Below are 57,671 nucleotides of genomic sequence, written 5' to 3' on the forward strand. Positions count from 1 at the left end.
AGGCGGCTCGGCGCAGCCCGGCGGTGCAAGCGCGCCCGCAGGCGGCACCGCGCAGCCCGGCGGCGTAAGCGCGCCCGCAGGCGGCTCGGCGCAGCCCGGCGGCGTAAGCGCGCCCGCAGGCGATCCGGCACAAGCGCGCCCGATCGAAGAAGGCCATCATGCGCTCGGGCGCATCATGAAAGCGATCGGCGTCGAGCATGAGCATCAGGCGTTCAAGCTGCTCGGGACGGATTCGCCGTCGGAAGCGAGAGATAGACAAGCCGATTCGCTGAAGAGCGTGCTGATGCAGCTGGCGCAAGTGCCGGACGCATCGGAAGAGGTCAAGCAGGCCGCCCAGCAGGCGGTGCAGCAAATTACAGGTCAGCAATTGTTGTTGAGTCCAGACCGGAACGCCCTTTTTTCCCATGTCACCCTGTTCGTTCCGCTTGTTCAAGCGGACGGCACGCAGACGGCCGCCATACACATTCAGTCCCGCAAAGGGAAGAAGGGCGGTCTGGATGCGAACAATTGCCGGCTCGTATTCGATTTGCAGATGAAAGCGCTCGGCGATACGTTAGTGGACGTTCAGGTGGTGAATCGAATCGTCAGCCTTCATGTGCATAATGACTCCTCGTTCACCGCGGCGCTTCTGGAGTCGTACCGCGAAGAAATTGCCGGAGGTCTTGCATCGATTGGTTACCAATTTATTTCCATGAAAGTAAGTCCATACCCGGCCAAGTTAAGCGATATTAACGACGCATCGGGCGAAGACCGCATGTCGGGGAAAGATTCCAAATCGAACGGAATTCCGTCGGTCTACTCGCACAAGCCCTATAAAGGGGTGGATATACGCGTATGAGTAAAAACGAACCGTCTGGAGCCGTAAAGAGAGCGGTGGCCCTCAAATATGCGCCCGAAAGCACGGCAGCGCCGAAGCTGGTGGCCAAAGGGAAGGGCCGGATCGCCGAATTGATGCTGGACAAAGCCAAAGAAAACGGCGTTCCGATTCAAGAGGATCCTTCGCTCGTCGAGGTGCTGTCCAAGTTGGACATCGATCAGGAAATACCGCCCGAGCTGTACAAGCTTGTGGCGGAGGTGCTCTCCTACATTTACCGTTCGGATTCCCGGGCGAAGGAATGGAGGAGTGAGCATTGACGGATCGGCTCGCCAATAGGAAACAAAGGGGCGCCAAGAGCGAAGCGGAGGCAGCGGCCTATTTAAACCGCGAAGGATGGACGATTGTTGCACGAAATTGGCGCTGTCGCACAGGAGAGCTGGATATCGTGGCGGAGGAGAAAGGGACGCTCGTTATTGTTGAAGTGCGCAGCCGAAATTTGAACGAGACATACGGTACGCCTTCCGAATCGGTCAACGGCAGGAAGCAGCGCCAAATCCGGGAGACGGCCGAAGTGTACTTGCACCGTTATCGGGTGTACGACCGTCAAGTCCGGTTCGACGTAGTCGCAATCCGGATGGATCGTGAGGACAACGTCATACAGCTGGAACATATCCGCAACGCTTTCTGACGGGAGAGCGATTGCGGATTTTGTATGTTGTCGAGACTTTGGAATTGCAGTGCCTTGGCCAAGGGGGGCGTCTACCGTTGTTGCTTCCTTTCGGGCGGCGTCAAGGAGCAGACGTTTGGCGATTTGTTTATTTTCAGGAAGGTCTCTACGCATAGAAGGATAGCGACAAGGGTTGTCGAATTCTATACAAAAAAATGGTTTTTGTTTCTGGAAGTGGAGAAAAACAGGAGAAATAAACTGGAGGCAACTATGATCGCTTATTTCAAAGATTTCTTGTTAAATATTTTCATTATCTTTTCTCCGCTCGTATTTTATCCCTATATTTACAAAACCAAAAGCAGAATTCTACTATACCGATTGCTGTTGTATATCCTCTTTGCGTTTGCCTTAGTAGTCACCATGTCCTTTCCAATCAATCTGAATGGATTAAATTATGATTTTCGCTCGATTCCTTTAGCGGTCGGAGCTCTGTATGGCGGAACGCAAGTCTCCCTTTTATTATACGCAACCCTCATTTTATACCGCTATCTTGCAGGATATCCGTACAATTTGTTTTACGCCATTGCGTTACTGCCCAGTTTTATTGTGATCGTTTTCTCGCTTAGAAAGTATGCCTATTTAAAGCTGTCTCATAAAATCATAGCAGCGGTCCTTTTATGTACCCTGATTAAACTGACGACATTTACCGCTTATCTCTTCATGACGCAGCAAATCGAACTTTTTATTAATAACCCTATGGAAACCTTGCAGACCTATGCCATCCAAGGTGTAATCGTGGGCTTATGCGTTTATTTAGTGGAATTTCTGAATACCTATTTTCACATGCAAGAAGAGGTTAGCAAAAGCGAGAAAATGAAAATGGTCAGCGACATGGCCGCTTCCGTTGCTCATGAGATTCGGAACCCGCTTACAACGGTGAGAGGTTTTATCCAGTTGTTTGGATCAGAAAACTTAGATAAAGATAAGAGACAACTGTATCAAAAAATATGTTTGGAAGAATTGGATCGTGCCCAGGTCATTATTACCGATTATCTCTCGCTGGCCAAACCCGATCCTGAAATTATTGAAAAGATCCATATTCATGAGGAAATCAGTTATTTATCGAATGTTCTCCTGACGTATGCCAATTACAATAATATACAAATCAATGCTATATTGCCTAAAGAACATCTCCTGCATATTGTGGGAGACCGCTATAAATTTAGACAGGCTTTAATCAATATCGGCAAGAACGCTATTGAGGCCATGTATAATGGAGGTCTTTTGGAAATTAAGGCTTATAAAATGTACGATCATGTTGTCATCATCATTAGCGATACCGGAATTGGAATGACTGCCGAGCAAATCAAAAGACTTGGAACCCCTTATTATTCGACCAAGGAAAAGGGCACAGGTCTCGGGACTATGGTTTCCTTCGGCATTATAAAAAAGATGAATGGGAAGATCGATATTAAGAGTGAGCAGGGCAAAGGTACGGAATGCAATATTATGTTCCCCAGCGCCTAGTTGAAAATGATGCGGCCGATAGCAGAGGCTATTGGCCGGGACGGCTAAGGCGGATTTGTACCGGCATCCGGTATGCGCGCCAAGTCCACTTGAATCTTAGCGATATTCGAGTATAGATTGAGGCAGCATCGTACAGGTCGGACAGAGGGCAGGATCCGCAGACGCTTCCTAACGGGAGAGCGATTGCGGCTTTTGCTTCTTGTCGAGACTGCGGTATTGCAGCGCCTCGGCGACATGATGGGCGTTCACTTCATCGCTTCCCTCCAAATCCGCAATCGTGCGCGCGACTTTAATAATCCGGTCATAAGAGCGAACGCTTAAGCCGAGCAGTGTGAACGAACGCTCCAGCAAGGCGGAGGCGTCCCGCTGCAGCCTTCCGTATTCGCGTAAACGGCGGCCGCTCAGCTCGCTGTTGAACAGTATGCCGGTTCCCTGAAAACGCCGTTTCTGCGTCAAGTGAGCCTGCTCGACGCGTTCCCGCATTTCGGACGATGACATCGGCTTCTCCAAACCGGCTAATTGCTCAAAGGGAACCCGGGGCACCTCGACATGCAGGTCGATCCGGTCCAGCAGCGGGCCGGAAATTTTCGAGCGGTATTGCGCCAATTTCAAGGGGGAGCAAAAGCAGGCATCGTTCCCGTCGCCCGTATCGGCTCCCCAATATCCGCACGGACACGGATTCATCGAAGCGGCCAGCAGAAAATGGGCAGGAAACCGATAGACGGCTTTCGCCCGTCCGATCGTTACCCATCGTTCCTCCATGGGCTGGCGCAGCACCTCCAGCACCGTTCTCGTAAATTCAGGCAGCTCGTCCAGAAATAACACCCCGCGATGCGCGAGGCTGATCTCGCCGGGCTTGGGCACGCCGCCTCCACCGACTAACCCGGCCGCCGATATCGTATGATGCGGCGTGCGGAAAGGGCGTTCCCGCACCAGCTGCCGACGATCGGCGAATTTGCCGGAGGCGCTGTAAATTTTAGTTACGTCTAACGATTCCTGCTCGTTCATGGGCGGCATGATGGTGGGCAGTCGTTTGGCAAGCATCGTTTTGCCCGTGCCGGGCGGCCCGATTAACAGGATGTTGTGCATGCCCGCGGCACTGACCATCAGCGCGCGCTTGACGTGCTGCTGTCCGCAAACGTCGGCGTAATCGTCAGCTTGTGCATCCGCTTGAAGGGACGCTGCTTGTGCAAGCGCAGGGGCTAAAGCCTGTCGTCCGCCATCCGTATCCGCTGTCAGCCTCAAATTCCATTCCGCTAAATGGCTGGCCGGCACGACTTCACAGCCTTGAATCCAGCCAGCTTCCTCGGCGTTATCCCGCGGTACGATCACCCGGCGGATCCCTCGTTTAACCGCCGATTCGATCATCGACAACACGCCGGGTACTGGGCGAATCGATCCGTCCAAAGCCAGCTCGCCAATCAGGAGCGAACGCTCCAGCGCTTCCGGCTCCAGCTGGCCGCTTGTCGCGAGAATGCCTAATGCGATAGCCAGGTCGAATGCGGCGCCTTCTTTGCGAATGTCGGCCGGCGCCAAGTTCACCGTGATTCGCTGCAGCGGAAAGGTAAACCCGCAGTTTTTGACGGCCGCCCGCACGCGCTCGATCGATTCTTTGACCGCGCTGTCCGGCAAACCGACAATATTCATTTGGGGAAGTCCGTTGCTCAAGTCGACCTCAACCTCGATCAATCTGCCTTCCACGCCGTGCAAACATGCGCTCGTTACTTTTCCGTACATGCCAAAAAACACCTCTCCCATGAATTTGCCATGGCTAAAGGTGCTTCCTTATCCGCCTCATTATGATTGTATTGTAATCGTTCCCTCCAAAGCTTGCAACAGTTTGCACGCAGAAGCTGTAACACGACGTTTGAACCGCCGGAATTTTGGCGACAATGGGGCTAGAGGTGATGAGAGATGCAGGAAAAACCGTACTTTTGTCCGAATTGCCGGTCCAATCGTATTAAGTTCAGCATCATATCGAGCTACTCGCAGCGTTTTCTGAAAGACGCGATAACCGGGACGGTCCAGCAGGTGACCGAACCCGAAGCGATCGAAGGCCAGGAGCCGACGATCCAATGTCTGGTGTGTCAATTCACCGGAAACGAGCTGCGCTTCATTAAACAAGCGGAGAGAGAGCCTCGAGAATCGACTTCCATCAATACGATTTATTGAGACCGGAACGCGCATCTTCTTTGACGGAAATGCGCGTTTTTACATGTTTAACGCCTTGGCGAAGAAGTCTCGAACCTCCAGCCAATTATTCACGCGAACGTAACCCGTTTCAAGAATGTTGTGAGGAGACGTAAACAGCAGGCCTTGTCCTTCAAACCGTTCAAAATGCTTCGCATTATCGTCGATCAAGTAATCGGCCCGAATGATGCTTTTATCCCCGCAAAACACGAAATTCATATCCGACAAGAACGGAAAGTGCTCCTTCAGCCAAGCATACTTGGCATTAAAAGACGTCGGCACTTCCATGGCAGCGGTTGTGATGAAGATTTCGTACGATTCGCTCAATTCGCGAATGACTTCCTGACTGTGAGGCATGACCTCCAGGTCGCGGAAGAAGTCGTTCGTCATGAAAATCTCATGTATATCGTCGCTTCTTTCCGGCCGCAATGCGCGCAGCTTAACGCCGTGCAAATCCGCGGCAGTCAATTGTTCCTGGAAGCCCTCGTTATACAAACGCAAATATTTGCTCATGGCATCCGCAATGACTTCATCCATATCAATAGCAATTCGTTTCAACTTCACTCCGCCTTCCGTCTTTGTCTAATTTTGTCGATTCAGAAAACTGCTCCGTTCCGAAAACTAATATTTTGTGAATCTATAAAAATAATATATCGCTATTTTAACATAAAAAATAAGGTATCCGCTTAAAAAAAGTGTTACAATGATAAAGGTTTGCCAGATCGGACATGCTATTGTTTGGCAAGCGCGCGTATTTTTAGCGGTCAACTCTTACCGGAAGGGAAGGGTCGATTCCATAGAGCAAGTCAATACCGATAGGAGGATTTTGCTAAATGAATATCCATGAGTATCAAGGCAAAGAAGTGCTGAAGCAGTACGGGGTTGCCGTACCGGAAGGTAAAGTGGCTTTCACGGTGGACGAAGCGGTGGAAGCGGCGAAGTCGCTCGGTACTCCGGTCGTCGTCGTCAAGGCGCAAATTCATGCTGGCGGCCGCGGTAAAGCTGGCGGTGTTAAGGTTGCCAAAAACCTGGATGAAGTGCGTACATACGCTGAGCAAATTCTCGGCAAAGTGCTGGTGACTCACCAAACGGGTCCGGAAGGTAAAGAAGTGAAGCGCCTTTTAATCGAACAAGGCTGCGATATTAAGAAAGAATACTACATTGGCGTCGTCGTAGACCGCGGTACGGGACGCGTCGTGATCATGGGCTCTGAAGAAGGCGGTACGGAAATCGAAGAAGTAGCCGCTCATTCCCCGGAGAAAATCTTCAAAGAAGTTGTCGATCCGGCCATCGGCTTGCAACCGTTCCAAGCGCGTAGACTCGCCTATAACATCAATATTCCTAACGAGCTCGTAAATAAAGCGGCTAAATTTATGCTGTCGTTATATACCGCTTTCGTTGAGAAAGATTGCTCTATCGCCGAAATTAACCCGCTCGTTGTTACCGGCGATGGCAACGTTATGGCTCTGGATGCCAAATTGAACTTCGATTCGAACGCTTTGTTCCGTCACAAAGACATTGTTGAGCTTCGCGATTTGGAAGAAGAAGACGAGAAGGAAATTCAAGCGTCCAAGTATGACCTCAGCTACATCGCGCTCGACGGCAACATCGGCTGCATGGTTAACGGCGCAGGTCTGGCCATGGCGACGATGGACATTATTAAATATTACGGCGGCGACCCGGCCAACTTCCTTGATGTAGGGGGCGGCGCTACCAAGGAGAAAGTAACGGAAGCGTTCAAAATCATTTTGTCCGACGAGAACGTCAAAGGGATTTTCGTCAATATTTTCGGCGGCATTATGAAATGCGACATTATCGCGGAAGGTGTCGTTGCTGCGGCTAGAGAGCTGGGATTGTCTCGTCCGCTCGTCGTCCGTTTGGAAGGCACGAACGTAGAGCTCGGCAAAAAAATCTTGAACGAATCCGGCCTGAATATCGTGGCTGCCGATTCGATGGCAGACGGCGCTCAAAAAATCGTGGCACTGGTGAAATAAGTCGAACGACGCAAACAGGCAAAGCCTTTTCTAAATAATTCAGGGGATGTGAACCATAAACATGTCTATTTTGGTAGATAAAAATACAAAGGTCATCACACAAGGGATTACCGGCGCGACCGGTTTGTTCCATACCAAGGGCGGTTTGGAATACGGTACGCAAATGGTTGGCGGCGTAACGCCGGGTAAAGGCGGAACGAACATCGATATTACGCTGGAGAACGGTACAACCGTCTCTCTGCCGGTTTTCAATACGGTTCAAGAAGCGAAAAAAGCGACCGGCGCGACCGCATCCGTTATTTATGTTGCCGCTCCGTTCGCCGCAGACGCAATCATCGAAGCCGTTGACGCCGAGCTTGACCTCGTCATCTGCATCACGGAAGGTATTCCGGTTCTGGACATGGTTAAAGTCAGCCGTTACATGGAAGGCAAGAAGACCGTCCTGATCGGACCGAACTGCCCGGGCGTCATCACGCCGGACGAGTGCAAAATCGGCATCATGCCGGGATATATTCACACCAAAGGTCATGTCGGCGTTGTTTCCCGAAGCGGAACGTTGACATACGAAGCCGTGCATCAATTAACGACTCGCGGTATCGGCCAATCGTCCGCTGTAGGTATCGGCGGCGACCCGGTTAAAGGCTCCGAGTTCATCGATATTCTTAAATTGTTCAACGAAGATCCGGACACTTACGCGGTCATCATGATCGGTGAAATCGGCGGTTCTGCCGAAGAAGAAGCGGCCGAATGGATCGCGGCGAACATGAAAAAACCGGTTGTCGGCTTCATCGGCGGACAAACGGCGCCTCCGGGCAAACGGATGGGCCATGCCGGCGCTATCATTTCCGGTGGTAAAGGGACGGCAGCTGAGAAAGTGGCCACGATGGAACGCTGCGGCATCAAGGTTGCACCGACTCCTTCCGAAATGGGCTCCACGCTTGTCAGCGTGCTTCAAGAAAAAGGTCTGCTCGAAAAGTGCACGACCCGCAAATAATTCCCGAGAACGGCAAGCAGCCTCTCATTCTCCGCATGACGGAGATGAGAGGTTTTTTTTGTTGGATTCGCCCCGAGTTTCAGTAAAGTTGTTTCTATTATAAGGAGTGATATATACTATATGAACAACCGGCACCTTTTGTTTGCGCTTCATCAACTGCCCGGCATCGGTTGGAAGACGATTCAACGGCTTGTATCCCGATTCGAAACGCTTGACGATATGCGAACGCTGGAACCACGCGAATGGACGCAGTTCGGATTCACACCCGGCCGGGCCGGACAGATGAGTTCCGCATTGCGGGAGCTGTCCGAGCGGACTTTGGAGGACTGGCTCGCGAGGTATGAACGCGAGGGAATCCGCTGGCTGACCGTCTGGGATGCGGATTACCCGGCGCTGCTGAAAGAAACGGCCGATCCGCCGTGGATTATATACGGCAAGGGCGACTTCTCTTTAAGCGGGCGATTATGTATCGCGTTGGTAGGGACGCGAACGCCGACCGTGTACGGCAAGCTAACGGCGGAAAGGCTCGGCGAGTCGCTTGCGAATGCCGGTGTTTGCGTCGTCAGCGGCATGGCGCGGGGGATTGACAGCCTATCGCACGAAGGCGCTTTAAGGGGAAAGGGTGGTACGATCGCCGTCCTTGGCTGCGGGCTGGACACGGTGTATCCGCCGGAAAATAAAGCGTTGTTTCACCGGGTCGCGGAGCAAGGGCTGCTCTTGTCCGAATATCCGCTCGGTACGCTGCCGCGCGCAGGCTTGTTCCCGCAGCGAAACCGCATTATTGCAGGGCTAAGCGTGGGCGTCGTCGTGGTGGAAGCGGCGCTTCAAAGCGGATCGCTGATAACGGCCAACCTTGCGCTCGACTACTCGCGCGACGTGTTTGCGATTCCGGGGCCGATTCATTCGGCCAAGAGTCAAGGAACGCTGAAGCTCATCAAGGATGGGGCCAAAATGGTTACAAGCCCGGACGATATTATGGAGGAATATGCGAGCCGGATAGCCTCGGAGCATTCCGCATACATTAAAGACACGAAGGAAACACTGGGAATTATGGCTGAAGACGAACGGAAAATCTATGAATTGCTGGAGTCCGGTCCGAAAACGATCGATCAGCTCTTGGGGCAAAGTCAATTTAACTTTGGACATTTGCACGCAGTTCTGATAAATTTACTAATGATGCGACGAATCGTAGAACTACCGGGATCAGCCTACACGATACCTTGATTTGTATACATATATATATGTTGAAGGGGGAAGGACACCTATGGCCGATTCGTTAGTCATTGTGGAGTCACCCGCAAAAGCCAAAACGATTGGTAAATACTTGGGCAGTAAATATATCGTAAAAGCTTCCATGGGGCACATTCGAGATTTGCCAAAAAGCCAGATCGGCGTTGAGATCAATAAAAACTTTGAACCGAAATACATTACGATTCGGGGCAAGGGCTCTGTTCTGAAAGAATTGAAAGACGCGAGCAAACGCGTAAAAAAAGTATATCTGGCGGCTGACCCGGATCGCGAAGGGGAAGCGATCGCCTGGCATTTGGCGCACTATCTGGAAATTTCCGATCAGGACCCCTGCCGCGTCGTGTTTAACGAGATTACGAAGCAAGCCGTGAAGGACGCGTTCAAGACGCCGCGCAAAATCAATCAGGATTTGGTTAATGCGCAGCAAGCCAGACGTATTTTGGACCGGTTGGTCGGTTATAAGATCAGTCCGCTGCTCTGGAAAAAGGTGAAAAAAGGACTTTCCGCAGGCCGGGTACAATCTGTAGCTGTCAAGCTCATTTACGACCGGGAGAACGAAATTAATGCGTTCGTGCCGGAAGAATACTGGACGATTACGGCAAAGCTGTCTACGGGCAAAGCCGATTTCGAAGCGAAGTTCTACAGCGTCGGCGGCAACAAGAAGGATTTAAAGAATGAAGCCGAGGTTAAAGAAGTTCTTCAAGGGTTAAGCAAGTCGGAGTTTGTCGTCAGCGAGGTGAAAGAGAAGGAGCGGCACCGCAATCCTTCGCCGCCGTTCATCACAAGTTCGCTGCAGCAGGAGGCCGCTCGTAAGCTCGGCTTCCGCGCCTCGAAGACGATGTCCGTTGCGCAGCAGCTATACGAAGGTATTGATCTCGGCCCGGAGGGCACGGTCGGGTTGATCACTTACATGAGAACCGACTCGACCCGTATTTCGCCGGTGGCGCAAGAAGAAGCGAAGGACTTCATTGTGAATAAGTTCGGGGCGGAGTATTACCCGGAGACGCCGCGTGTTTACGTCAAGAAAAACAGCAACGCGCAGGATGCCCATGAAGCGATCCGGCCAAGCTCGGTGCTTCGCGACCCGGATTCCATCAAATCGCATTTGAGCCGGGATCAATTCCGTTTGTATAAGCTCGTTTGGGAACGCTTTGTCGCAAGCCAGATGGCCTCGGCCGTGCTGGATACGATGACCGTCGATTTAACGGCGGGCGAAGCTGTTTTTCGGGCGGTCGGGTCCAAGATAAAGTTCCACGGTTTTATGAAAGTTTATGTTGAAGGCAATGACGACGCGGCCGATTCCGGCGATGACGACGATCGTTTGCTGCCTCCGCTGAAGCAGGGCGATCAGGTAACAAAGAAACAGATTGATCCCAAGCAGCATTTCACACAGCCGCCGCCGCGATTTACGGAAGCGCGCCTCGTGAAAGCGCTCGAGGAGATGGGCATCGGACGACCGAGCACGTATGCGCCGACGCTCGAAACGATCCAGAAGCGCGGGTATGTCGCAATTGAAGATAAGAAGTTCGTTCCCACAGAGCTCGGCGAGCTTGTGATCCAGCAGATGATCGAGTTTTTCCCGGAAATCCTGGACGTGGAATTTACCGCGCATATGGAAGAGGGACTCGATCATATCGAGGAAGGCAAGGAAGACTGGGTTCAGGTATTGAGCGAATTTTACGAATCTTTCGAAAAAAGGCTGGAAGTTGCGGAAGAAGAAATGGAGAAGGTGGAAATCCAGGATGAGGTTTCCGACGAAATTTGCGAGAAGTGCGGCCGCAATTTTGTATACAAGATGGGTCGATTCGGCAAGTTTCTTGCCTGCTCAGGCTTTCCGGACTGCCGCAATACGAAGCCGATAGTCAAAGATATCGGCGTGCCGTGTCCGACTTGTCATCAAGGAAAAATCATCGAACGCCGCAGCAAAAAGGGACGCATATTTTATGGTTGCGACCGCTATCCCGAGTGCGAATTCGTCTCGTGGGATAAGCCGATCGGCCAGCCTTGTCCGAAGTGCAGCGGGATGCTGATCGAGAAGCGCAACAAGTCGGGTGTCTTTATTCAATGCGTCTCGTGCGACTTCAAGGAAGAAGCGAAGGACAACGAGAACGAGAGTGAAATGGAGTAACCGCATTATCGCTGACAGCGGTTAGCCTAGGCGTTGATGCGGAACATGCAGGAGGAACGAACGTTGACTGAAGGAAATAAAGTGACCGTCATCGGGGCGGGGCTTGCGGGCAGCGAGGCCGCCTGGCAAATCGCGTCGCAGGGCGTCCCGGTGGTTCTATATGAGATGCGGCCGGTGCGCAAGACACCGGCGCATATATCCGATCAATTCGCGGAGCTTGTCTGCAGCAACTCGCTGCGAGCGAACGGCTTGACGAACGCTGTCGGTTTGCTGAAGGAAGAAATGCGTATCATGAACTCGCTGATATTACGTGCGGCGGACAAACATGCGGTGCCTGCCGGCGGTGCACTTGCCGTCGATCGCGAAGGGTTCTCGGGCGAGGTCACCTCGATGCTGCGCAATCACCCGCTGATCGAGGTTCGCAACGAGGAGCTGGAGACGCTGCCGGACGGGATTACCGTAGTGGCTACAGGGCCGCTAACGTCGCCAGGCTTGTCCAAGCATCTGCAGGAGCTATTCGGCGAAGAATATTTGTACTTCTACGATGCGGCCGCTCCGATTGTCGAGAAAGATTCGATCGACATGAGCAAAGTGTACTTGGCCTCGCGTTACGATAAAGGCGAAGCCGCCTACTTAAACTGTCCGATGAACGAAGAAGAGTTTAACCGTTTCTACGATGCGCTTGTTACGGCGGAGACGGCGCCGATGAAGGAATTTGAGAAGGAAATTTATTTCGAAGGCTGCATGCCGATCGAAGTCATGGCGAAGCGCGGCCGGCAAACCGTTCTATTCGGACCGATGAAGCCTGTCGGACTCGTCAATCCCCATACGGGCGAACTGCCGCACGCGGTCGTTCAGCTCCGTCAGGACAACGCGGCGGGCACCTTATACAACCTGGTCGGATTTCAGACCCATTTGAAATGGGGCGAGCAAAAGCGCGTCTTCTCGCTAATTCCCGGTCTGGAGAATGCGGAGTTTGTCCGATACGGCGTGATGCACCGCAATACGTTTATCAACTCGCCCCGCTTGTTAAAGCCGACCTATCAATTCCGCAATCGCGACAACCTGTTTTTTGCCGGACAGATGACCGGGGTGGAAGGATATGTGGAATCGGCTGCTTCCGGTTTGATCGCAGGCATGAACGCAGCGCGCTTCGCCAAGGGGGAAGAATGCGTCGTATTGCCGGCAGATACGGCATTAGGCAGTATGGCGCAGTATATTACGACGGCGGACTTTAAACATTTTCAACCGATGAACGCAAATTTCGGATTATTTCCGCCGCTGGAAGAACGAATCAAGAACAAGAAGCTGAAGTACGAGAAAATCGCTGAACGAGCAATTGCGAAAATTCAGAATTTTTCACAAAACACACACAATTCGGCTTGTCAATGAAACTTGTACTATGTTACGATATACCCGTCTATCATGCATGTACCTTGGTCATGGGTCGGAAACTCACGGAAACTAAGCTTGTAATTAAGCTTAGTTTTCGTCTTGAATAGAGGAGGAAATTCGCCTTATGGAGACATTTCACGCGACGACGATATTCGCGATCCGGCATCAGGGGAAAGGCGCCATCGCCGGGGACGGTCAAGTGACGTTCGGCAACAGTATGGTGATGAAGTCGCAAGCGAAGAAAGTACGCCGATTGTACCGCGGCAACGTCATCGCCGGCTTTGCAGGCTCGGTGGCGGATGCGATCACCCTTTTTGAGAAATTTGAGGCCAAGCTTGAGGAGCATCACGGCAACTTGCAGCGGGCCGCGGTGGAGCTGGCCAAAGATTGGCGTCAAGACCGGGTGCTCCGGCGTCTTGAGGCGATGATGATCGTCATGGATCGTACGGGCCTGCTGTTGATTTCCGGCAATGGCGAAATTATCGAACCGGACGACGGCATACTGGCGATCGGCTCCGGAGGCAGCTTCGCGCTTGCGGCGGGTAGAGCGCTTCACCGGTACGCGCCCGACATGAGTGCCAAGGAAATCGCGAAGGCGGCTTTGACGATGGCTGCCGACATCTGCGTATTCACAAACCATAACATTATCGTCGAAGAGATCGAATAATCCGGGAGGTGGCGGACGTGCCTGCAAACAGCTTGACTCCGAAAGAAATCGTAGCCGAATTGGATAAATATATTATCGGCCAGCGGCAGGCTAAGAAATCAGTCGCCGTTGCCTTGCGCAACCGTTATCGCCGCAGCCGATTGGAAGAATCGCTCCGGGATGAGATTGTGCCGAAAAACATTCTTATGATCGGACCTACCGGCGTTGGGAAGACGGAAATCGCCCGACGGCTGGCTAAGCTTGTCGGGGCGCCTTTTATTAAAGTCGAAGCGACCAAATTTACGGAAGTCGGGTATGTCGGACGCGATGTCGAATCGATGGTTCGCGATTTGGTCGAAACGTCGATCCGGATGGTGAAAGCGGAGAAAACGGACCGATTGAAGGACAAAGCGGAGCAAATGGTCGTCGAACGTATCGCTGCGATCCTTGTGCCGAGCCCCTCGAAATCGAAAGGACAACGCAACCCGTTCGAAATGTTGTTCGGCAATCAAGGAAATCCGGCGGCCGAAACGGAGCCGGAGAATGACGCCGCGATTATCGCCCGGCGCAAAGAAGTGAAGGAGCAGCTTGAGCGAGGCGAGCTTGAGCAGAAGGTGATTGAGATCGAGGTGGAGGACAACAGTCCGACAATGCTCGACATGCTGGGCGGCCAAGGTAACGAGCAGGCGGGCATGAATATGCAGGAGCTGTTCGGGAGCTTATTGCCGAAGCGTACGAAAAAGCGCAAGCTACCGATCAAGGAGGCGCGCAAGACGCTGCTTCATGAGGAAGCGCAGAAGCTGCTTGATATGGACGAAGTCATTCAGGAGGCGGTGCTTCGCGCGGAGCAAAGCGGCATTATTTTTATCGATGAAATCGATAAAATTTGCAGTTCCGGCCGCGGCGGTGGGCCCGACGTATCACGCGAGGGCGTGCAAAGGGATATCTTGCCGATTGTGGAAGGCTCGACCATTATGACGAAGTACGGACCGGTCAAAACCGATTTTATTTTATTCATGGCTGCTGGGGCGTTTCATATTGCCAAGCCTTCCGATTTAATTCCCGAGCTGCAGGGGCGCTTTCCGATTCGCGTCGAATTAAGCAGCCTGACCCAGCAAGACTTCGTACTGATTTTGAAAGAACCCAAAAACGCACTGACGAAGCAGTACACCGCATTGCTCGAGACCGAGGGCATCCGTGTCGAATTTTCAGATGAGGCGATTCTTGAAATTGCGCGGATTGCCGCAGAAGTGAATCAGAACACCGACAATATCGGTGCGCGCCGTCTGCACACGATACTTGAGAAACTGCTGGAGGACTTGTCTTTTGAAGCGCCTGAGCTTACCTTGGAGCAAATCGTAATCTCTCCCGAATATGTGCGCGAGAAGTTGTCCGATATCGTTCAGAATCGGGATTTGAGCCAATATATACTGTAATCGTTTGACTTGGAGGCACGAACATGACACTTTTGATGAAAACCAGAAGGCTGAATAAATTGTTGCAAAAAGAAGCGGGCAATCCGGTCAGCTTTATGGATATGGCGGCCGTTCTCGGCGATATTTTGTCCGCTGATATTTTTGTCGTCAGCCGGAGGGGAAAGGTGCTGGGCAGTTCGCTTACCACGTCGGGGCAGGAGGCTTGGACGAGGCTTTCCGTTCTGCAAGAAAATCGCTTTCCGAACGAATATAATCAACTTCTCATGCAGGTGACGGAAACGTCGTCGAATTTAGAAGCGGGTTCCGCTTATGACGTGTTCGGCGATCATGCGGATGAGCCGAGATTTCATATCACGCTTGTCCCGATTATTGGAGGCGGGGAACGCCTCGGGACGCTCGTGCTGACGAAGCGCGGCCGCGAATTTATCGACGACGACTTAATATTGGCTGAATACGGTTCAACGGTCGTGGCGATGGAGATTTTGCGGGAAAAGGCGGAGCAGATCGAAGTGGAAGCAAGAAGCAAGGCGGTCGTTCAGGTAGCGGTAGCCTCGCTGTCCTTCAGCGAACTGGAAGCGGTCGAGCATATTTTCGAGCAGCTTGAAGGCATGGAAGGGCTGCTCGTGGCCAGCAAAATCGCCGATCGTGTCGGCATTACGCGTTCGGTTATCGTCAATGCGCTGCGCAAGTTGGAGAGCGCCGGCGTCATCGAAACGCGCTCCCTCGGGATGAAAGGGACGTATATTCGAGTCCTGAATGATCAACTTCTTGCCGGTATACAGAGCGTGAAATTATAAAATTTTTTTGAAATGTGTCGAAATTAACAAAATAACATCGTTTTTTGAAGTCCTATATGAAAATATAGGGCTTTTTTCTTATTGAAATCATTTCCATCTTTCTTCAATATAGATATAGTTCTCGGTTACTACAATATATGCCATGGTTGTTATTATTTTTTTAAAAGATATTGTCGAAGAAAGGAGGATATTACCCCTCCCTTGTTGAATTACTACTCTCAGATTATTTCGTGCGAAAGTAGGAGTTTTTCTTATGATGATCCTGAATAAGCCCGGTTTTCAAATGATGGAACGCTCGTTGGATGCGGCCACCTTACGGCAAAGAGTTATTGCCGATAACATAGCCAACGTCGATACGCCATTTTTTAAGAGATCGGAAGTTCGATTTGAAGAATTGCTGCAGCAGGAAATAAACGGAGGTTCAATCCAAGGATTTCGGACGGATCCGCGGCATATTGAAATTGGGCGTCCTAGTCAGCCCCAGCCGCAGTTGATACGGGACAATCAAACATTAATCAACAATAACCTGAATAATGTCGACATCGATTATGAAATGGCCTTAATGGCCAAGAACCAATTACGCTACAATACGATGGTGCAGCAAGTGAGTGCGGATATCAAAAAGGTTAGAACAGCTATAGGGGGACGGTAATCGATGAGATTAACGAACGGATATGACATAAGTGCTTCCGCCCTGACGGCTCAGCGGTTTCGAATGGATGTCATTTCTTCCAACATTGCCAACGCCGACTCGACGCGCGCGCGCATGGTGAACGGCAAATGGGTACCTTATCAACGAAAGCTCGTAACGATGGAGCCGAAGCAGCAAAGTTTTGCCTACACGCTTCAAAACGCAATGTCCGGTAAGGATGCCGGGGCAGGCGAAGGGGTAAGAATTGCGCAAGTGATTGAAGATACTTCACCGCTTAAGCAAGTATACAATCCGACGCATCCCGATGCGGACGAGAACGGATTTGTCATGCTGCCGAACGTAGACATTCTGAAAGAAATGGTTGACATGATGTCGGCAACGCGATCCTATGAAGCGAATGTTACCGCTTTGAACGCCTCCAAGGCGTTGGTGACCAAAGCGCTCGAAATCGGTAGATAAAAACGACAAGCCATTTGGGTAAAGGGGTTACGAACATGATTGATAAGCTGAGCTTGCAACCGTTAATGACGGTCAAAGCCGCTGAGCCGAAAACCTTGACCGCAGCTGAAGTGTCCGACCAATTCAGTCGATTTTTAAACGGCGCGATTGCGGATTTGAACGCCCAGCAAGCTGGCGTAGATAAATTGAACAACCAATTCGTTAAAGGTGAAATTTCCGACGTTCACCAACTGATGATTGCCTCCGAAAAAGCATCGCTCGGATTGGAACTAACGGTTCAAGTAAGAAACAAAGTTATTGAGGCCTATCAGGAAATTATGCGTATGCAGGTCTAATCTTACTTGATTTATCTTCGTGATGTTCAGGTTGAATGGGGTGAAATGGTGAACGAGAATGTACTCCAATATTGGAACCGCATTAGACAATATTGGAATCAATTTAGCAAAACACAAAAGTTTACACTGATCGCCACTGTGATTTTGATCATACTGACGGTAGGGATCATCAGTTATAATTTTTCCAAGACGGAGTACGCACTGGCTTATACGAATTTGCAACCTAGCGATGCGGCAGCGATCAAAGGATATTTGGACGGGGCTAAAATCCCGTATCAGCTAAGCGATGACGGGAAGAGCATCGGCGTCCCCCGAAGCGAAGTGGCCAACGTCAAATTGGCGGTCGAATCGCAAGGTTTGAACAAAACCGGCAACGTCGGTTACGGCGCATTTAACCAGAGCAGCACATTCGGGACAACGGATCGCGAGTTCGACGTGAAATACGTCAATGCCGTTCAAGGCGAACTGCAGCAGTTGATCAATTCCAACAATGCCATCCAGAGTTCCAAGGTTCTGATCAGCTTGCCTAAAGAAAGCGTGTTTCTTCCGAAGGGCGCCGAGCCGGAGAAAGCTACCGCATCCGTCGTTCTTGAGATCAAACCCGGATACACGCTGGATCAAGCGAAAGTAGATACGATGTACAACCTCGTTTCCCACAGTGTGAAGGGATTGCCGGTCGAAAATATTACCATTTCCGATCAGAACGGGGACTTGCTGGAATACTCCAAAGGCAAAGGAAAGACGAACGGTTCGTCCAGCCTGGCGAAAGACCAATTCGAAATCAATAACCAATTCCGCAATGATGTGCAGCGGAACGTGCAACAGATGCTCAGTGCCATCCTTGGCAGAGACAAGGTTATCGTCAGCGTGTTCTCTACAATGAACTTTGATCAAACGAGCTCTAAGCGCAATCTGGTGACGGCTCCCAATGAAGTCGATCAAAGAGGACTTGAAATTTCCGTTCAGGAAATTCAAAAAAATTATAACAGCGACAACAGCGCCGCAAACGCCGGTGTACCGGGAACCGGTGCAACCGATGTACCCGGATATCCAGGCAGTAACAACAGCGGCACGTCCAATTCCGAAGAATTGCAGCGAACCGTAAACTATGAAGTGAACCGCATCACGGAAGAAATCGTAGCTACACCATACACTGTAAAGGATTTAACCATTAACGTCGGGGTTGAACCACCCGATCCGGCAGATCCGAATTCATTAACTCCGCAAACGACGGAAGCGGTGCGCCAGATTCTTGTCAACATTGTTCGCGCGGCGCTGGCAGACAGCAAAGTGACGCTGACCGACGAAGATTTAGCTAAAAAAGTAACGGTGTTTCCCCATACGTTCGCTAAAACGAACGAATCGCAAGCTACCGCTTCCAACGCAATGCTCCTTTACGGAGGCCTGGGCGGATTGGCATTGGCGTTACTCGCGGGAGGGGCTTTCTGGTTCATGCGGCGCAGACGCAAAGCGCAAGAGGAAGCCGAAGCAGCTGCACTGCTCGAAGATGCGGTACCGAAAGTGGAATTCCCGACTATTGATATCGACAATGTTAATAATGAAAACCAAATACGCAAGCAGCTGGAACAGTTGGCTAAACGGAAACCGGACGAGTTCGTTAATCTGCTTCGTACTTGGTTAGTAGACGAATAGAGGTGTACAGTGCTTGGCTAAAGTACAGCAACCCATTTTATCGGGACGGCAAAAAGCTGCTATTCTTCTGATCAGCTTAGGACCCGAGGTATCGGCCCAAATTTTTAAACATTTGCGGGATGAAGAGATCGAGCAGCTTACGTTGGAAATAGCCAATGTCCGAAAAGTCGATAATGCCGAAAAAGACGCGATTATGGCTGAGTTTCATCAAATTTGCCTAGCGCAAGAATTTATCTCGCAAGGCGGTATCTCGTACGCCAAAGAAATTTTGGAGAAGGCGCTCGGTTCCCAGAAGGCGCTCGACATCATAAACCGACTGACTGCGACGCTGCAAGTCAGGCCGTTTGATTTTGCGCGCAAAGCGGATCCGGCCCAAATTTTAAACTTTATCCAGAACGAAAACTCGCAAACCATCGCGCTTGTGCTCTCTTACTTGCAGCCGGAGCAAGCGTCGATCATTCTTTCTTCGCTGCCGCAAGATAAACAAGCGGATGTCGCCAAGCGGATTGCGCTGATGGACAGCACGTCGCCGGAGGTCATCAGCCAAGTCGAACGCGTGCTGGAGCAAAAACTGTCCGCTACCGTGACACAGGATTATACGAATGCAGGCGGGATTTCTTCGGTTGTTCAAATCTTGAACGGTGTCGACCGCGGGACGGAAAGAACCATTCTGGACTCCCTGGAGATTCAAGACCCGGAGCTTGCCGAAGAAATCAAGAAACGCATGTTTGTCTTCGAAGATATCGTCAACATCGACAATCGTTCGATTCAACGCATTATTCGCGATATCGAGAACGCCGACCTTCAGCTTGCGCTTAAAGTTGCCAGCGAAGAAGTGCGTGAAGCCATCTTCAAGAACATGTCCAAACGGATGGCCGAAACGTTCCGCGAAGAAATGGAATTCATGGGTCCTGTCCGCTTGCGCGACGTAGAAGAAGCGCAAACGCGCATTGTATCGACGATCCGCCGTTTGGAAGAAGCCGGTGAGATCATCATCGCACGTGGCGGAGGAGATGATATTATTGTCTAATGTCATCAAGTTTTTTCAATATGTTCCTGTCGAGGACACGAAAATTGTCGAACAACCGAAGCCGCCGTTGCCGGATCTTGAAGAAACGGCTGAGGAAGGCCGCACGGCCGAACAGCAGCAGGAACTCGACGAGCTGAACCGTGAGAAAGCGCAAATCATTCAAGACGCGCAAAGTTTTGCCGAAGAGCAAGTTCGCGCGGCGATGGACGAGGTGGCTGTCTTAAAAGAACAGGCGCAGGCCGAGATCGAGGCCTGGTGGCAAGAACGCCGGATGCTGGACGAAAGCGTGCTGCAGGAAAACAAAGAACAAGGCTATCTGCAAGGCTATGAGGCAGGCTTGGCGCAAGCGGAAGCCGAGCTCCGCGAGCGTTACGACCAGATGCTGCAGGAGGCGGCTCAAACCTTGGAGCAAGCGTATATATTGAAGCAAGAGATCATTCAGGAATCCGAACCGTTTCTTATTGAAATGAGCTGTTCGATCGCCGAGAAAATTATCGGACGCCAGCTGTCGCTGGAACCGCAATGGGTGACGGAGATGATTCGCAAGGTGCTTGCGCGTCGCAGGGAAAAGGGAATGATTGCGCTTTGTGTTTCCCCTTCCCAGTTCTCCTATATTCAAGACGCGCGGGACGAGCTGTTGCTGCATATCGATTCCCAGGCCGAGCTGCAAATCATTCCGGATGGTTCGGTGCAAGATCATGGCTGTGTCATTCGCTCATCCTTCGGCAGTATCGACGCAAGAATCGATACGCAGTTGAACGAAATTAAGCAAGCGCTGCAAGATCTCGCCATCCGCAACGAAGGAGGCTAACCTGATGCAAAGCCCGTCCGCTCAAAAATATATTGATCATCTCAGGCAGATGGATCCGATTCGCGTTAACGGCAAGGTGACGCAAGTTATCGGACTGACGGTGGAATCCGAGGGGCCGGATGCGAGCGTCGGCGACGTCTGTTACATTTATCCGTTTAAATCGAATCAGCCCTTGAAGGCGGAAGTGGTTGGTTTCAAAAATAACAAAGTGATCTTGATGCCGCTCGGCGAGCTGAATTCCATCGGTCCCGGCTGCGACGTAGTCGGAACGGGCAAGCCGCTGACCGTGCAGGTCGGTCACGAATTGCTCGGTAAAGTGCTGGACGGTCTCGGACAACCGCTCGATGGAACGTTCTTGCCGGCAAGAATGACCCATTATTCGACCAACAACGTCCCCAGCAATCCTCTGAAGCGTCCGCGGGTTCAGGAGCCGATTAGTGTCGGCGTGCGTTGTATCGACGGTTTGTTAACGATCGGCAAAGGTCAGCGCGTCGGTATTTTTGCAGGATCCGGCGTCGGGAAAAGTACGCTGATGGGAATGATCGCAAGAAATACGTCAGCGGACGTCAATGTCATTGCCCTTATTGGTGAGCGTGGACGCGAGGTGCTTGATTTTATCGAACGCGATCTCGGACCGGAGGGACTGGCCCGCTCTGTCGTTATCGTCGCTACTTCCGATCAGCCTGCGCTAATTCGGATCAAAGGCGCTTTGATCGCCACTAGCATTGCCGAGTATTTCCGCGATCGCGGACTTAACGTCATGATGATGATGGATTCCGTTACACGTTTTGCGATGGCACAGCGGGAAGTTGGTCTTGCCGTTGGCGAACCGCCTGCAACGCGAGGTTACACCCCTTCTGTTTTTGCTACGCTGCCCAAGCTGCTGGAGCGATCCGGAACCGGGCCGAAAGGATCGATCACAGCGTTCTACACGGTGCTGGTCGACGGCGACGATATGAACGAACCGATTGCGGATGCGGTAAGGGGTATTTTGGACGGTCATATCGTTCTCAATCGAGGTATCGCGAACCGCGGTCACTATCCGGCCATTGACGTGCTTGCGAGCGTCAGTCGGGTCATGAAAGAAATCGTGCCTCAGGAACAGCAGCTTGCAGCCGAAAACTTGAAGCGTTTGTTAGCTGTATATAAAGATTCGGAAGACTTGATCAATATTGGGGCGTACCAGAGAGGGTCGAACCCGGAAATCGACCTCTCCATGGATTCGATCCAATCGATCTGGGACTATACGAAGCAGCGGGTGCACGACAAGTTGACCTATGCGGAAGCAACGGAGCAATTAATTCAACAATTTTATAGGGGTTGAGACCACTGATGCGCTTTCGGTACGCTTTTCAAAAAATCGTGGATCTGAAAGAGAACGAGAAAACTCAAGCGGAATGGGTTTTGTCTGAGGCGATCGGTCAAATGCGTAAAGAGGAGTCGAAGCTTTCCGAGCTTCAACAGTCCAAAACGGATATCCAGGAACAATTGCATGAAGCATCCGGTCGACGGACAACGGTTTCCAATCTCATGCTGCTGCAAAGTTATGTCGATCACATTGAAGGCCGAATTCAGGCGAAACACCGCGACGTTCAGCAGGCGAGAGGGGTCGTGCAGTTGAGACAGGATGATTTGAACGGAAAGATGCTCGAAGAAAAAGTATGGAACAAAGCGAAAGAGAAGGCGTACCAACGGTTCACCGCCGATCTGCTGAAGCGTGAACAGGACCAGTTGGATGAAATGGCGACGAACCGGTATAAACGGCTTTCTTAGCCTAAGCAGGGGAGGTGACGGTAGATGGCAGACGCAGACACAGAGCAAACCGCATCTTACGGCGCCATGGAGCGTTTTCTGATATGGTTCCTCATTCCGTTCGTTTTTACGGCCGTTTTGCTCGGGGTGTTGCTGACGATTTTCGATTACGACGTGATGAATAATGTGTTGAAAACGGCCAATAAAATACCCGTCGTCAACCAAGTGATTCCTGATCCTCAGTCGGATACGGATAGCGGGAAACCGCAGACTGAGGCGGCGAAGGCCCAAGAGGAGGGGGCCGACCCGACGAAGGATGATCAGGTTGCGCAAATGACGTCATCCGTCCAGCAGAAGGATCAGGATCTGCAAAAAGCGGAGGCGGCGATTCAACAACGGGATCAACAAATCAAAGAGCTTCAGTTGAAGAACAGCTCGCTTGAAGAACAAATGAAAACGAAGACACAGTCGGATGAAGAATATAAGGCACAAATTCAGCAGCTGGCAAGCCTGTATGCGAAGATGTCCCCCAGTAAATCGGCACCGATCCTGGAGAACTTGACGTTGAACGAACAAGTGCTGGTGCTGAGTATGATGAAGAACGACGAACGCGTGAAAATTTTGGAAAAGATGGATCCGAAGAAGGCGGCGGAAGCTTCCATTTTGATCAAGGATCAGAAGCTCGTTCGCGATACGGAACTTGCGGCTCTTCAAGAAAGGCTGCAAGCTATGCAAGCGCCGGCGGCCAAGACCGACAAGCTTAGCAAGGACGATCTGGGATCGACCTTCGCCAACATGACGCCGAAAAGCGCTGCGACGGTACTGCTGGAGCTTCAAAAGACGACGCCGGATAAAGTCATTTCCATCTTGAATTCCATGGACAATGCCGGCAGGTCGAAAATTCTTTCTGCCATTTCGGATCAATCGAAAGAAACGGCGGCTTTAATTTCGGCCCGACTCGCTCAATAGAAGCTTGAAAGGAGGTGAAAAGAAAAGATGGAAATTCAAGCTCAATCTGTTGCCCTGGGCGGCACTGCATCTGCAGGCGGAAGCGCCAATTCAGCGGGTTCTGCGCAAGGCTCCGCTTCAGGCGGGAGTGCGTTCTTGACGACGTTAACCGGAATGCTTGTCGGAGAAGCGAATCAAGCCGGCAGCGAGGCCAAGGGCGGGATGAACGGATTAAGCGCCTTGATTCAATGGCTCAACCCGTTAGCGGCGGCCGCTTCCGTAATGAACGAACAGTCGACCGAACTCCAGGCCGGGCAAATTGACGGTCTCCTTCAATTGCTGGAGCAGACGGAGCGGCAGGAAGACGTCGACGCGCTTCTAAGCAATCCGGATCTTCAAGCTTGGCTTGCCGAACTTCAAGCGCTTCTTGCGTCGCTGCTATCGACAGATGCAAGTGCCGGTAAGGATGGCGAAGCGGCTGAGCATCCGAAGCAGGCCGGAGAAAAAGCTCATCCAGGTGAAGAACAAATGTTAAATCCGCAATTGTTCATACCGCTATTGACGCAAGTCGCTACAGACGCTTCGGAGTCTGCGGCGAACGCTCAGTCGAACTTATTGTCTTCAGCCGAAGTCGTACAGATACTAAAGCAGCTTAAAGAAATAATGGCCGGCGGGCCCCTGCATCCGAGCTTGCAACAAGCGATGAAAGAGTTGCCGTCTGCGTTATTGTCGGCGGCCGCAACATTCGGCGAGTTACATAAAGCGAAAAGCGATACGCAACAAGCGGTGCAAACCGCTGTTTCAGCGAAAGCGAGTACGGATTCGGCGAATCCTTCAACCGCTCCGCTAGTTCAGGTGGTTTCCAATCCGATGCACAAACTCGAAGCGCTCGCTTTGGCACAGCATGCCTTAAAGCTGACGAGCGAACTAAGCGGCAGCGAAGAGGAAGCGCCTTTATTCGAACCGCTTCGTTCGGAGGATGGTCAATCGGGAACTTCCCAGCCGATGACGATGCACGATTTCATGAAACAAGTACAGAACGGGCAGATGGTTTCGAAATCAGCGTCGCTGCATATGCCTGCTTCGTCCTTCACTGAGGATATGACGCAATTTATCGTCAGCTCCTTCGTACTTGGGACGACGGCCGACGGCTTGACAGAAGCGAAAATTTCTCTTTATCCGCAGCACTTGGGTCATGTAGAAGTCAAGCTGACGATGCAAAACGGACATCTGATCGCCCAATTCGTAGCGGACAGCGCAGCGGGCAAAGAAATGTTGGAGGCACAGCTCTCCCAATTGAAGAACACCTTGCAGACGCAAGGCATTCAAGTGGATAAGCTGGAGGTCAGTCAAAGCCAAAGCTATCAATCCGGGATGTTCCAGGAAGGACGCCAACAGCAATCGCAGCAACCGTCCAAGCAGAAAAATTCGGGCAGCAATAAAGCTGCTTCTTTAGATGAACTTGGAGAGACGGAAAGGATGTCCGGCGTAGGAGACAATCGGACAGGCGTTAACGGTTCGATTGACGTCATCGCCTAAGTTGCGCTGTACGGCGGTTGGAGATAAGCGGGAAGCAGGAGGTGAACAACATGGCCGATTCCAACATCAGCACGAAAAATATTTGGCCTTATTATTCGAAAGCGAACGTCGACCGCGCAGAAAAGAAGACGGGAGGCAGCGAGCTCGGCAAAGACCAATTTCTGAAAATATTAATTACACAATTAAAAAATCAGGATCCGACTCAGCCTTTGCAGGATAAAGAGTTTATCGCGCAGATGGCGCAGTTTACTTCGGTCGAGCAGCTGACGAATATGAGCAGCGAAATGAAATTGTTGCGCCAGTCTCTAGGCTTCGCATCGGGACTGATCGGCAAAGAAATTACTTGGTCTTACGCAGATAACGAGGGCACGACTTACTCCAAAACCGGGGTTGTCGAGTCGATTACCGTTAAAGATCATCAGCAATTTGCAAAAGTGAACGGCGAAGAGGTCGCGCTCGAAAATATTTCGCAGATCGGCAACCCGGCTCCTTCAAAGGAACCTGCAGGGGGAGAGGCACCATGACGGAACGGATGACGGTAGGTCAGCTATTTCCGAATGGCGTTACGCCTGCGCTCTCGAAGCCGCCTCAAACGAGAACTGGACGGGAAGCGCCATCGACTTCGTTTGATTCGATCTTGCACCACCAATTCGTACGCTTCAGTCATCATGCGGAAGAACGGTTGCGCCAAAGAGGCATTCAGTTCCAGCCCGAACAACTGGCGAAGATCCAGTCCGCCATCGACAAAGCGGCAACGAAAGGCGCCAAAGATTCGTTGATGCTCATTAACGATACGGCTTTAATCGTGAACATTAAGAACCGGACCGTGGTTACCGCAATGGACGGAGCATCAATGAAAGACAACTTGTTTACGCAAATTGACAGCGCCATGATCATTTCTTAAGAACAGGCCGGCCCGGAGTTCGGAGGCCTTGGTTGTGGACCGACTGAAACAACCAGTAACACCATTAAGCAAGGCTGACGAGTTCAGCCTTTAGGAGGCAATCGATCGATGTTAAGATCTCTTTATTCCGGTGTTTCGGGTATGAGAGGATTTCAAACGAAGTTGGACGTTATCGGGAATAACATCGCTAATGTGAACACGGTCGGGTTCAAGACCGGACGCGTGATGTTTAAAGATATTTTGAGCCAAACGGTCGCCGGGGTCTCGGCTCCGACGGAGGAAAGAGGCGGCGTGAATTCGAAGCAGATCGGTCTTGGCGTTACGGTTGCCGCGGTTGATACGATTCATACGCCGGGCAGCGCGATGACGACGAACAAACCGACCGACCTGCGGATCGACGGCGACGGATTTTTCGCGGTTTCCTCGATGGTAGACGGAGGCGACGGCCCATATTTGACTCGTGCCGGTAACTTTGAGCTGGATGCATTGAATCGCCTCGTGAATGCGGACGGGATGTTCGTCTTGAATACCGAAGGCACAGCGGTCACGTTGGAGGATGGCGTTACGGCTTTCTCCATCTCCCAGAACGGGGAGATTATCTCGGTTGCTGCCGATGGAACGGCGACTCCGACCGGACAGCTTATCGCTGTTGCTAAAGTGACGAACCCTGCCGGTCTTGAGAAAATCGGGGGTAACATGTACCGGATGACGCCGAACTCCAACACGGAAGAACTCGATCTGGGCGCCGCTACTGCCGCGAATCCGGAGACGGGAACGGGAGCTATCATCTCCGGTCAGCTTGAAATGTCCAATGTGGACTTAACGAGCGAATTTACGGAAATGATTATCGCACAGCGGGGGTTCCAATCGAACTCCAGAATCATCACAACTTCAGATGAAGTGCTTCAGGAAGTAGTCAACTTGAAACGATAGTAACGTTCAGTATCAGTAAACGGGGGAGCCGGTCTCCCCCGATCCTATCCCAAGCGGAGGTAGCCGATGGTAACGCTCACCCGGCTTAACGGCAAACCGATCATGGTTAATGCCTTACTGATTGAGACGATTGAAGAGACTCCGGATACTATGATTACTTTGGTGACCGGAAAAAAAATAATGGTGCTCGAACCGGTGCCGGAAGTTGTCGCCATGGTACAGCGCTTTTTGCAGACCGTAGGTCTCATCGGCGGAACGATAAAGAGCCTGAATTCGGAGGGGTCGTAAGTTGTTTAAAAGTAAAATTTTTATCATGGTCGTAGCTATACTTATTGCGATAACATTAATTTTAACTGCAGCGTTCGTTCTCTGGAATTACATGGATAAATCCAGTTCCGATCCCCAAGACCAAGCGCAGCAATTGGTACGGGAAGTAAAATCCGGTAAAAAATTAACACCGGTACAAGTGAAAGAAAATACGGTCGAAATGAAAGACGTTCTGACAAACCTGGCCACGGCGAGCGGGGCAAGCGCGAAGTTCGTGAAAGTAAGCTTTGCCTTTGAACTTGAAAACAAGAAGGCTAAAGAAGAGTTTGATTTCCAGCAAAGCCGGATGAAAGCAATCGTAATTGAAACGTTGGCCGATATGACGCCGGAACAAGTTTCGGGCAAAAAAGGCTTTGACAATCTCACTTCAGCCCTTATGAATAGAATGAATGAACTGCTTCACGAAGGTAAATTGAATCAAATCCTTATTACCGATATCGTTCTCCAATAGATTGAGGGATATTCGCGAATAAGCAAGCGGGAGGTGACGCAGATGGTAGATGTGCTTTCGCAGAATGAGATAGACGCCCTGCTAGCGGCGCTCTCATCCGGTGAAATGGATGCGGAAGAACTTAAAAAGGAAGAAACTCAGAAAAAAGTTCGAGCCTATGATTTCAAACGCGCAGTGCGGTTTTCCAAGGACCACATTCGCAGCTTAACTCGAATTCACGAAAACTTTGCCCGTTATTTAACGACTTATTTTTCCGCACAGCTCCGGACCTTTGTACAAATAAATGTTGTCCAGGTCGAGCAGCTGCCTTATGATGAATTCATACGGTCCATTCCAAAAATGACCATCCTGAACATTTTCGAAGCGGAGCCTCTGGAAGGAAGAATGGTGCTCGAGGTGCATCCGAACGTGGCTTTTGCCATGCTCGATCGTTTGCTGGGAGGATCGGGTACCTCGCCAACCAAAATTAACGCTTTAACCGAGATCGAAACGATCGTCATGGAGCGGATTTTCAGCAGAGCGTTTGAAAGTTTGCAGGAAGCGTGGAAGACGGTCATTGATTTGTCCCCAAGGCTGGAAGCTTTGGAGACAAATCCGCAATTTATGCAGATCGTCTCGCCTAACGAAACGATTGCCTTAATTTCGTTAAGCACCAAGATCGGGGATACGACGGGGATGATCAACTTATGTATTCCACACGTCGTCATTGAGCCGATTATGCCGAGATTGTCGGTTCATCACTGGTTTGTGTCCCAGAAGAAGACGAGTGCCCCGGAAGAGCAGACGGCTTTGCAGAATCGGCTTCATAAGGCAAAGCTGCCGATTATCGCAGAGCTGGGCGCTTCCCAAATATCCGTACGCGAGTTTCTCAGCCTAAATGCAGGCGACGTCATTACGTTGAACAAATCGGTAAATGAGCCGCTGCATATACGGATAGGGGAAAGGTTGAAGTTTTATGGCAGTCCGGGTACGACCCGCGGTAAGCTGGCTATACAAATCAGTGAGATTGTCAGTGAAGGAGTAGAAGAGAATGACGAATAATAAGGATTATTTGTCTCAAGAAGAGATCGACGCCTTGCTGAGACAGTCTTCCGAAAGCGAGTCAAGCGGTGGTTTTTCGAGCGGCTCGAGTCCAAGAGTAGAAGACTACTTATCGTCGCTGGAACAAGATGCTTTAGGCGAGATCGGCAATATCACATTCGGCAGCGCCGCGACAGCCTTATCGACCTTGCTCGGTAAGAAAGTCGATATCACCACGCCAAAAGTTTCTGTGATTGCCCGAGCCGACTTGGTCGAAGAGTTTCCTAAGCCGCATGTCGCTGTCCACGTTAACTATGTCGACGGATTTGACGGCATCAACCTGTTGGTCATCAAGACGCGCGATGCGCAAGTGATTGCCGATTTGATGATGGGCGGAGACGGTACGGGGCAAAATATGGAATTGTCTGAAATTCATATCAGTGCCGTACAAGAAGCGATGAACCAAATGATGGGGTCATCCGCTACTTCAATGTCGACGATATTTAACCGATTCGTCAACATTTCGCCGCCGGGGATCGATATCTTGGATTTGGCAGAGGGCGGCGAACCTTCATCGATTCCGCAAGTAGACGTCTTTATCAAGGTTTCATTCCGCTTGACGATTGGCGACTTGATCGACTCCACGATCATGCAACTGCTGCCCGTCGCGTTCGCGCGGGAGATGGTCTCCACCCTGATGGGCGGCGGAGACATGCAGGAAACGGCCGCTCCGCCGCCGTCGGCTCCGCCTGCTCCGCCTGCTCCGGGCTCGATGGCGCAGGACACGCTTACGCCGCCTCCTGCGGCGCCTTCGAATGATGCATACCAGCAGCCGCAGGTTCAGCAACCGATGTACCAGCAAGCGCCGATGTATCAAGAACCGCCGATGCAGCAGCCGATGTACCAGCAAGCGCCGATGTATCAACAGCCCCCGATGATGCAGCCGCCGGGCTATGCGCCGCAGCCTGCCGCTTACGGGATGCCGACAGGGCGTAACGTCAATGTTCAGCCTGCGCAGTTCTCGAATTTCACGCCGCCGCAGCTGTCGCCTGCCGAAGATACGAACTTGAACTTGCTCTTGGACATCCCATTGAAAGTAACGGTGGAACTCGGTCGCACGCATAAGGTGATCAAGGACATTTTGGAGCTTTCGCAAGGGTCGATTATCGAACTTGATAAACTCGCAGGAGAGCCGGTTGATATTCTCGTCAATAACAAGCTTATTGCAAAAGGCGAAGTCGTCGTTATCGATGAAAATTTCGGTGTTCGTGTCACGGATATCGTAAATCAGTGGGACCGGATTCAAAAACTGCAACAATACTAAACCATAGCGCTCTAGGAGGACTGTATACCCATGGCAAACCGAATTCTGATTGTAGACGATGCAGCATTTATGAGAATGATGATCCGCGATATTTTGTCCAAAAACGGTTACGAGGTTTGCGGTGAAGCGAACGATGGCGCACAAGCGATCGAGAAATACAAAGAGCTGCGTCCCGATCTAATCACGATGGACATTACGATGCCTGAGATGGACGGTATCCAAGCGTTGAAAGAAATTAAAAAAATCGATGCCAACGCCAAGGTCATCATGTGTTCCGCGATGGGGCAGCAGGCGATGGTTATCGATGCGATTCAAGCCGGTGCCAAGGACTTTATCGTGAAGCCGTTTCAAGCGGATCGCGTTATCGAAGCCATTAAGAAAACGTTGGGGTAACCCGAAACTTCACGAATTGAAGGGAATGTGAGCACTTGAAGAGACTCGCAACCAAGACGTTGCTAGCCGTTCTCGTTCTATGGATGCAAACAGCGGCGTGGTTAGCTGCTGTTTGTTTCGGGGAAACGGGGACCGATGCGCCCGGTTCGAGTCCTTTTGACTCACCGGACAACATCTATTCAGCCGGAGACACGCTCGGGATGATTGTCAAAGTCATTTTTTTTCTTATTCTCATTATCGTCATCTTCTTTGTGATTATGAAGATCATTGCTCAAAAAAATAAGTACTTCACAGGAAGATCCATTCGGTCGCTTGGCGGTTTGCCTCTCGGACAAAACAAATCGATCCAAGTCGTTGAGATCGGGAAGTCGCTCTATATCGTGGGGGTTGGCGAGAACATCCAACTGCTCGAGAAGATTGAAGACGAAGCGGAGGTCGCGCTCATTCGCGACATGATGACTGCGGGTCCGGCTATGACGGCGCCGGCGTTCGAATCGTTTGGCGGCTGGCTGAAAAAGCTGAGACAGAAGCCAGAGGTGGAGGAAGAGCTTGACATTGAAGCAACCTCGTTCCAGCACGTGTTCCAGACCAAGATGACGGACCGTAAGAAGATGATGGAGGAGCTGCTCCAGCAAGACAATAATTCAGATCGGTTGAATGATAAACCATGAAAAAGCTCATCAAATTATTACCGCTGCTTCTGCTTGCCGGAATGCTCTGCTCGGTTTCCGGCCAAGCGTTCGCGGCGGATCCGATTCCGGGTATTAATATCGATATCGGGACAGCGAACAGTCCGGACAATGCGTCGGGTACCGTTACGATCATACTCCTGATTACGATTCTTAGTCTTGCGCCTGCCATCCTCGTCATGATGACAAGTTTCACCCGGATTATCATTGTGCTCGGTTTCGTCCGAACGTCCCTGGGTACGATGCAAATGCCGCCGAATCAAGTACTGATCGGATTGGCGATGTTTCTAACCTTCTTTATTATGGCGCCGACGTTAGGTGAAATAAACGAGACGGCTTTCCAGCCTTATATGAAGGGGGAAATTACGCAAACCGCCGCATTGGATAAAGCGTCGATTACGATGAAGCAATTTATGTTTCAGCATACGCGCCAGAAAGATTTGAAGCTGTTTCTCGACTATACCAAAGCCGCGCCTCCGAGCGGCGTGGAAGATACGCCGCTGACCGCGCTCGTTCCGGCCTATGCGATTAGTGAGCTGAAGACGGCGTTTCAAATGGGCTTTATGGTATTCATTCCGTTTCTAGTCATCGATATGGTTGTCGCGAGCACCTTGATGGCGATGGGGATGATGATGCTTCCCCCGGTCATGATATCGCTGCCTTTTAAAATACTGCTGTTCATCCTGGTTGACGGTTGGTATTTGGTCGTGCGCTCACTGCTGCTCAGTTTCAATTCGTAATCGAGACCCGAAAAGGAGGGACTTGCTTTGAGCTCGGAGTTTATTATCGGGTTGGCCGGCGAAGCGGTTTATACAACGTTAAAGGCCAGCGCTCCGATGATGGTGGTCGCTCTTGTCATCGGCTTGATTATCAGCGTTTTTCAGGCAACGACTCAAATTCAAGAGGCTACGCTGGCTTTTGTGCCGAAAATCGTGATGGTGCTCGTCTCGATTCTGATTTTCGGACCCTGGATTCTAAATACGCTCGTCGATTTTACTTATAATCTTATGAACAATCTTTACAAATTCGTCGGGTAGGTACATGTAGATGGCTTGGTTCGTACAGTATCTCCCTGGATTTCTGCTGTTTTTTTGTCGAATTACTTCGTTTTTTGTGGTCGCGCCTATTTTTTCGGGTCGAAATGTGCCTGCGCAGTTTAAAATCGGGATCTCGGTTTTCGTAGCGTTTATCGCTTTTGTCGGGGCCGGCACCCAATCGCCGGTTGCTATGGATTCGATGTACGTGCTGCTGATTATACGGGAAATATTGGTCGGCTTATGCTTGGGCTTTGTCGCCTATATGTTTTTCACAATCGTGCAAATTGCAGGATCGTTCATTGACATTCAAATCGGGTTCGGTATTGCGAACGTCATCGATCCGATGACGGGAACGCAAAGCCCGGTGATCGGCAACCTGAAATTTATGGTCGCCTCGATGCTGTTTCTGTCGCTAAACGGTCATCATTATTTGCTCGAAGCCATCATGCGAAGCTATGAATGGATCCCGTTAAACAACGAGACGTTCACTAAGTTTTATGGCGGACAAATTTCAGACTTTATGGTGAAGTCATTCTCAAGCGTATTTGCGTTAAGTTTCCAAATGGCCGCACCGCTTATCGTTGCGATGTTTTTGACGGACGTCGGTCTCGGGCTTCTGGCGAGGGTCGCGCCGCAATTCAATATTTTTGTGATCGGGCTTCCGGTCAAGCTGTTGCTCGGCCTTATTATGTTGGTTTTATTATTTCCTGGTTACGAGTCTCTGTTCAGCAATATTTTCGCCAAAATGATGGAATCGATCAAGAGCTACTTCGGATTGTTTCAAACCTAAGGGGGGATGGACGTGGCGGCACTTCGTTTACAACTCGACCTGCAGCTGTTTGCCGGGGAAAAGACGGAAGACGCGACGCCCAAGAAGAAACAAGATGCAAGAAAACAAGGACAAGTGGCCAAAAGTATGGAACTGCCCGCTGCCTTTATCTTGTTTTTTTCCTTCCTGGCGTTTTACTTGTTCGGCGGGTTCATGAAAGGACATCTGGTCGGCGTTTTCCGATCGATCTATACGGACTTCCTGCTGGTCGACCTCACATCGCCCAATATGATGGTGTTATACGAGCAGCTGGCGCTGCAGATGCTGCTGATATTAAGCCCGATTTTCGTAATCGCGGTCGTCATAGCCGTGCTCGGCAACTATTTGCAATTCGGCTTCCTCCTCACGGGCGATCCGCTGATGATGAAATTCAGCAAAATGAACCCTCTTGAAGGCGCGAAACGAATGTTTTCGATGAGGTCGGTCGTTGAGTTTCTGAAGTCCATGTTGAAAATGAGCATTATCGGTTATGTCGTGTATTCGGTCTTATGGGGCGAGAAAGCGCACATTATGCAGCTAGCGCATCTCCCTCTTCAGGAGATTCTGACTTTTACTTCTTCGCTCGTGTTGAACCTTGGCGTGAAAATCGGAGGCATTTTGATCATACTGGCCATTTTCGATTTTTTGTATCAGAAATATGAGCATGAGAAGAATTTGAGAATGTCCAAACAGGACATTAAAGACGAGTATAAGAAGTCGGAAGGGGATCCGCTGATCAAAGGGAAAATTCGGGAGAAACAGCGCCGTATGGCGATGCAGCGTATGATGCAGGACGTGCCCAAGGCCGACGTTATCATTACGAACCCTACCCACTTTGCCGTGGCTCTCCAGTACGACGGTTCGAAGATGCAGGCTCCGACCGTCATTGCCAAAGGGACCGACTTCGTCGCTCTCAAGATCAGACAAGTCGCCAAAGACCATGGCGTCGCTACGATCGAAAATAAACCGCTCGCCCGGGCTTTGTACGCTCAGGTGGAAATCGGAGAAGCGATTCCCGCCGACATGTTCCAAGCCGTGGCCGAAGTATTAGCCTATGTATACAAACTTAAAGGCAAGGCATTGTGATCTTGGCCTGAAGATAGCGAACGAAAACTAAGTAGAGGGGGCACCGGCTTTGAAAATTAGAGACCTTGTCGTATTGATCGGCATCATCGGCATCATTCTCATGATGGTCGTTCCGCTCCCGATTTGGTTGTTGGACTTTTTGTTGATCCTGAATATTACGCTGGCGCTTATGATTATTCTGGTCGGGATGAATACGACCGATGCGCTGCAATTTTCAATCTTTCCTTCGCTCCTTCTCATTACAACCCTGTTCAGGCTCGCCCTAAACGTCTCCACCACCAGGAACATCCTGGCACACGCCGATGCCGGTAATGTGGTCGAAACCTTTGGTTCATTCGTCGCGGCAGGCAACCTGGTTGTCGGCTTCGTCGTCTTTATCATTCTCGTACTCGTACAGTTTATCGTCATTACCAAAGGTTCCGAGCGCGTTGCCGAAGTTGCGGCACGGTTTACATTGGATGCGATGCCCGGCAAACAAATGAGTATCGACGCCGATTTGAACGCCGGCATGATCAACGAACATCAAGCGAAGGAACGCCGTGAGAAAATTTCACGCGAAGCAGACTTTTACGGTGCGATGGACGGGGCGAGCAAGTTCGTCAAAGGGGATGCGATCGCGGGCATCATCATGCTGATCATCAATATCATTGGCGGTTTGATCATCGGGGTCGCCATGAAAGGAATGTCTTTCGCCGAAGCAGGCGAAAAATATTCGATTATGACGATTGGCGACGGCTTGGTGAGCCAAATTCCGGCGCTGCTTATTTCGACGGCTGCAGGTATTATCGTTACCCGGGCTGCGTCCGACGGCAATCTGGCGCATGACCTGACAACGCAAATTTTCTCCTACCCGAAGCTGCTCTATATCGCGGCAGGTACGGTGACGGCGCTTGGCCTCTTTACCCCGATCCATTTCTGGACGACGTTTCCGATTGCGGGTCTGCTTGCCTTTGCCGCTTATCGGATGCAGCAAATCGTGAACCGCAAGCAAGCGGAGGAGGTGCAGCTCGAGGAAGAGCAGCAAATTGAAGAAGTGCGAAGTCCGGAGAGCGTTATTGGGCTGCTCAATGTGGACCCGATTGAATTCGAATTCGGGTATGGCCTTATCCCGCTTGCGGACACGCAGCAGGGCGGCGATCTGTTAGACAGGATCATTCTCATTCGCCGTCAGTGCGCACTGGAGCTCGGGGTCGTCGTTCCTGTTATTCGGATTCGCGATAATATTCAGCTGAGGCCGAATGAATACATCATCAAAATCAAGGGCAATATCGTCGCTCGCGGCGATTTACTGCTCGGTCATTACTTGGCGATGAGCCCGGGCATCGATGACGATTCGATTGCCGGGATCGATACGCTTGAGCCGGCTTTCGGTCTTCCGGCACTCTGGATCGACGAACAAACCAAAGAACGCGCAGAGCTTTCCGGGTACACGGTGGTCGATCCGCCGTCGGTGGTCGCGACGCATTTAACGGAAATCATCAAGAAGCATGCTCACGAACTTCTCGGACGGCAAGAAACGAAAGCACTTATCGAGAATGTCAAGGAAAGCTTCCCGGCACTGGTGGACGAGCTCATCCCGAATGTTCTTTCCTTAGGAGACGTTCAAAAAGTACTGGTGAAGCTGCTGCGTGAAAAAATTTCGATCCGGGATCTCGTTACGATATTAGAGACTTTAGCGGATTACGGCACCTATACGAAGGACCCCGATATTTTGACCGAATACGTGCGGCAAGCGTTATCCCGGCAAATCACCCAGCAATTCACGTCGATCGGCGACTCGTTAAAGGTGATCACCGTAGGCCCGAATCTGGAGAAAAAGATAGCCGAATCGGTGCAGCAATCCGATCAAGGCAGCTACCTGGCACTCGATCCGACTTCTACGCAAGTGATCTATCAACGGCTTAGCGATCAGGTGACCAAACTGATCCAATCCGGGCAGCAGCCGATCGTACTGACATCGCCGACGATCCGCATGTACCTGCGCCAGCTGCTTGAGCGCACGATGCAGGATATTCCGGTATTGTCTTACAGCGAGTTGGAGCCTAACGTGGAAATCCAGAGCATGGGGGTAGTTAATCTATGAGAGTGAAACGGTACGTAGTGGATTCAATGCCGGATGCGCTGCAAAAGATTAGAATCGACTTAGGCCATGACGCAGTGATCATCAACACCAAAGAAATTCGTACCGGCGGATTTCTGGGGATGTTCTCTAAGAAAAAAATTGAGGTCATTGCAGCGATGGATACCGCTTCCCCCGGCGGTTCCGCCGCAGGAGCCAGGACGCCCGCGGGCGAGGCTGCCGTTGTTGCTGCAAAGTCGACAGCTCCCTTTGCGGCTCCGCCTTTCGCTCAGTCTGCCAAAAAGACCGTAGCCGCTGCTTACGGGGCGCAGACGCTGCGGGAAGAGAAACAGCCGGTTCTTGCTTTTCCCGAAGTGCCGGACGTGCTTCCGCCGGAATCGGCGGCATCATTCGTACCGGTTCAAACGGCGGCGCCCGCGCCGCTCATGCCGGTTCAGCGCATTCAAGCGGCAGCTCCGGTGAAAGCGAAGGAAGACATGCTCCTGGAAGAATTAAAGCAGATGAAAGAAATGATGCGCAGACTCTCACAGCAGCATGGAAGTGCCGAACAACTGAATCCCGCGGTTCAGCGGTTCGAGCAGCGTCTGCTTGAACAAGAGGTGGAACCTCATCTTGTTCAGGAACTGATTGCCCAGGTGCTGGAAGATGCAGTAATCTCGGCGGCTGAATTGTCAGAGACGTTCGTGAAGCAGTCGCTGCAGCGCCAACTGCTCGCGATGCTGAGAATGGAAGGCAGCAAGTCCATAGCGGCCGATACGCGCATTGCGCATTTTGTCGGCCCTACCGGAGTCGGCAAAACGACGACGATTGCCAAGTTGGCGGCCGAGCAGGTGCTCAAGCACCACCGCAAAGTCGGTTTCATCACTTCGGACACGTACCGCATTGCGGCCGTCGAGCAATTGAAAACGTACGCGACGATCTTGAACGTACCGCTTGAAGTTGTATTCTCGCCCTCGGATTTAACTAAAGCTTTCGACAACTTGAAGGATTGCGATCTTATTTTCATGGATACGGCCGGACGCAATTTCCGCAACGAAATGTACGTTTCCGAATTAAATGCGCTGCTGAAATCAAGCGGAAAAAGCGAAACGTTCCTTGTGCTCAGCTTGACAACCAAATATAAAGACATGAAAGCCATTACGAGCAACTTCAGCAAATTCAAGCTGCACAAGGTGTTGTTTACGAAGATGGACGAAACTGACTCCTACGGCGCAATCCTGAATTTGGTTCGCGAATTCGGGCTCCAGATCTCCTATATCGCGAACGGACAAAGTGTCCCCGACGATATTAGAGTGCTGCAAGAACAATTCATCATCGATCTGATTCTGGAGGACGATAATCATGAGTGATCAGGCCCAAGGGCTGCGGAATCTGATTAAACATCAGGGCGCCGATCAGGAAAAGGCGACCCGGATCATCACCGTAACCAGCGGGAAGGGAGGGGTAGGCAAATCGAATTTCACCTTGAATTTTGCCCTATCGCTCCAGAAAAAAGGGTTCAAGGTGCTCATTTTCGACGCGGATATCGGACTCGCCAATATTGATGTGCTGATGGGCATCTCTGCAAAATATAATTTGTACCACTTGTTGAAACGGGAAAAAACGGTCTGGGATATCATCCACAAAGGACCGAATGATATACAGTTCATCGCCGGGGGCTCGGGCTTTAACGAATTAATTCGTCTAACGGATGAGCAGCTTGACTATTTCGCGGAACAAGTGAATCAGTTGAACGGACATGTCGATTTCATCATTTTTGATACCGGGGCGGGCTTGTCCAAAGAAACGTTGAAGTTTATTCTCGCCGCACAAGAAACGATTGTGGTGACAACGCCGGAGCCTACTTCCATTACCGATGCTTATGCGATTATCAAAATGGTTCACTCGATGAGTTACGACGTGAAATTCCGGTTGGTCGTCAACCGTGTGACGGATTGGAAGGAAGGGCGGCAAACTGCGGATAAAATCAGAATGGTAGCCAAGCAGTTTATGGATTTGGACATTCCGACGATCGGATACGTGTTGGATGACAATTCGGTTTCCAAAGCGGTGAAAAAGCAAATCCCCTTTACGATCGCTTTTCCGGAAGGCGCGGCTTCGAGGTCGCTGGGCGAATTAACCGACGATTTTGTGTTGAACCAGCTGCCGGCCGACAATCAAGCGGGTTCGGTTAAAGGTTTCCTGAGCCGAATGATTCGTTTGCTGAAGCAATAGCGAGCAGGGATGTTGATTTGGCCCGGTGAACAGGAACAACTTCTGACCTTCTAGCTCAGTGACAACGTAGAGGAGTGAAGCTATGCAGCAGCCGTTTGATGTGTTAGTGGTCGATGATTCCATATTTATGAGAAAAATCATCTCGGATTTTATCTCGCAGGATCCGATGCTGCGGGTAGTCGGGACGGCCAGGAACGGGAAAGAAGCCGTCGAGCAGGTGAAGAAACTACAGCCTCATGCGGTTACGATGGACATCGAAATGCCGGAGATGAACGGACTTGAGGCGCTTCGCGTCATTATGAAGGAAAGCCCGGTTGCGGTCATTATGCTCAGCAGCTTGACGCAAGAAGGGGCGTCCGAGACGATAAAGGCACTGGAATGGGGGGCTGTCGACTTCGTCGGCAAGCCGTCGGGCTCAATTTCGCTCGATCTTCATAAGGTAAAAACCCAGCTGCTGGAGAAGCTTCATATCGCAGTGAGAATGAATGTGAACAAGATTGGGCTGCAGCGCCCGATCCTTCCACGTCAACCGGAGCTGAAGCCGATACCGCAGGCCCGCACGACAGCGGCTGCAGCGCCATCGAATCCGTCTCCAAAGGCTGAGAGGCGATCGGTTGACCGATCGCAAGCGGGCATCGGGCACTTGGTCGCGATCGGAACTTCCACCGGAGGTCCGCGTGCGCTTCATCAGGTATTGTCGGAGCTGCCGGCGGAGCTTGCGGCTCCGGTCGTGATCGTGCAGCATATGCCGCCGAATTTTACCAGATCGCTTGCTCAACGGCTCAATTCGATATCCGGTCTGAAGGTGGTCGAAGCGGAGGAAGGCATGCCTCTTGAGAACGGCACGGCTTACATCGCTCCCGGCGGAAGTCACATGGCGGTCGCCCGCAATGGGCCGGGCGCTTATCGCATCCATCTGAGCAAAGAAGAGCCGCGCAGCGGCCATCGACCGTCCGTGGATGTTCTTTTTGAATCGCTGCTTCCGCTCAAGGAGTTGAAGCGTCATATCGTGATCATGACCGGCATGGGATCGGACGGCGCCAAAGGGATGCTGGCTCTGAAAGAATCGGGAGCTGTAACCACGATTGCCGAATCGGAAGAAACCTGTATCGTCTACGGTATGCCCCGAGCAGCGGTCGAGCTTAAAGGTGTCATGCATGTGCTGAAGCAGCAAGAAATTGCAGGCAAATTAATATCCGCAATCGGTTTATCGGCCTTATCTTAGTCCTTATACATATAAACGATCCTGATGGAGGTGTACGGTTATGGAAATGAATCAATATCTCTCGATGTTTATTGACGAGTCCAGAGATCACTTGCAAGCGATTAACGAACATATGCTCAGCCTGGAAAGCAATCCGGAAGACATCAGCATTGTCCAGAACATTTTTCGTTCCGCACATACGTTAAAAGGAATGTCTGCTACCATGGGCTTCGAGGATATCGCCTCGCTGACGCATGAGATGGAGAACGTGCTGGATCTTGTGCGCAATCATAAGTTGAAAATGGATTCATTCATCTTTGATTGCCTGTTCAAAAGCACCGATTCGCTCGAGACGATGGTCGAAGACATTATTCAAGGCGGCACCGGTAAAGCCGACGTTTCGGACATTGTAGCGGCTTTGAAATCCATAGTCTCCGGCGATTACCTGAAAGGCGCTGCGGGGGGATCGGCCAAGCCTGCTGATGGGCAGGACGAAACCAAAGCGGAGCTCGACGAATTCCAGCTCTCGATTGTCCAGCAATCGATCGAAGCGGGGATTCCGGTATTCTGGATCGAGGTCACCGTTCGTCAAGATTGCGTGCTGAAAGCCGCCCGCGCTTACATGGTGTTTAATGTGCTCGAGCAGAACGGGGAAGTCATTAAAGCGAGCCCTTCGGTCGAAGATATCGAGCAGGAGAAGTTCGGCGAATCGTTCGCGGTGTACTACATATCCCAGATCGATCATGACCAGCTGCATAAACAAATTTCCAGCGTATCTGAAATCGATAAGGTCGAATTGGTCGTGCTGAATCAAGAGAAGCTGGCTGAGCGCATGCTGCCGGCCGCGAGAGCGGCACAAAAGGAAGTTGCTGCCGCTGCAGCCGTAGTAACGCCGGAACCTCCTAAAGCCGAAGTGAAAAAACCGCCGGCTGCGCAGGCGGGAGCTCCGGTCGCCAACCGGACGATTCGCGTCGATATCGAACGTTTGGACTTCTTGATGAATTTATTCAGCGAGCTGTTGATCGATCGCGTCCGGCTGGAGCAGCTGGCCAGTGAAATTCGCAAAAACGAATTAACGGAAACGGTCGAGCATATGGCCCGCGTCAGCAGCGACCTGCAGAACATCGTGCTCAAACTGAGGATGGTTCCGGTCGATACCGTGTTCAACCGGTTCCCGCGGATGATTCGCGATGTCGCCAAAACGCTGGACAAGAAAGTAGATTTGATTATTACGGGAGCGGAAACCGAACTCGACCGTACGGTTGTGGACGAGATAGGCGACCCGCTTGTACACTTGCTGCGCAACGCCGTCGACCATGGTCTGGAACCGACGTCGGAGCGTATCGCCTTGGGCAAACCCGAGACGGGTACCATCCATCTTCGCGCATACCATAGCGGAAATCATGTGTTTATTGAAATCGAAGATAACGGCCGCGGCATTAACCGGGACAAGGTGCTTGGCAAAGCAATCCAGAACGGCGTCGTCACCCAAGAGCAAGCGGCGCGCATGACGGACAAGGAAGTGTATATGCTTCTTTTCGCTTCCGGCTTCAGCACGGCAGACAAAATCTCCGACATTTCCGGCCGTGGCGTAGGTTTGGATGTCGTGAAGACGAAGATCGAAAGTCTGGGCGGCGAAGTGCACGTCGATTCGGAATTCGGTAAAGGATCGAAATGGTCCGTACAGCTGCCGCTGACGCTGTCTATTATTTCCGCGATGTTGATTCGTCTTCACGGTGAGAAATACGCGATTCCGCTTTCTTCGATCGTCGAAACGGCCGCCATTCGCCCGGAGCAAGTTCGAATCGTACACGGCAATCAAATGGTCGACTACCGGAATAGCGTCATTCCGCTGATCCCGTTAGCCAAGCTGTTCGACGTCCCGCAGGGCGAAGACGAATCGGAAGCGGATATCCAGATCGTCGTTATTCGCAAAGGGGAGAAGATGGCCGCACTCGTCGTCAACGAGTTCATCGGCCAACAGGAAATTGTGTTGAAAACGCTGGGGAAATACTTAACCAACCTGTTCGCCGTTTCCGGTGCGACGATTCTCGGCGACGGGCAAGTCGCCTTGATTATCGATACGAACGCTTTAATCAAATAACGATAACCGCGATTGATCTACTGCACGATAATTTGAGGAGGACGAGGGTATGGGACAAGAAATGAAAGTAATCGTTTTCGCGTTGGCGCATGAAGAATACGGCGTTGAAGTTGAAAAAGTAAAAACCATCGAGCGGATGCAGCCGATGACGCGCGTTCCCAAAACGCCTGACTTCGTAAAAGGAGTCATCAACCTGCGTGGGGTCGTGACCCCGGTCATCGATTTGCGCGGCCGTTTTGGTTTCGCGGAGAGCGAATACACCGAGAACACGCGGATTATTATCGTCGGGGTGGACGATATCGAAGTTGGATTAATCGTCGATTCCGCTAACGATGTCATCGATGTGGACACCGACCATATCGCTGATCCGCCTGAAATCGTGGGCGGCATTAAAGCTAAATATTTGCACGGTATTGCAAAAATCGACGATAACCGGCTGCTCGTGCTTCTGAATTTGAAAGAAGTGCTCAATAAGAGCGAGATTGTCCAATTGGAGAACATAGAGGAGTAGATCCTGTGGAATCATTTAACGCATTTGCCGATTTTCAAATGGACGTCCTCAAAGAAGTAGGCAATATCGGCGCCGGACATGCCGCCACCGCATTATCGAAGCTGCTTGATAAGCCGGTCGACATGCTCGTGCCGAAGGTGCGGATGGTTCCATTTGAAGAGATTGCGGATAGCGTGGGCGGAGCGGAGCAGGTTGTCATTGCGATCTTCTTGCGAGTAGAAGGCGAGACGCCGGGCAACTTGTTCTTCATTCTTAAGCAGGAATCGGCCAAAAAACTGCTGCGCAATTTGTTAGGAATCGAAGTTGTCAGCGATGAGGGATATACGGAGATGGAAATCTCCGCGCTAAGCGAGATCGGCAACATCTTGGCGGGTTCCTATTTATCGTCGTTGGCTGACTTTACGAGGCTGAACATGCAGCCTACGGTTCCTTCTCTTGCCATCGATATGGCGGGAGCGATTTTGAGCTACGGCCTTCTCCAATTCGGTCAAATGGGAGATCAAGCGCTCTTGATCGATACGAAGTTTCTGAATGGGAAGGATGAAGTGGAAGGGCATTTCTTTCTCATTCCCGATCCCGAATCGTTTGAGAAAATTTTTATCGCTCTGGGAGTGCAAACTCCATGATCCAAGACAATTTGATCAAAGTCGGAATGGCTGATCTCAACGTTGCCCGCCAGACCGGCGTGCTGAAGACGACCGGCCTTGGTTCGTGCGTCGGCATCACGCTATATGACGCGAAAGCCAAGGTGGCCGGTATGGCTCACGTCATGCTTCCTAACTCGGATATAGCCAAAGAGGGCCAGCTTAATATTGCAAAGTATGCGGACACGGCGATTCCGGAGTTGATACGGTTAATGGAAGCGCTGGGTGCACAAATTCGCAGAATGGAAGCGAAAATGGCCGGAGGCGCACAAATGTTCGCTTTCGGCAGCCAGTCCGATACGATGCGCATCGGACCGCGTAATGTGGAGTCGTGCAAGGAGCAGCTGTCCCGTTTCAAGATTCCGCTTCTGGCTGAAGATACGGGCTCCAATTACGGCAGGACGATTGAATTCGACTGCGAGAAGGGAACTCTTCTCATCCGCAGCGTACAACACGGAGTGAAGGAACTGTAACCATGATTGGATCGATACGGTGGAACTTTATCATCGGCGCTATTGCCTTTATATTCACCTTTATGTTTTCTGTCGGGAACAATATTTGGTTGACGACGCTCCTTCGGAGCGTCTACAGCTTTGCTGTCCTTTTTATACTTGTCTTTGGTTGTCGTTGGCTGCTCGGCACCTTTGCCGGCTTTAATCAATGGAACTCGAACAAAACGGAGCTAGGCGAAGGGGATTCGGACGGCACGAAGGGAACTGTTTTCGATGCCGTCACCCCCCCGGATCAAGATGAGGAGCTTCATCAAATGCTGAAAAAGAAAGTAGACGCTCCTATGCCGGAAGAGGAAACGTTCTCTCCGTTAAACCCGCCCAAATTGTCTACCAAGTTCAGCGAAACGCCGGAGGAATTGGCTCAAGCGGTTCGCCGTATGACTGAAGAATAAGGGGGTGAAAGAGCGTCATGATCGGGCAAAAATCTCATTTAGCGAACATCGAGATGTGGAAGAGGTGGAGAGAAGAACACGATACTGTAGCCAAGCAAACGCTGATCGAAACCTATTTGCCGCTTGTGGACTACGTATCCGGCCGACTTTCCATTGGACTTCCCAAAAACGTATCCAGGGACGACCTCATCAGTTACGGGGTGATGGGGTTAATCGACGCTATCGAGAAATTTGACTACGAACGCGGACTGCAGTTCGAAACGTACGCCTCATGGCGCATTCGCGGAGCGATGATCGACGGACTCCGGCAAGGGGACTGGGTTCCTCGTTCCGTACGCGAGAAGGCGAAGAAAATCGAGGAAGCTTACCAGAAGCTGGAGCAGCAATACCTGCGTTCCGTCACGGATGCGGAGATGAGCGCTTATTTGCAGGTAAGCGAAGGCGATTTTCAACAGATGGTTCAAGATATTGCGGTCACCACGGTATGTTCGATCGACGATCCTATCCGCGAAGAAGAAGCGGAGACCCGTCTTTCGTTATTGATTGACGAAAAGGCAAAAAATCCGGAATCGAAAGTAAAAGAAGTGTACTTGAAAGATACGCTCGCGCAAGCGATTGAACGGCTTACTGAAAAAGAACGCACCGTCGTCTCGTTGTTTTATTACGAAGAACTTTCACTTAGCGAGATTGCTGAAGTTATGAGTTTATCCCCTTCCAGAATTTCACAGCTGCATTCCAAGGCGATTTTGCGCTTAAGGGGTTCGTTAAGCCGGCATAAGTCGCATCTATTTCAAGACTAAGCTACGAAAGCGGGGTTATGAATATGGGCGACCTGGCGATGCCGTTAAGTTATTATTTGGACCTTACCTTATCCGATGATAAACTGACCGCCTACCTGCAGTTTATGAACTGCGACGATAAATTTGCCGTAACTAAAGAACAGCTGGACGAACTGATCAAATCGCATCATATCGTGCACGGTATCGACGAGGACAAGCTCCTTGCGATCGTGAGAGATCCGAAATCGTTTTTCTTTACGAAAACCGCGATTGCAACCGGTCAACCCCCGGCACATGGACAGGACGGTCAAATACGTTTATTGTTCGATTTGGACGGTCAATCCAAGCGTCCGCTGGAAATGGAAGACGGCAAAGTTGACTATAAAGAAGTGACGGCCATCAACAATGTCCGTAAAGGACAGTTGATCGCAGAACGCATACCGGCAGGTAAAGGAACGGATGGACGTGCGGTCACCGGGGAAACCATATTCGCCAAGGACGGGAAGGAAGCTCGCTTCAAGCCCGGGAAAAATGTCGTCTCCGATCCGGATCAGCTTGCCCTTTACGCCGCTATCGATGGGATGGTGACGAAGACGGACCGCGAAAAAATCAACGTCTTCCCGATATTTGAAGTGAACGGCGACGTAGACTATAATATCGGCAATATTGATTTTGTCGGGTCGGTCGTTATTCGCGGCAGCGTGCTTCCGGGATTCCGGATCAAGGCCGCGGGCGATATACGGATTACCGGTAATGTCGACGGCGCGGATCTCGAAGCGGGGGGCTCGATCGAGATCACCGTCGGTATCCTGGGGCACAATAAAGCGATCATTCGCGCAGGCAAACGGGTCAAATGCTCGTTCATTCAGGATGCGACGGTCGAAGCCGGGGAAGAAGTGCTCGTGGGACAAAGCATCATGCATTGTCAAATTCGCGCCGGTAAACTGGTCGCCTGCAAGGGAACCAAAGGATTGATCGTCGGAGGAATGATTCAAGCGGGCGAATGCGTCATTGGGCGAACGATCGGAAACTCGATGTCGACGGCAACCGTCATCGAGGTAGGCGTGCTGCCGGAGCTGCGCAACGAGCTGCAGCAGCTGCGTACGAATCTAAAGACGTTGATCGAGAATTTCGACAAGACGGAGAAAGCGCTCGTGCTGCTCGACCAATTGGCTGCGGCCGGACAACTCGGACCGGATAAAGTGGCGATGCGGATCAAGCTGAACCATACGAAGAAGCAGGTTATGGAAGAGATCTCTTCATTGAAGGAACGTGCACTGGAGATTGAGAAGTCGCTTGAAGATTCGGAGCGGGCGAAGGTCGAGGTCATCTCGAGCGTGTACAGCGGTACGAAAATCGTCCTCGGTCGTTACACGAAATTCATCAAGGACACTTCCCAGCGCGTAAAGTTTCAATTGGTGGACGGCGATATTGCGATGCTTCCGATTCAATAACGCAAGGCAACAGCCTGTTACGGGAGGGGAAGTTCAATGAGTTTGAAGGCGGTCGAATTGCAGTTTGCATTGCACAAGAACGAAGAGGTCGGAGTCAAACAGCAGCAGCTGACCCAGAAACCGTTATCCGACCAAGCTTCACTTTCGGAAGCGGCGGCCAAGCAAGTGGTTGAGGAACGCCATAAGAGCACGAAAACCGAGGAATCTGCCCGCGCATCCGTCAAGGATAACGGCGAACGTTATTCGAAGCGGGGGACATCCGGAACCCCGAAGCGAACGGCCGAAGCCAAAGAACCGGAGAAAGCGCCGATCTCCCGCCATGATCATCCGTTTAAAGGGCATCATATCGATTTATCGCTTTGACATTAAGCTGTGAAAAAGGTGAACGCGTTGAACCAACCTTGGGTATATATCGTCTTGTTCGGCTTGGTGATCATCGTCTACGCCAAGCTTTTGCCGAAAAAAGCCGAGCATAGCGCGGAAATTCCGACCACGATGAAAGATGTGGAAAGCGCGATGGATCACTTTGCCGTCGAGCTGGAAGAGCAGAATAAAACGATCATTCAGCTCTTTACGGAAACCAAAAAAGATTACGAGGTTCATGCCGCCAAGCTTGCTTCCCGTGTCGAAACGCTTGAGAAGCATAATCAGCAGCTCCAATCCGAGCTTCACCGGGTCGGTTTTGTCGCCGAACAAATTCAGAAGCACCAGGCTCCGTCTGCGCCCGTGATTCAGGCAGAGCCTGCCCCGGCGTCTGCGCCCGGCTCCTTGTCAACGAGTGCGGATCCTGCCCGTTCCGAATCGCCGCTTCAAGCTGTCCCTGTTGCGGATCAGGAGCCGGCGGCAACGCGCGAGCAGCCGAACGAACCTGTTGCATTAATGAATATCAAGCAGCGGTACGCCGAATTGTTCGAGTTGTACGAGCTCGGCAAGTCGATGGACTTCATCGCCAAGAAGCTCGGGATGAATAAAGGCGAGATCAGCTTGATCCTGCTGCTTGCGAAACAGGAGGAGCGCCCCTGATGTCCAACAAAAAATCGCTCTTGTACGGACTGGGCTCGGGGATGATCGCCGGTTCCGTGCTGCTCCAGCTGATGAGTTTCTCTCCCGCCGCAAACCAGGGGCTATCCAAAGAAGACTTACAGCAGCCGGCAGCGGAAACGATGACCCGGGAACAAATCAAAGAAAAGGCCTCCGTATATTTCAATGTGTATGAGAAGGATGTTAAAGTATATTTGCAGCCGCAGGTTGACGCCTTAGTCCAGCAGCGCGTGAACGAAGAGCTGGAGAAAGAGAGGGCCAAACCGGTAGAACCTGTCCGAGAAGTTTATATCAACGTAACCAGCGGCCTTGTGCTTTGGCAAGTTTCGGACTTGCTGTATCAGAGCGGGGTCATTGCCGATAAGAAGACGTTTGAGGAAGAAATGAGAAAACGTCGGCTTGCCGGCAGCATAAATACTGGCGTACACGTATTTAAAGGTCCGCAAACGCTCGAACAGGTCATTACCGGCTTGACCGAGAAGTAACCGAACAGACTCCGGGGTTCCGGGGTCTGATTTTGTTTGATTATGGCGAAAAGGGGCGCTAGTTGCAACCTCATGTTACTTATGGTATAGTAATTCTCGGTGTAAAAATCCACACGCCGATGAATTCCGGTGAGCGTGCTTCCGCGTTGCAGCGGGCTGCGACAAAGTTTGCAGCGGCTGACAATAATCTGGGAGTTTCACCGAGAAGATGATATCGCGCGGAGGTACCAAAACAACTAATTTTGAGGAGGTGCGTGAGGATGGCAGTAATCTCCATGAAACAGCTGCTTGAAGCTGGGGTACACTTCGGTCATCAAACCCGTCGTTGGAACCCGAAAATGGATCGTTACATCTTCACCGAAAGAAACGGCATTTATATTATCGACCTGCAAAAAACGGTCAAAAAAGTTGAGGAAGCGTACAACTTCGTCAAATCCGTAGCCGAAGAGAACGGTACAATCTTGTTCGTCGGCACGAAAAAACAAGCGCAAGATTCCGTGAAAGAAGAAGCGGAACGCAGCGGCATGTTCTACATCAACCAACGTTGGTTGGGCGGAACGCTCACGAACTTCTCCACCATCCAACAACGGATTAACCGTCTGCATGAGTTGGAGAAATGGGAAAACGACGGTACGTTCGAAGTTCTTCCCAAGAAAGAAGTTATTATTCTTCGCAAAGAAAAAGATCGTCTGGAGAAATTCCTGGGCGGTATCAAACATATGAAGGGTCTGCCGAGCGCATTGTTCGTCATCGATCCTCGTAAAGAGCGCATTGCTGTTGCCGAAGCTCGTAAGCTCGGTATCCCGATCGTCGGTATCGTTGACACGAACTGCGATCCGGACGAAATCGACTACGTCATTCCAGGTAACGACGATGCGATCCGCGCCGTGAAATTGCTGACAGCCAAAATGGCCGACGCTGTGATCGAAGCGCATCAAGGCGAGCAAACGACAGCTTAAGCAGGCGAATACAAAAAAGGGTGGTTTAAAGGTGCAAAATCCTTTCACCGCCCTTTTTTTAAGGTACATATCCCTAAACCTAAGGAGGCCCTACCATGGCAGTAAGTGCAGCAGCAGTTAAAGAATTGCGTGAGAAAACAGGAGCGGGCATGCTCGATTGCAAGAAAGCGCTGGAAGAAGCAAACGGTGATTTGACGAAAGCTTCCGAAATTTTGCGTGAAAAAGGATTGGCCGCGGCAGCCAAAAAATCCGATCGTATTGCGACGGAAGGTATGATTGAGTCCTACATCCACGCTGGCGGTAAAATTGGCGTATTGGTTGAAGTCAACAGCGAAACCGACTTCGTTGCCAAGAACGATACGTTCAAAACTTTCGTTCGCGACGTAGCTCTTCATATTGCTGCTTCGAACCCGAAATACCTTCGCCGTGACGAAGTTCCTCAAGATGCGCTCGATAAAGAACGTGAAATCTTGACGAACCAAGCCTTGAACGAAGGCAAACCGGAGAAAATCGTGGAGAAAATCGTAGAAGGCCGTCTTGCTAAATTCTACGAAGAATACTGCTTGCTGGAGCAGCCGTTCATTAAAGATCCGGACAAAACGGTTGAAGAAGTGTTGAAAGAGAAAATCGCTACGATCGGCGAAAACTTGTCGATCCGCCGCTTTGTTCGTTACGAGCTCGGCGAAGGCTTGGAGAAGAAACAAGAAAACTTCGCAGAAGAAGTCATGAGCCAAGTGAAACTGTAAGACCTATACGGAATTCCAAAGGCGGGAACACGATGTGTTCCCTCTTTTGTAAATAGAGAAGGAAATGCGTAAGTGATGAAACGGAGGTATGCAGCTTGGAACGTCCGATATTTAAAAGAGTCGTACTGAAATTAAGCGGAGAAGCTTTAGCCGGACAGCAAGGATACGGAATCGAAGCCGACATCATCGCTTCCATTGCACAACAGGTGAAAGAAGTGGTCGATCTTCAAGTCGAAGTCGCCATCGTCGTTGGCGGCGGCAACATTTGGAGAGGTATCGCAGGCAGCGCCAAGGGCATCGATCGGGCCACAGCCGACTACATGGGTATGCTTGCAACCGTCATGAATTCGCTGGCGCTTCAAGACGCGCTCGAAACGATCGGCGTACCTACCCGCGTGCAATCTTCGATTACGATGCAGCAGGTAGCGGAGCCGTATATCCGCCGAAGAGCGATGCGCCATCTGGAAAAGGGCCGAGTCGTCATTTTCGCTGCAGGTACGGGCAATCCGTTCTTCTCCACAGACACGACGGCGGCGCTAAGAGCGGCGGAAATCGAAGCGGAAGTCATCCTGATGGCCAAGAACAAAGTCGACGGCGTATACTCCGCCGATCCGTTCAAGGATGCGACCGCGCAAAAGTTCGAAACGCTGACTTATCTCGAGGTGTTGAACAAAAACCTCGGCGTCATGGACTCCACCGCATCTTCCTTGTGTATGGACAACAATATCCCGCTGATCGTATTCTCCATTACGGAGAGCGGCAACATCAAGCGCGTCGTGCTTGGGGAGAAGATCGGCACGATTGTAAAAGGGAGTGTATAAAACATGCCTCAATCCATTAAGAAAAACGCTGAAGACCGGATGGAAAAAGCTATCGGTTCTTTGAAGAAAGAGCTTCTGACCTTGCGGGCAGGCCGCGCGACGCCAGCGCTTCTGGACCGCGTGCAGGTGGAATATTACGGGGCGATGACGCCGGTGAACCAATTGGCGAACATCAATACACCGGATTCCCGCACCTTGATGATTCAACCTTGGGATAAAAGCTCGGTATCCGCGATCGAAAAAGCGATCATGAAATCCGACCTTGGCTTGACGCCTTCCAACGACGGCAGCAGCATTCGCATCATCATTCCGGCGCTAACGGAAGAACGCCGCGCGGAATTGGTGAAAATGACGCGCAAGTTCGGGGAAGAAGCGAAAGTTGCGATCCGCAACGTCCGCCGCGATGCGAACGACGAGATCAAGAAGCTTGAGAAGTCGGCCGGCCTCTCGGAAGATGAGTCCCGCCGCCATCAAGAAGATATTCAAAAGTTTACGGATAAATTTATCGGTGAAGTCGATAAAGTGCTGCAGGCGAAAGAGAAAGAAATTATGGAAGTGTAACGGGTAAAGACCCCCTTAATTGAGGGGTTTTTAGTCTTTTAGTCTTTCCTGACGGGGGATTGGCAATGAAACCATTCAGAAAGTGGTTCGGAGGAAAGTCGGAGGGGGAAGAGGCTGCAAGCGCGCTCGATTCCGATAATATACCGAATCATGTCGCCGTCATCATGGACGGCAACGGCCGATGGGCGCAGAAACGCGGGCTGCCGCGGGTTGCGGGTCACCATTCGGGGATGAAAAACGTGAAAAAAATAACGATGGCGGCGAATCATATCGGGGTGAAAGTGCTGACGATGTATGCTTTTTCCACAGAAAATTGGAAGAGGCCGAAGGAAGAAGTTGAGTACTTGATGAAATTGCCGCTGGAGTTTTTTCCTAAAGAAATCGAAGAACTGATTGCGAACAACGTCCGAATACGTATGACCGGCTGGCCTGAAGGGTTGCCTGACTATACGTTGAAAACCGTTCAGGACGCGATCGACAAAACGAAACACAATACGGGCCTTATCTTGAATTTTGCTTTAAATTACGGGAGTCGCAAAGAGATGCTTTCCGGTATTCAGAGGCTTGCTCAAGACGCAAAAGACGGGAAAGTGAACCCGGCAGAAATCAATGAGCATCTGTTCTCGCGATATTTGCTGACCGATCCGTTGCCGGACCCCGATTTGCTTATCCGGACGAGCGGGGAGCTGCGGATCAGCAACTTCATGCTGTGGCAGCTGGCGTATTCGGAGCTGTGGTTTACGGATTTGTGCTGGCCGGAGTTCACCGAGCCGCACTTTTATGAAGCGATACAAGAATATCAGCGGCGAGCCCGGAGATACGGCGGATTGTAGCGGCAATTGGAGGAATCGACTTGAAGCAGCGGATCGTTACTGGATTAGTGGCGGGGCTCGGATTTTTCATCATGTTGTACTTGGGCGGCTACTGGTTTGCCGGACTCATTGTTGCGCTCGCGCTGATCGGGTATGACGAATTTTTGAGAATGAACGGCTTGAATCGAAACCGGGTGATCCAGGTCATCGGTTACATCGGAGTCGTCGTGTTGACGCTGCCGTGGCAGTTTGGCTTCATGTCGTCGGCGCAGGGCATATGGTTGTTCCTGTTTCTGTTCTTGGCCGCCACCGTGTTCACGAAGAACAAAACGACGATCGATCACGTAGCGACGGCTTTCCTCGGCATGGCATACGTCGGACTCGGCTTTCATTATATGATCGAAACCCGCACCATTCCGGATCACGGGCTGTTTTTGACGCTGCTCGTATTTTTGTGCATCTGGACAACGGATTCGGGCGCTTACTTCACCGGTTCGATGATCGGGAAGACGCCGCTCTGGCCTACGATCAGTCCGAAGAAGTCGGTCGAGGGCGCCATAGGCGGAACGGTATTATCCGTCATCGTGGCGATCGGTTTCGCCTGGTGCCGGCCGGATCTGCTCGGGTACGCGCAGGCTGTATGGATCGGCCTCGTTATCGCAGTCGTCGGGCAGGTTGGCGATTTGGTGCAGTCGGCTTACAAGCGGGTGAAGGGAATTAAAGATTCCGGCATGATTTTGCCGGGTCACGGCGGGGTGCTCGATCGGACGGACAGCTGGCTGATCGTCTTCCCGTTTCTGCATGTGGTTTCCTTAATTCCGCATGTTTAATTATGAGTGCTGGGGGTAGGCCGCAGTGAAAAAGATCAGCATTCTCGGATCGACGGGCTCCATCGGCACGCAGACGCTGGATGTCATCTCGCATGATCCGGAAGCTTACGAAGTCGAAGGCTTGGCCGGCGGTTATAATATCGGCTTGCTCGGGGAGCAGGTCAGGCGCTTTCGCCCGAAGAAGGTAGCGGTGGCGACGCGTGATTTGGCCGAGAGGCTGAGAATCGATGTGCCGGCGGGAACCGAAGTGTTCTATGGCGAAGAAGGGCTGCTCGAAGTCGCTGCGGGGACGGACGCCGAGCTGCTCGTGACGGCGCTTGTCGGCAGTCAGGGCTTAAAGCCGACGCTGGCGGCCATCGAAGCGGGCAAGCACATTGGCCTGGCCAACAAAGAAACGTTAGTAAGCGCAGGGCACTTGGTAACGGCGCTGGCGGAACGGAAGCAGGTTTCGCTGTTGCCGATCGACAGCGAGCATTCCGCAATTTTCCAGTGCTTGAACGGCGAGAATAAAGATCATATACATAACATTACGCTGACCGCGTCAGGCGGATCGTTTCGCGATCGTACACGCGAAGAACTGGCCTCGGTTTCCGTGGAGGATGCGCTTAAACATCCGAATTGGTCGATGGGCGCGAAGATTACGATCGACTCCGCAACCATGGTGAACAAAGGGCTCGAGGTGATCGAAGCGCATTGGTTGTTCGGGTTATCCTACGACCAAATCGAGGTGGTGATCCATCCGGAAAGTATCGTTCATTCGTTCGTCGAGTTCGTCGACTGTAGCATTATTGCACAGATGGGCTTGCCTGATATGCGGGTGCCGATCCAATACGCTTTAACGTATCCGAATCGGATGGTAACGCCTTCGAAGCGTCTGAGGCTGGCCGACATCGGCAAGCTGCATTTTCGGGAAATGGACTTTGCCCGATACCCTTGCTTGGCGATGGCATTTGAGAGCGGCCGAAAGGGCGGCACGATGCCGACGGTATATAATGCGGCGAATGAGGTCGCGGTCGAACGTTTCTTGAAGGGGGACATCTCCTTCCTCGCCATCGAGCGCATTATCGCCGAGGTGATGGCGAAGCATGAGGCGATAGACGGGCCTGACCTGGATACGATTGTCGCGAGCGACGCTTGGGCGCGGTCGGCGGCGGCGCAAATCCGCCGAAGCTGAAGTCCTTGCCCGGGACGGTTGGCAAGCATGTTTGTTCGCGTCCGGTAATATGTTCATATCAAGGGCTCGGCTTGTGTTCCGTTTGTCATTAATGTTAATCTAAGGACATGGAATAGCGCCCTTCCCATGCTAGCAGATGTGAACATTGATGTATTTAAGGAGGCCGTGAACTAGGTGGACGTACTTCAAATCATCGTGCTGAATGTGCTCTTGTTTTTCGTACTCGTGACGGTGCACGAGTGGGGGCATTTTTATTTCGCCAAGCGGGCGGGGATCTTGACGCGCGAGTTCGCGATCGGCTTCGGTCCGAAGGTGCTTTCGTTCGTTCGCGGTGAAACCCGGTATACGCTGAGGCTTCTGCCCATCGGCGGGTTCGTGCGGATGGCCGGCGAAGATCCCGAAATCGTACAGATCAATCCGGGACAACGGATAGCCGTTGCCTTGGAGAATGAAACGGTTACGCATATTTATTTGAACGATTTCGACAGCCGCCGCGGCGCTTTGGAAGGTGTCGTGGAAGATATCGATTTGGAGCGTCAGCTGTTTATCCGCATGGATGTCGACGGCGCGGTACAGCGCTTTGCCGTTCACCCTCGCGCGCTTATCGTCAGCAAGGAGAAGGAGACGCAGATCGCGCCATGGGAACGCCAGTTTGGCAGCAAGACGGTGGGACAGCGGGCGATGGCCATATTCGCGGGTCCGTTAATGAACTTCATTCTCGCGTTCATCTTGTTCGTCACGGTTGTTTTCGTGGCCGGTATGCCTTTGCCTGATCGGGTGCGCATCTCCGACACCAAGCCCGGTTCGGCCGCGGAGCGCGCCGGCTTGATGGGCGGGGACGTTATCGTTGAAGTGAACGGCGAGAAGATCGGCGGCGACAGCAAAAAGCTGACGACGCTGATTCAAAATTCGCCGAACAAGACGATGACCTGGGTGGTTGAGCGCAACAAGCAGCTCGTTACCAAAGAAGTGAAGCCGGAACTGGATGAGAAAGACCGCGTGATTCGTGTCGGCGTCTCGCTCGGCCCGGATACCCGGCCGGCTACGATCGGGGAAGGAATCAGCAACGGGTGGCGCAGCATGGTTTCCGCTACGACGCTCATCTTGGACGGCTTCGGCAAGCTGGCGACCCTGCAGGTGAAGATGGACGATCTCGGCGGTCCGATCCGGATTGTCGAGTTCACAAGCGAGCAGGCAAGCGCCGGACCGGCCCAGTACATCAACTGGATGGCTGTGATGAGCTTGTACCTGGGCTTGTTCAATTTACTGCCGATTCCGGCGCTGGACGGCAGCCGCCTTGTTTTCCTCGGGTTAGAAGCGGTGCGCGGCAAACCGGTCGATCCGAGCCGGGAGAGCATGGTGCATTTCGTCGGCTTTGCCATGCTGATGCTGCTGATGATCGCCGTCACATACAACGATATATTAAGGCTGATTAAAGGATAAATGAATCGCCGTCTGTAGGGGGAGCATTCGAACCATGTCGAAGGATAAACAGGATAAACAATTCGTCAAAGAAATTACGCCGCAAAGTGAAGATTTCTCGCGCTGGTACATCGATACGATCAAGAAAGCGGACCTGATGAGCTACTCACCGGTTCGCGGTTGTATCGTGTTCAAGCCCGACGGCTATGAAATCTGGGAAAACATTCAGCGCGAACTGGACCGTCGTTTCAAAGAAACGGGTCACCGCAACGCCTATTTCCCGCTATTCATTCCCGAAAGCTTCTTTCAGAAGGAGAAGGAACACGTCGAGGGCTTCAATCCGGAGCTTCCATGGGTAACCGAAGCCGGCGGCGAGAAGCTGGAAGAACGTTTGGCGATCCGCCCGACTTCAGAAACGATGATCGGTCATATGTACTCGGAGTGGATCAACTCGTACCGCGATTTGCCGCTGCTTATCAACCAGTGGGCCAACGTGGTACGTTGGGAGAAGAAAACACAGCCGTTCCTGCGCACCAGCGAATTTCTTTGGCAGGAAGGCCATACGGCGCACGAGGACGAAGCCGATGCCCGGAGAGAAACGATGCAAATGCTGGAAATTTACCGCGATTTCGTGGAAAATTTCTTGGCGATGCCGGTTATCATGGGCCAAAAAACGCCTTCGGAGAAGTTTGCCGGCGCCGTCGATACATTCTCTATAGAAGCGATGATGAAAGACGGGAAGGCCGTGCAGGCGGGGACGTCGCATTACCTCGGCACGAATTTCGCCGTCGCCTTCGATATTAAATACTTGGATCGGGACAATCAGCATACGTTCTGCCATACAACTTCGTGGGGCGTCAGCACCCGTTTGATCGGGGCGCTGATTATGGTGCACGGCGACGACCGGGGACTCGCGCTGCCGCCGAAAGTCGCGCCGACGCAAGTTGTCATGATCCCGATCGGGCCTCCGAAGACGCGCGACCAAGTGATCGCTTGCGTAGACGGTCTGTACGATCAATTGAAGCAAGCCGGCGTGCGTGTGAAGGTGGACGACCGTCAGGATCAAAGCCCGGGCTGGAAGTTCAACGAATACGAGATGCGCGGCGTCCCGGTTCGCGTCGAGCTTGGCCCGCGCGATATGGAGAACGGACAAGTCGTGCTCGTCTCCCGCATCACCGGGGAGAAGCGCGTCGTCGCGCAAAGCCAATTTGTAGAAGAAGTGCAAAAACTGTTGACGGAAACGCAGCAGGAAATGTATGATCGAGCCAAGAAGTTCCGCGATGAGAACATGACCGCAGCCGATACGTTGGACGAGCTGAAGGCGTTCCTGCAGCAGAAGCGCGGTTTTACGCTGTCCGGCTGGTGCGGTTCCGACGCTTGCGAGGCGACCGTGAAGGAAGAGACGGGCGCTACAAGCCGGAACATTCCATTTGAACCGGCTGTACGGAAGACCAAATGTCTCGTGTGCGGGGAAGATGCGAAGCATACAGTCGTATTCGGTCGAGCTTATTAAGAAGCGGTTAACCAGGAAAGCATGAATTAAGATAGGGGTACATAAGGGCAAAACGGGATGGAGTTCAATTCCTTTTGCCCTTTGATTGTTTATGGGGGAGGAGCATCATGAGCAGTAGCAGTACGGCTTTAAAACGGGATCGGTTTGAGATGCTGATGCAGCAGGCGAACGTTCCGGCGGATGTCGTGCAGACGTTTTTCGCGGACGGGTACATCGACAAGGTGGAAACGAGCCGTAAAAACCGCGAATGGACGTTCTATATCGTCAAGACGCAGGTCGTGCCCGGAGACATTTATCGTTCGTTTTGTAAAATGATCCGTGACAAATTCGCGCATATCGCGACGATCCGTTTCGTTCTGCAATACACTTCTGACGTGAACCCGGAAAGCGTGGCCCACGAATACTGGAGCATGTTTCTCGAGTGGGTGCAACGGGAAGCGGCGTCCATCAACGGCTGGATGACCAAAGCCAAGATCGAGGTTCACGGCAAGGTGCTGACGTTGCATTTGCTGGATAGCTTCGGTTTGGAACTCGCGAAGAAGAAAAATATTAACGACTGGATCCGCCAATATTTTAACGGTTTTTTTGGCGTCGATTATCAAGTGAAATACGCTTTGAGCGACTCTCGCGAAGAAGAGCTTGAGAAATTTACGAAGCAGCGGGAGATCGAAGAGAAAGAAGTTACAAGCGTCATTATGACCGCCGTGGAAGCGGAAGAGGCGGCGCAAGCGGCTGTGCCTGATGGCGAAGTCAAGCTGATGGTCGGCTACGATATTAAAGAACCGGCCGTACCGATTCAAGATGTGAAGGACGAGGAGAAGAAAGTAACGGTGCAAGGTACCGTGTTCGGTCTGGATATGAAGGAATTGCGGAACGGAAGCACGTTGTTTACGTTCAATATTACCGATTTCTCAGACTCGATCATGGTGAAATCGTTCGCGAAAACGAAGGAAGACGTGAAGATTTACAGCCTGATCAAAAACGGTACTTGGCTGAAGCTTCGCGGCCGTGTCGAGTATGACCGATTTATGCAAATTCCGGAGCTTGTGATGATCCCGTCCGACGTTAATGAAATCGTAGCTCCCCCTGACCGGAAGGACGACGCGGCAGAGAAGCGGGTCGAATTTCATCTACATACGGCGATGAGCACGATGGACGGCATTACGCCCGTGGATCAATATATCAAAATGGCCGCCAAATGGGGCCATAAAGCGATTGCCGTGACCGATCACGGCGGTGTGCAAAGCTTCCCGGAGGCTTACAAAGCCTCGAAGAAGAATGGTATTAAAGTTATCTACGGCGTTGAAGCCAATATCATTGACGACTCCGTGAAAGTGGCGATGAACGCCACCGATATCGCGTTAGCCGATGCCGAGTATGTCATTTTCGACGTTGAGACAACGGGGCTTTCCGTTACGAACAA

61 protein-coding genes and 1 pseudogene (1 of these 62 running past the window's edge) are annotated in these 57,671 nt (G+C 51.6%); 60 read left to right on the forward strand and 2 right to left on the reverse strand.

Features of this window, described 5'->3' with window-relative positions; all coding sequences use genetic code 11:
- From JMF85_RS15055 to JMF85_RS15070, 4 genes and pseudogenes are all read left to right on the forward strand, one after another.
- Window positions 1–838 (forward strand): annotated as a pseudogene (locus JMF85_RS15055) (hypothetical protein); the annotation flags it as partial.
- Complete coding sequence (locus tag JMF85_RS15060; RefSeq protein WP_054796982.1) at window positions 835–1,134, forward strand: EscU/YscU/HrcU family type III secretion system export apparatus switch protein; 300 nt, start codon at window positions 835–837, stop codon at window positions 1,132–1,134. The pseudogene JMF85_RS15055 and the gene JMF85_RS15060, both read left to right, overlap by 4 nt.
- A complete protein-coding gene (locus JMF85_RS15065) occupies window positions 1,131–1,505 on the forward strand; it encodes a YraN family protein (RefSeq protein WP_054796983.1) in 375 nt (124 codons plus the stop codon). Before JMF85_RS15060 ends, JMF85_RS15065 begins: the two co-directional genes overlap by 4 nt.
- A 54-nt stretch (window positions 1,506–1,559) precedes the next feature.
- Window positions 1,560–3,011: an ATP-binding protein gene (locus tag JMF85_RS15070; protein ID WP_164751701.1), complete on the forward strand. Its 1,452-nt coding sequence runs from the start codon at window positions 1,560–1,562 to the stop codon at window positions 3,009–3,011.
- Window positions 3,012–3,179: 168 nt separating this feature from the next.
- On the opposite strand, the gene JMF85_RS15075 is transcribed toward JMF85_RS15070, so the two are convergent.
- Window positions 3,180–4,748: a YifB family Mg chelatase-like AAA ATPase gene (locus tag JMF85_RS15075; RefSeq protein ID WP_127604574.1), complete on the reverse strand. Its 1,569-nt coding sequence runs from the start codon at window positions 4,746–4,748 to the stop codon at window positions 3,180–3,182.
- Between the two features lie 177 nt (window positions 4,749–4,925).
- Here JMF85_RS15075 and JMF85_RS15080 point away from each other — a divergent pair, with 177 nt between their 5' ends.
- A complete protein-coding gene (locus JMF85_RS15080) occupies window positions 4,926–5,183 on the forward strand; it encodes a hypothetical protein (protein WP_054796985.1) in 258 nt (85 codons plus the stop codon).
- Window positions 5,184–5,222: 39 nt separating this feature from the next.
- Here the strand turns inward: JMF85_RS15080 and JMF85_RS15085 are convergent, their stop codons facing one another.
- Window positions 5,223–5,759: a 5' nucleotidase, NT5C type gene (locus JMF85_RS15085; protein ID WP_054796986.1), complete on the reverse strand. Its 537-nt coding sequence runs from the start codon at window positions 5,757–5,759 to the stop codon at window positions 5,223–5,225.
- A gap of 275 nt (window positions 5,760–6,034) precedes the next feature.
- Between JMF85_RS15085 and sucC the strand changes: the two genes are divergently transcribed.
- The 55 genes from sucC to JMF85_RS15360 form a co-directional block, all read left to right on the forward strand.
- Window positions 6,035–7,195 (forward strand): ADP-forming succinate--CoA ligase subunit beta, encoded by a 1,161-nt coding sequence (gene sucC / locus JMF85_RS15090; protein ID WP_127604572.1) that lies wholly within the window; start codon window positions 6,035–6,037, stop codon window positions 7,193–7,195.
- 61 nt (window positions 7,196–7,256) lie between these two features.
- Window positions 7,257–8,189 (forward strand): succinate--CoA ligase subunit alpha, encoded by a 933-nt coding sequence (gene sucD / locus JMF85_RS15095; protein WP_127604571.1) that lies wholly within the window; start codon window positions 7,257–7,259, stop codon window positions 8,187–8,189.
- Between the two features lie 120 nt (window positions 8,190–8,309).
- Window positions 8,310–9,413, forward strand: coding sequence for a DNA-processing protein DprA (gene dprA / locus JMF85_RS15100; RefSeq protein WP_054796987.1), 1,104 nt, complete (start codon window positions 8,310–8,312; stop codon window positions 9,411–9,413).
- Window positions 9,414–9,453: 40 nt separating this feature from the next.
- Window positions 9,454–11,565, forward strand: coding sequence for a type I DNA topoisomerase (gene topA / locus JMF85_RS15105; protein ID WP_155614353.1), 2,112 nt, complete (start codon window positions 9,454–9,456; stop codon window positions 11,563–11,565).
- 63 nt (window positions 11,566–11,628) lie between these two features.
- A complete protein-coding gene (gene trmFO, locus JMF85_RS15110; protein WP_127604565.1) occupies window positions 11,629–12,957 on the forward strand; it encodes an FADH(2)-oxidizing methylenetetrahydrofolate--tRNA-(uracil(54)-C(5))-methyltransferase TrmFO in 1,329 nt (442 codons plus the stop codon).
- A gap of 127 nt (window positions 12,958–13,084) precedes the next feature.
- Window positions 13,085–13,627, forward strand: coding sequence for an ATP-dependent protease subunit HslV (hslV, locus tag JMF85_RS15115; protein ID WP_054796988.1), 543 nt, complete (start codon window positions 13,085–13,087; stop codon window positions 13,625–13,627).
- Between the two features lie 17 nt (window positions 13,628–13,644).
- Entirely contained in the window at window positions 13,645–15,042 is a 1,398-nt protein-coding gene (gene hslU / locus JMF85_RS15120; RefSeq protein WP_141333895.1) for an ATP-dependent protease ATPase subunit HslU, read from the forward strand.
- A 23-nt stretch (window positions 15,043–15,065) separates the two neighbouring features.
- Window positions 15,066–15,839 carry a GTP-sensing pleiotropic transcriptional regulator CodY gene (gene codY, locus JMF85_RS15125; RefSeq protein WP_054799589.1) on the forward strand — a complete coding sequence of 258 codons (774 nt, stop codon included), beginning with the start codon at window positions 15,066–15,068 and terminating at the stop codon, window positions 15,837–15,839.
- Window positions 15,840–16,092: 253 nt separating this feature from the next.
- Entirely contained in the window at window positions 16,093–16,491 is a 399-nt protein-coding gene (flgB, locus tag JMF85_RS15130; protein WP_054799590.1) for a flagellar basal body rod protein FlgB, read from the forward strand.
- Between the two features lie 3 nt (window positions 16,492–16,494).
- Complete coding sequence (gene flgC, locus JMF85_RS15135; protein WP_054796990.1) at window positions 16,495–16,950, forward strand: flagellar basal body rod protein FlgC; 456 nt, start codon at window positions 16,495–16,497, stop codon at window positions 16,948–16,950.
- A gap of 35 nt (window positions 16,951–16,985) precedes the next feature.
- On the forward strand, window positions 16,986–17,285 hold the full coding sequence (gene fliE / locus JMF85_RS15140) for a flagellar hook-basal body complex protein FliE (protein ID WP_054799591.1): 300 nt from the start codon (window positions 16,986–16,988) through the stop codon (window positions 17,283–17,285).
- Window positions 17,286–17,291: 6 nt separating this feature from the next.
- Complete coding sequence (gene fliF, locus JMF85_RS15145) at window positions 17,292–18,938, forward strand: flagellar basal-body MS-ring/collar protein FliF (RefSeq protein WP_230876012.1); 1,647 nt, start codon at window positions 17,292–17,294, stop codon at window positions 18,936–18,938.
- A gap of 13 nt (window positions 18,939–18,951) precedes the next feature.
- The gene (gene fliG, locus JMF85_RS15150; RefSeq protein WP_127604559.1) at window positions 18,952–19,968 is read left to right on the forward strand and encodes a flagellar motor switch protein FliG; all 1,017 of its coding nucleotides are present in this window, start codon (window positions 18,952–18,954) and stop codon (window positions 19,966–19,968) included.
- Window positions 19,961–20,779, forward strand: coding sequence for a FliH/SctL family protein (locus tag JMF85_RS15155; protein ID WP_127604557.1), 819 nt, complete (start codon window positions 19,961–19,963; stop codon window positions 20,777–20,779). Before fliG ends, JMF85_RS15155 begins: the two co-directional genes overlap by 8 nt.
- A 4-nt stretch (window positions 20,780–20,783) precedes the next feature.
- The gene (gene fliI, locus JMF85_RS15160) at window positions 20,784–22,103 is read left to right on the forward strand and encodes a flagellar protein export ATPase FliI (RefSeq protein ID WP_127604555.1); all 1,320 of its coding nucleotides are present in this window, start codon (window positions 20,784–20,786) and stop codon (window positions 22,101–22,103) included.
- A gap of 8 nt (window positions 22,104–22,111) precedes the next feature.
- Complete coding sequence (fliJ, locus tag JMF85_RS15165; protein WP_127604553.1) at window positions 22,112–22,552, forward strand: flagellar export protein FliJ; 441 nt, start codon at window positions 22,112–22,114, stop codon at window positions 22,550–22,552.
- 24 nt (window positions 22,553–22,576) lie between these two features.
- Entirely contained in the window at window positions 22,577–23,500 is a 924-nt protein-coding gene (locus JMF85_RS15170) for a MotE family protein (RefSeq protein ID WP_054796991.1), read from the forward strand.
- A gap of 27 nt (window positions 23,501–23,527) precedes the next feature.
- Complete coding sequence (locus JMF85_RS15175) at window positions 23,528–25,018, forward strand: flagellar hook-length control protein FliK (protein ID WP_201318458.1); 1,491 nt, start codon at window positions 23,528–23,530, stop codon at window positions 25,016–25,018.
- A gap of 50 nt (window positions 25,019–25,068) precedes the next feature.
- Window positions 25,069–25,542 (forward strand): flagellar hook assembly protein FlgD, encoded by a 474-nt coding sequence (gene flgD / locus JMF85_RS15180; protein WP_201318459.1) that lies wholly within the window; start codon window positions 25,069–25,071, stop codon window positions 25,540–25,542.
- Entirely contained in the window at window positions 25,539–25,922 is a 384-nt protein-coding gene (locus tag JMF85_RS15185) for a TIGR02530 family flagellar biosynthesis protein (RefSeq protein ID WP_054796993.1), read from the forward strand. Before flgD ends, JMF85_RS15185 begins: the two co-directional genes overlap by 4 nt.
- A 108-nt stretch (window positions 25,923–26,030) precedes the next feature.
- Window positions 26,031–26,855 carry a flagellar basal body rod protein FlgG gene (flgG, locus tag JMF85_RS15190; protein ID WP_127604547.1) on the forward strand — a complete coding sequence of 275 codons (825 nt, stop codon included), beginning with the start codon at window positions 26,031–26,033 and terminating at the stop codon, window positions 26,853–26,855.
- 66 nt (window positions 26,856–26,921) lie between these two features.
- Window positions 26,922–27,143: a flagellar FlbD family protein gene (locus JMF85_RS15195; RefSeq protein ID WP_127604545.1), complete on the forward strand. Its 222-nt coding sequence runs from the start codon at window positions 26,922–26,924 to the stop codon at window positions 27,141–27,143.
- A 1-nt stretch (window position 27,144) separates the two neighbouring features.
- Window positions 27,145–27,633, forward strand: coding sequence for a flagellar basal body-associated FliL family protein (locus JMF85_RS15200; protein WP_127604543.1), 489 nt, complete (start codon window positions 27,145–27,147; stop codon window positions 27,631–27,633).
- A 42-nt stretch (window positions 27,634–27,675) separates the two neighbouring features.
- Window positions 27,676–28,674 carry a flagellar motor switch protein FliM gene (gene fliM / locus JMF85_RS15205; protein WP_127604541.1) on the forward strand — a complete coding sequence of 333 codons (999 nt, stop codon included), beginning with the start codon at window positions 27,676–27,678 and terminating at the stop codon, window positions 28,672–28,674.
- Window positions 28,664–29,977, forward strand: a complete 1,314-nt coding sequence (gene fliY, locus JMF85_RS15210) for a flagellar motor switch phosphatase FliY (RefSeq protein ID WP_141333897.1) — start codon at window positions 28,664–28,666, stop codon at window positions 29,975–29,977. The genes fliM and fliY overlap by 11 nt, the downstream gene beginning before the upstream one ends.
- Before the next feature lie 30 nt (window positions 29,978–30,007).
- Window positions 30,008–30,370, forward strand: coding sequence for a response regulator (locus JMF85_RS15215; protein ID WP_127604539.1), 363 nt, complete (start codon window positions 30,008–30,010; stop codon window positions 30,368–30,370).
- 35 nt (window positions 30,371–30,405) lie between these two features.
- Window positions 30,406–31,041, forward strand: a complete 636-nt coding sequence (locus tag JMF85_RS15220; protein WP_236595864.1) for a flagellar biosynthetic protein FliO — start codon at window positions 30,406–30,408, stop codon at window positions 31,039–31,041.
- Window positions 31,038–31,799: a flagellar type III secretion system pore protein FliP gene (gene fliP, locus JMF85_RS15225; protein ID WP_127604537.1), complete on the forward strand. Its 762-nt coding sequence runs from the start codon at window positions 31,038–31,040 to the stop codon at window positions 31,797–31,799. Before JMF85_RS15220 ends, fliP begins: the two co-directional genes overlap by 4 nt.
- A 27-nt stretch (window positions 31,800–31,826) precedes the next feature.
- Window positions 31,827–32,096, forward strand: coding sequence for a flagellar biosynthesis protein FliQ (gene fliQ, locus JMF85_RS15230; protein ID WP_054796996.1), 270 nt, complete (start codon window positions 31,827–31,829; stop codon window positions 32,094–32,096).
- Between the two features lie 10 nt (window positions 32,097–32,106).
- Complete coding sequence (fliR, locus tag JMF85_RS15235) at window positions 32,107–32,886, forward strand: flagellar biosynthetic protein FliR (protein WP_201318460.1); 780 nt, start codon at window positions 32,107–32,109, stop codon at window positions 32,884–32,886.
- A 6-nt stretch (window positions 32,887–32,892) separates the two neighbouring features.
- A complete protein-coding gene (flhB, locus tag JMF85_RS15240; RefSeq protein WP_127604533.1) occupies window positions 32,893–33,990 on the forward strand; it encodes a flagellar biosynthesis protein FlhB in 1,098 nt (365 codons plus the stop codon).
- A gap of 49 nt (window positions 33,991–34,039) precedes the next feature.
- Window positions 34,040–36,073 carry a flagellar biosynthesis protein FlhA gene (flhA, locus tag JMF85_RS15245; protein ID WP_127604531.1) on the forward strand — a complete coding sequence of 678 codons (2,034 nt, stop codon included), beginning with the start codon at window positions 34,040–34,042 and terminating at the stop codon, window positions 36,071–36,073.
- Entirely contained in the window at window positions 36,070–37,419 is a 1,350-nt protein-coding gene (flhF, locus tag JMF85_RS15250; protein WP_155614349.1) for a flagellar biosynthesis GTPase FlhF, read from the forward strand. The genes flhA and flhF overlap by 4 nt, the downstream gene beginning before the upstream one ends.
- The gene (locus tag JMF85_RS15255; RefSeq protein ID WP_127604527.1) at window positions 37,412–38,284 is read left to right on the forward strand and encodes a MinD/ParA family protein; all 873 of its coding nucleotides are present in this window, start codon (window positions 37,412–37,414) and stop codon (window positions 38,282–38,284) included. Before flhF ends, JMF85_RS15255 begins: the two co-directional genes overlap by 8 nt.
- Window positions 38,285–38,366: 82 nt before the next feature.
- The gene (locus JMF85_RS15260; protein ID WP_127604525.1) at window positions 38,367–39,509 is read left to right on the forward strand and encodes a protein-glutamate methylesterase/protein-glutamine glutaminase; all 1,143 of its coding nucleotides are present in this window, start codon (window positions 38,367–38,369) and stop codon (window positions 39,507–39,509) included.
- A gap of 40 nt (window positions 39,510–39,549) precedes the next feature.
- Window positions 39,550–41,592: a chemotaxis protein CheA gene (locus JMF85_RS15265; protein ID WP_141333899.1), complete on the forward strand. Its 2,043-nt coding sequence runs from the start codon at window positions 39,550–39,552 to the stop codon at window positions 41,590–41,592.
- 49 nt (window positions 41,593–41,641) lie between these two features.
- A complete protein-coding gene (locus JMF85_RS15270) occupies window positions 41,642–42,103 on the forward strand; it encodes a chemotaxis protein CheW (RefSeq protein WP_054796998.1) in 462 nt (153 codons plus the stop codon).
- A gap of 38 nt (window positions 42,104–42,141) precedes the next feature.
- Window positions 42,142–42,729 carry a chemotaxis protein CheC gene (locus JMF85_RS15275; RefSeq protein ID WP_155614373.1) on the forward strand — a complete coding sequence of 196 codons (588 nt, stop codon included), beginning with the start codon at window positions 42,142–42,144 and terminating at the stop codon, window positions 42,727–42,729.
- Entirely contained in the window at window positions 42,726–43,220 is a 495-nt protein-coding gene (locus JMF85_RS15280) for a chemotaxis protein CheD (protein WP_054797011.1), read from the forward strand. Before JMF85_RS15275 ends, JMF85_RS15280 begins: the two co-directional genes overlap by 4 nt.
- A 2-nt stretch (window positions 43,221–43,222) precedes the next feature.
- Window positions 43,223–43,651, forward strand: coding sequence for a hypothetical protein (locus tag JMF85_RS15285; RefSeq protein WP_054796999.1), 429 nt, complete (start codon window positions 43,223–43,225; stop codon window positions 43,649–43,651).
- A 17-nt stretch (window positions 43,652–43,668) separates the two neighbouring features.
- Window positions 43,669–44,451 carry a FliA/WhiG family RNA polymerase sigma factor gene (locus JMF85_RS15290; RefSeq protein ID WP_155614347.1) on the forward strand — a complete coding sequence of 261 codons (783 nt, stop codon included), beginning with the start codon at window positions 43,669–43,671 and terminating at the stop codon, window positions 44,449–44,451.
- Window positions 44,452–44,474: 23 nt separating this feature from the next.
- Window positions 44,475–45,884 carry a flagellar assembly protein A gene (locus tag JMF85_RS15295; protein ID WP_127604718.1) on the forward strand — a complete coding sequence of 470 codons (1,410 nt, stop codon included), beginning with the start codon at window positions 44,475–44,477 and terminating at the stop codon, window positions 45,882–45,884.
- A 36-nt stretch (window positions 45,885–45,920) separates the two neighbouring features.
- Window positions 45,921–46,247 carry a hypothetical protein gene (locus JMF85_RS15300; RefSeq protein ID WP_201318461.1) on the forward strand — a complete coding sequence of 109 codons (327 nt, stop codon included), beginning with the start codon at window positions 45,921–45,923 and terminating at the stop codon, window positions 46,245–46,247.
- A gap of 27 nt (window positions 46,248–46,274) precedes the next feature.
- Window positions 46,275–46,907 (forward strand): hypothetical protein, encoded by a 633-nt coding sequence (locus JMF85_RS15305; protein WP_201318462.1) that lies wholly within the window; start codon window positions 46,275–46,277, stop codon window positions 46,905–46,907.
- Window positions 46,907–47,410 (forward strand): hypothetical protein, encoded by a 504-nt coding sequence (locus tag JMF85_RS15310; RefSeq protein WP_201318463.1) that lies wholly within the window; start codon window positions 46,907–46,909, stop codon window positions 47,408–47,410. The genes JMF85_RS15305 and JMF85_RS15310 overlap by 1 nt, the downstream gene beginning before the upstream one ends.
- Window positions 47,411–47,670: 260 nt before the next feature.
- Window positions 47,671–48,369 (forward strand): 30S ribosomal protein S2, encoded by a 699-nt coding sequence (rpsB, locus tag JMF85_RS15315; protein ID WP_127604513.1) that lies wholly within the window; start codon window positions 47,671–47,673, stop codon window positions 48,367–48,369.
- Between the two features lie 95 nt (window positions 48,370–48,464).
- A complete protein-coding gene (gene tsf, locus JMF85_RS15320) occupies window positions 48,465–49,115 on the forward strand; it encodes a translation elongation factor Ts (protein WP_127604511.1) in 651 nt (216 codons plus the stop codon).
- A gap of 95 nt (window positions 49,116–49,210) precedes the next feature.
- Entirely contained in the window at window positions 49,211–49,936 is a 726-nt protein-coding gene (gene pyrH / locus JMF85_RS15325; RefSeq protein WP_054797002.1) for a UMP kinase, read from the forward strand.
- A 3-nt stretch (window positions 49,937–49,939) separates the two neighbouring features.
- Window positions 49,940–50,497: a ribosome recycling factor gene (frr, locus tag JMF85_RS15330; RefSeq protein WP_127604509.1), complete on the forward strand. Its 558-nt coding sequence runs from the start codon at window positions 49,940–49,942 to the stop codon at window positions 50,495–50,497.
- Between the two features lie 65 nt (window positions 50,498–50,562).
- Entirely contained in the window at window positions 50,563–51,330 is a 768-nt protein-coding gene (locus JMF85_RS15335) for an undecaprenyl pyrophosphate synthase (RefSeq protein ID WP_127604507.1), read from the forward strand.
- Between the two features lie 20 nt (window positions 51,331–51,350).
- Window positions 51,351–52,139, forward strand: coding sequence for a phosphatidate cytidylyltransferase (locus tag JMF85_RS15340; RefSeq protein ID WP_201318464.1), 789 nt, complete (start codon window positions 51,351–51,353; stop codon window positions 52,137–52,139).
- Window positions 52,140–52,164: 25 nt separating this feature from the next.
- On the forward strand, window positions 52,165–53,313 hold the full coding sequence (locus tag JMF85_RS15345; RefSeq protein WP_054797004.1) for a 1-deoxy-D-xylulose-5-phosphate reductoisomerase: 1,149 nt from the start codon (window positions 52,165–52,167) through the stop codon (window positions 53,311–53,313).
- A gap of 174 nt (window positions 53,314–53,487) precedes the next feature.
- The gene (gene rseP / locus JMF85_RS15350) at window positions 53,488–54,756 is read left to right on the forward strand and encodes an RIP metalloprotease RseP (RefSeq protein WP_201318465.1); all 1,269 of its coding nucleotides are present in this window, start codon (window positions 53,488–53,490) and stop codon (window positions 54,754–54,756) included.
- A gap of 34 nt (window positions 54,757–54,790) precedes the next feature.
- Window positions 54,791–56,248 carry a proline--tRNA ligase gene (gene proS / locus JMF85_RS15355; protein ID WP_141333901.1) on the forward strand — a complete coding sequence of 486 codons (1,458 nt, stop codon included), beginning with the start codon at window positions 54,791–54,793 and terminating at the stop codon, window positions 56,246–56,248.
- A 107-nt stretch (window positions 56,249–56,355) separates the two neighbouring features.
- Window positions 56,356–57,671, forward strand: the beginning of a protein-coding gene (locus tag JMF85_RS15360; protein ID WP_201318466.1) for a PolC-type DNA polymerase III. It continues 3,001 nt past the right edge of the window; only the first 1,316 of its 4,317 coding nucleotides appear in the window; the start codon lies at window positions 56,356–56,358; its stop codon lies beyond the right edge, outside the window.

Origin of the sequence: Paenibacillus sp. EPM92 (assembly GCF_016586185.1) — a bacterium.
GTDB lineage: Bacteria > Bacillota > Bacilli > Paenibacillales > NBRC-103111 > Paenibacillus_G > Paenibacillus_G validus.

Bases quoted from the DNA above. Each gene is read 5' to 3' on its own strand.
- JMF85_RS15175 (WP_201318458.1), top strand. From the start codon at position 23,528: ATGGAAATTCAAGCTCAATCTGTTGCCCTGGGCGGCACTGCATCTGCA.
- fliY (WP_141333897.1), top strand. From the start codon at position 28,664: ATGACGAATAATAAGGATTATTTGTCTCAAGAAGAGATCGACGCCTTG.
- JMF85_RS15185 (WP_054796993.1), top strand. From the start codon at position 25,539: ATGACGGAACGGATGACGGTAGGTCAGCTATTTCCGAATGGCGTTACG.
- JMF85_RS15285 (WP_054796999.1), top strand. From the start codon at position 43,223: ATGATTGGATCGATACGGTGGAACTTTATCATCGGCGCTATTGCCTTT.
- JMF85_RS15265 (WP_141333899.1), top strand. From the start codon at position 39,550: ATGGAAATGAATCAATATCTCTCGATGTTTATTGACGAGTCCAGAGAT.
- JMF85_RS15275 (WP_155614373.1), top strand. From the start codon at position 42,142: ATGGACGTCCTCAAAGAAGTAGGCAATATCGGCGCCGGACATGCCGCC.
- JMF85_RS15170 (WP_054796991.1), top strand. From the start codon at position 22,577: ATGGCAGACGCAGACACAGAGCAAACCGCATCTTACGGCGCCATGGAG.
- sucC (WP_127604572.1), top strand. From the start codon at position 6,035: ATGAATATCCATGAGTATCAAGGCAAAGAAGTGCTGAAGCAGTACGGG.
- JMF85_RS15195 (WP_127604545.1), top strand. From the start codon at position 26,922: ATGGTAACGCTCACCCGGCTTAACGGCAAACCGATCATGGTTAATGCC.
- JMF85_RS15255 (WP_127604527.1), top strand. From the start codon at position 37,412: ATGAGTGATCAGGCCCAAGGGCTGCGGAATCTGATTAAACATCAGGGC.
- flhF (WP_155614349.1), top strand. From the start codon at position 36,070: ATGAGAGTGAAACGGTACGTAGTGGATTCAATGCCGGATGCGCTGCAA.
- hslV (WP_054796988.1), top strand. From the start codon at position 13,085: ATGGAGACATTTCACGCGACGACGATATTCGCGATCCGGCATCAGGGG.
- JMF85_RS15260 (WP_127604525.1), top strand. From the start codon at position 38,367: ATGCAGCAGCCGTTTGATGTGTTAGTGGTCGATGATTCCATATTTATG.
- tsf (WP_127604511.1), top strand. From the start codon at position 48,465: ATGGCAGTAAGTGCAGCAGCAGTTAAAGAATTGCGTGAGAAAACAGGA.
- JMF85_RS15310 (WP_201318463.1), top strand. From the start codon at position 46,907: ATGTCCAACAAAAAATCGCTCTTGTACGGACTGGGCTCGGGGATGATC.
- frr (WP_127604509.1), top strand. From the start codon at position 49,940: ATGCCTCAATCCATTAAGAAAAACGCTGAAGACCGGATGGAAAAAGCT.
- fliE (WP_054799591.1), top strand. From the start codon at position 16,986: ATGATTGATAAGCTGAGCTTGCAACCGTTAATGACGGTCAAAGCCGCT.
- proS (WP_141333901.1), top strand. From the start codon at position 54,791: ATGTCGAAGGATAAACAGGATAAACAATTCGTCAAAGAAATTACGCCG.
- flgC (WP_054796990.1), top strand. From the start codon at position 16,495: ATGAGATTAACGAACGGATATGACATAAGTGCTTCCGCCCTGACGGCT.
- fliR (WP_201318460.1), top strand. From the start codon at position 32,107: ATGGCTTGGTTCGTACAGTATCTCCCTGGATTTCTGCTGTTTTTTTGT.
- JMF85_RS15300 (WP_201318461.1), top strand. From the start codon at position 45,921: ATGAGTTTGAAGGCGGTCGAATTGCAGTTTGCATTGCACAAGAACGAA.
- flhB (WP_127604533.1), top strand. From the start codon at position 32,893: ATGGACGTGGCGGCACTTCGTTTACAACTCGACCTGCAGCTGTTTGCC.
- JMF85_RS15335 (WP_127604507.1), top strand. From the start codon at position 50,563: ATGAAACCATTCAGAAAGTGGTTCGGAGGAAAGTCGGAGGGGGAAGAG.
- topA (WP_155614353.1), top strand. From the start codon at position 9,454: ATGGCCGATTCGTTAGTCATTGTGGAGTCACCCGCAAAAGCCAAAACG.
- JMF85_RS15075 (WP_127604574.1), bottom strand. From the start codon at position 4,748: ATGTACGGAAAAGTAACGAGCGCATGTTTGCACGGCGTGGAAGGCAGA.
- JMF85_RS15270 (WP_054796998.1), top strand. From the start codon at position 41,642: ATGGGACAAGAAATGAAAGTAATCGTTTTCGCGTTGGCGCATGAAGAA.
- JMF85_RS15290 (WP_155614347.1), top strand. From the start codon at position 43,669: ATGATCGGGCAAAAATCTCATTTAGCGAACATCGAGATGTGGAAGAGG.
- codY (WP_054799589.1), top strand. From the start codon at position 15,066: ATGACACTTTTGATGAAAACCAGAAGGCTGAATAAATTGTTGCAAAAA.
- JMF85_RS15280 (WP_054797011.1), top strand. From the start codon at position 42,726: ATGATCCAAGACAATTTGATCAAAGTCGGAATGGCTGATCTCAACGTT.
- flgD (WP_201318459.1), top strand. From the start codon at position 25,069: ATGGCCGATTCCAACATCAGCACGAAAAATATTTGGCCTTATTATTCG.
- JMF85_RS15060 (WP_054796982.1), top strand. From the start codon at position 835: ATGAGTAAAAACGAACCGTCTGGAGCCGTAAAGAGAGCGGTGGCCCTC.
- JMF85_RS15215 (WP_127604539.1), top strand. From the start codon at position 30,008: ATGGCAAACCGAATTCTGATTGTAGACGATGCAGCATTTATGAGAATG.
- JMF85_RS15295 (WP_127604718.1), top strand. From the start codon at position 44,475: ATGGGCGACCTGGCGATGCCGTTAAGTTATTATTTGGACCTTACCTTA.
- sucD (WP_127604571.1), top strand. From the start codon at position 7,257: ATGTCTATTTTGGTAGATAAAAATACAAAGGTCATCACACAAGGGATT.
- flgG (WP_127604547.1), top strand. From the start codon at position 26,031: ATGTTAAGATCTCTTTATTCCGGTGTTTCGGGTATGAGAGGATTTCAA.
- fliM (WP_127604541.1), top strand. From the start codon at position 27,676: ATGGTAGATGTGCTTTCGCAGAATGAGATAGACGCCCTGCTAGCGGCG.
- rpsB (WP_127604513.1), top strand. From the start codon at position 47,671: ATGGCAGTAATCTCCATGAAACAGCTGCTTGAAGCTGGGGTACACTTC.
- JMF85_RS15080 (WP_054796985.1), top strand. From the start codon at position 4,926: ATGCAGGAAAAACCGTACTTTTGTCCGAATTGCCGGTCCAATCGTATT.
- dprA (WP_054796987.1), top strand. From the start codon at position 8,310: ATGAACAACCGGCACCTTTTGTTTGCGCTTCATCAACTGCCCGGCATC.
- fliJ (WP_127604553.1), top strand. From the start codon at position 22,112: ATGCGCTTTCGGTACGCTTTTCAAAAAATCGTGGATCTGAAAGAGAAC.
- fliI (WP_127604555.1), top strand. From the start codon at position 20,784: ATGCAAAGCCCGTCCGCTCAAAAATATATTGATCATCTCAGGCAGATG.
- fliP (WP_127604537.1), top strand. From the start codon at position 31,038: ATGAAAAAGCTCATCAAATTATTACCGCTGCTTCTGCTTGCCGGAATG.
- flgB (WP_054799590.1), top strand. From the start codon at position 16,093: ATGATGATCCTGAATAAGCCCGGTTTTCAAATGATGGAACGCTCGTTG.